General features: G+C 37.7%; 44 protein-coding genes, 1 tRNA gene and 1 rRNA gene. 6 read left to right on the top strand and 40 right to left on the bottom strand.

The genetic code is table 11. The annotated features are described in order from the left end of the window. Nucleotides 1-411 precede the first annotated feature (411 nt). The 12 genes from lysS to pth form a co-directional block, all read right to left on the bottom strand. A complete protein-coding gene (lysS, locus tag KTJ72_RS06305; RefSeq protein WP_041152419.1) occupies nucleotides 412-1,920 on the bottom strand; it encodes a lysine--tRNA ligase in 1,509 nt (502 codons plus the stop codon). 64 nt (nucleotides 1,921-1,984) lie between these two features. Then, a complete protein-coding gene (gene dusB / locus KTJ72_RS06300) occupies nucleotides 1,985-2,995 on the bottom strand; it encodes a tRNA dihydrouridine synthase DusB (protein ID WP_094750945.1) in 1,011 nt (336 codons plus the stop codon). A 75-nt stretch (nucleotides 2,996-3,070) separates the two neighbouring features. Beyond that, on the bottom strand, nucleotides 3,071-3,961 hold the full coding sequence (gene hslO / locus KTJ72_RS06295) for an Hsp33 family molecular chaperone HslO (protein ID WP_041152421.1): 891 nt from the start codon (nucleotides 3,959-3,961) through the stop codon (nucleotides 3,071-3,073). A gap of 66 nt (nucleotides 3,962-4,027) precedes the next feature. Further along, nucleotides 4,028-6,016 (bottom strand): ATP-dependent zinc metalloprotease FtsH, encoded by a 1,989-nt coding sequence (gene ftsH, locus KTJ72_RS06290; protein WP_217304397.1) that lies wholly within the window; start codon nucleotides 6,014-6,016, stop codon nucleotides 4,028-4,030. Between the two features lie 116 nt (nucleotides 6,017-6,132). Beyond that, entirely contained in the window at nucleotides 6,133-6,675 is a 543-nt protein-coding gene (hpt, locus tag KTJ72_RS06285; RefSeq protein ID WP_041152423.1) for a hypoxanthine phosphoribosyltransferase, read from the bottom strand. Between the two features lie 21 nt (nucleotides 6,676-6,696). Next, nucleotides 6,697-8,064: a tRNA lysidine(34) synthetase TilS gene (tilS, locus tag KTJ72_RS06280; protein ID WP_217304396.1), complete on the bottom strand. Its 1,368-nt coding sequence runs from the start codon at nucleotides 8,062-8,064 to the stop codon at nucleotides 6,697-6,699. 79 nt (nucleotides 8,065-8,143) lie between these two features. After that, nucleotides 8,144-8,602: a S1 domain-containing RNA-binding protein gene (locus KTJ72_RS06275; protein WP_041152424.1), complete on the bottom strand. Its 459-nt coding sequence runs from the start codon at nucleotides 8,600-8,602 to the stop codon at nucleotides 8,144-8,146. Between the two features lie 95 nt (nucleotides 8,603-8,697). Then, nucleotides 8,698-9,075, bottom strand: a complete 378-nt coding sequence (locus KTJ72_RS06270) for an FtsB family cell division protein (RefSeq protein ID WP_034532484.1) — start codon at nucleotides 9,073-9,075, stop codon at nucleotides 8,698-8,700. An 87-nt stretch (nucleotides 9,076-9,162) separates the two neighbouring features. Beyond that, nucleotides 9,163-9,435 (bottom strand): RNA-binding S4 domain-containing protein, encoded by a 273-nt coding sequence (locus KTJ72_RS06265; RefSeq protein WP_041152425.1) that lies wholly within the window; start codon nucleotides 9,433-9,435, stop codon nucleotides 9,163-9,165. Beyond that, nucleotides 9,432-11,009: a putative polysaccharide biosynthesis protein gene (locus KTJ72_RS06260; protein ID WP_217304395.1), complete on the bottom strand. Its 1,578-nt coding sequence runs from the start codon at nucleotides 11,007-11,009 to the stop codon at nucleotides 9,432-9,434. The genes KTJ72_RS06265 and KTJ72_RS06260 overlap by 4 nt, the downstream gene beginning before the upstream one ends. Then, nucleotides 10,999-14,526 (bottom strand): transcription-repair coupling factor, encoded by a 3,528-nt coding sequence (gene mfd / locus KTJ72_RS06255; protein ID WP_249419571.1) that lies wholly within the window; start codon nucleotides 14,524-14,526, stop codon nucleotides 10,999-11,001. The genes KTJ72_RS06260 and mfd overlap by 11 nt, the downstream gene beginning before the upstream one ends. A gap of 21 nt (nucleotides 14,527-14,547) precedes the next feature. Further along, complete coding sequence (gene pth / locus KTJ72_RS06250) at nucleotides 14,548-15,105, bottom strand: aminoacyl-tRNA hydrolase (protein ID WP_217304394.1); 558 nt, start codon at nucleotides 15,103-15,105, stop codon at nucleotides 14,548-14,550. Between the two features lie 190 nt (nucleotides 15,106-15,295). Between pth and KTJ72_RS06245 the strand changes: the two genes are divergently transcribed. After that, entirely contained in the window at nucleotides 15,296-16,246 is a 951-nt protein-coding gene (locus KTJ72_RS06245; protein ID WP_034532480.1) for an L-lactate dehydrogenase, read from the top strand. A gap of 151 nt (nucleotides 16,247-16,397) precedes the next feature. After that, nucleotides 16,398-17,039, top strand: a complete 642-nt coding sequence (gene cbpA, locus KTJ72_RS06240) for a cyclic di-AMP binding protein CbpA (protein WP_053792474.1) — start codon at nucleotides 16,398-16,400, stop codon at nucleotides 17,037-17,039. 57 nt (nucleotides 17,040-17,096) lie between these two features. Here the strand turns inward: cbpA and KTJ72_RS06235 are convergent, their stop codons facing one another. The 5 genes from KTJ72_RS06235 to KTJ72_RS06215 form a co-directional block, all read right to left on the bottom strand. After that, entirely contained in the window at nucleotides 17,097-17,450 is a 354-nt protein-coding gene (locus KTJ72_RS06235; RefSeq protein WP_034532478.1) for a type II toxin-antitoxin system PemK/MazF family toxin, read from the bottom strand. Nucleotides 17,451-17,476: 26 nt separating this feature from the next. Next, nucleotides 17,477-17,743 (bottom strand): hypothetical protein, encoded by a 267-nt coding sequence (locus tag KTJ72_RS06230; protein WP_041152429.1) that lies wholly within the window; start codon nucleotides 17,741-17,743, stop codon nucleotides 17,477-17,479. Between the two features lie 22 nt (nucleotides 17,744-17,765). After that, nucleotides 17,766-18,884 (bottom strand): alanine racemase, encoded by a 1,119-nt coding sequence (alr, locus tag KTJ72_RS06225; protein ID WP_217304392.1) that lies wholly within the window; start codon nucleotides 18,882-18,884, stop codon nucleotides 17,766-17,768. 102 nt (nucleotides 18,885-18,986) lie between these two features. After that, the gene (gene cshA, locus KTJ72_RS06220) at nucleotides 18,987-20,513 is read right to left on the bottom strand and encodes a degradosome RNA helicase CshA (RefSeq protein ID WP_094750939.1); all 1,527 of its coding nucleotides are present in this window, start codon (nucleotides 20,511-20,513) and stop codon (nucleotides 18,987-18,989) included. 168 nt (nucleotides 20,514-20,681) lie between these two features. Continuing rightward, a complete protein-coding gene (locus KTJ72_RS06215) occupies nucleotides 20,682-22,052 on the bottom strand; it encodes a UDP-N-acetylmuramoyl-tripeptide--D-alanyl-D-alanine ligase (protein WP_217304391.1) in 1,371 nt (456 codons plus the stop codon). Between the two features lie 201 nt (nucleotides 22,053-22,253). On the opposite strand from KTJ72_RS06215, the gene KTJ72_RS06210 reads away from it, so the two are divergent. Next, nucleotides 22,254-22,715 (top strand): low molecular weight protein-tyrosine-phosphatase, encoded by a 462-nt coding sequence (locus tag KTJ72_RS06210; protein ID WP_094750937.1) that lies wholly within the window; start codon nucleotides 22,254-22,256, stop codon nucleotides 22,713-22,715. Between the two features lie 38 nt (nucleotides 22,716-22,753). Here the strand turns inward: KTJ72_RS06210 and KTJ72_RS06205 are convergent, their stop codons facing one another. The 5 genes from KTJ72_RS06205 to KTJ72_RS06185 all read right to left on the bottom strand — a co-directional run bounded on the left by KTJ72_RS06205 (nucleotide 22,754) and on the right by KTJ72_RS06185 (nucleotide 27,410). Beyond that, nucleotides 22,754-22,999, bottom strand: a complete 246-nt coding sequence (locus KTJ72_RS06205; RefSeq protein WP_034534394.1) for a type B 50S ribosomal protein L31 — start codon at nucleotides 22,997-22,999, stop codon at nucleotides 22,754-22,756. Between the two features lie 102 nt (nucleotides 23,000-23,101). Then, the gene (gene murA, locus KTJ72_RS06200; RefSeq protein ID WP_041152433.1) at nucleotides 23,102-24,376 is read right to left on the bottom strand and encodes a UDP-N-acetylglucosamine 1-carboxyvinyltransferase; all 1,275 of its coding nucleotides are present in this window, start codon (nucleotides 24,374-24,376) and stop codon (nucleotides 23,102-23,104) included. A 163-nt stretch (nucleotides 24,377-24,539) separates the two neighbouring features. Beyond that, nucleotides 24,540-26,156 carry a CTP synthase gene (pyrG, locus tag KTJ72_RS06195; protein WP_034532471.1) on the bottom strand — a complete coding sequence of 539 codons (1,617 nt, stop codon included), beginning with the start codon at nucleotides 26,154-26,156 and terminating at the stop codon, nucleotides 24,540-24,542. Between the two features lie 188 nt (nucleotides 26,157-26,344). Beyond that, complete coding sequence (gene rpoE / locus KTJ72_RS06190) at nucleotides 26,345-26,881, bottom strand: DNA-directed RNA polymerase subunit delta (RefSeq protein ID WP_373301492.1); 537 nt, start codon at nucleotides 26,879-26,881, stop codon at nucleotides 26,345-26,347. Nucleotides 26,882-26,969: 88 nt separating this feature from the next. Continuing rightward, entirely contained in the window at nucleotides 26,970-27,410 is a 441-nt protein-coding gene (locus tag KTJ72_RS06185) for a YwiB family protein (RefSeq protein WP_217304390.1), read from the bottom strand. Nucleotides 27,411-27,573: 163 nt separating this feature from the next. Here KTJ72_RS06185 and KTJ72_RS06180 point away from each other — a divergent pair, with 163 nt between their 5' ends. Then, nucleotides 27,574-28,920, top strand: coding sequence for an HD domain-containing protein (locus tag KTJ72_RS06180; RefSeq protein WP_160184842.1), 1,347 nt, complete (start codon nucleotides 27,574-27,576; stop codon nucleotides 28,918-28,920). A gap of 13 nt (nucleotides 28,921-28,933) precedes the next feature. Then, nucleotides 28,934-29,746 carry a sugar-phosphatase gene (gene yidA / locus KTJ72_RS06175; RefSeq protein WP_217304389.1) on the top strand — a complete coding sequence of 271 codons (813 nt, stop codon included), beginning with the start codon at nucleotides 28,934-28,936 and terminating at the stop codon, nucleotides 29,744-29,746. Between the two features lie 47 nt (nucleotides 29,747-29,793). On the opposite strand, the gene KTJ72_RS06170 is transcribed toward yidA, so the two are convergent. The 16 genes from KTJ72_RS06170 to trpS form a co-directional block, all read right to left on the bottom strand. Further along, nucleotides 29,794-30,144 (bottom strand): DUF3899 domain-containing protein, encoded by a 351-nt coding sequence (locus KTJ72_RS06170; protein ID WP_094750934.1) that lies wholly within the window; start codon nucleotides 30,142-30,144, stop codon nucleotides 29,794-29,796. Continuing rightward, a complete protein-coding gene (locus KTJ72_RS06165; protein ID WP_034532467.1) occupies nucleotides 30,144-31,124 on the bottom strand; it encodes a ribose-phosphate diphosphokinase in 981 nt (326 codons plus the stop codon). The genes KTJ72_RS06170 and KTJ72_RS06165 overlap by 1 nt, the downstream gene beginning before the upstream one ends. Nucleotides 31,125-31,257: 133 nt before the next feature. Continuing rightward, on the bottom strand, nucleotides 31,258-32,631 hold the full coding sequence (gene glmU, locus KTJ72_RS06160; RefSeq protein WP_094750933.1) for a bifunctional UDP-N-acetylglucosamine diphosphorylase/glucosamine-1-phosphate N-acetyltransferase GlmU: 1,374 nt from the start codon (nucleotides 32,629-32,631) through the stop codon (nucleotides 31,258-31,260). Continuing rightward, complete coding sequence (gene purR, locus KTJ72_RS06155) at nucleotides 32,631-33,476, bottom strand: pur operon repressor (RefSeq protein WP_094750932.1); 846 nt, start codon at nucleotides 33,474-33,476, stop codon at nucleotides 32,631-32,633. Before purR ends, glmU begins: the two co-directional genes overlap by 1 nt. Before the next feature lie 120 nt (nucleotides 33,477-33,596). Beyond that, nucleotides 33,597-34,445 (bottom strand): 4-(cytidine 5'-diphospho)-2-C-methyl-D-erythritol kinase, encoded by an 849-nt coding sequence (gene ispE, locus KTJ72_RS06150; RefSeq protein WP_217304388.1) that lies wholly within the window; start codon nucleotides 34,443-34,445, stop codon nucleotides 33,597-33,599. Between the two features lie 133 nt (nucleotides 34,446-34,578). Beyond that, complete coding sequence (locus KTJ72_RS06145; RefSeq protein WP_034532463.1) at nucleotides 34,579-34,830, bottom strand: Veg family protein; 252 nt, start codon at nucleotides 34,828-34,830, stop codon at nucleotides 34,579-34,581. A gap of 89 nt (nucleotides 34,831-34,919) precedes the next feature. Further along, complete coding sequence (rsmA, locus tag KTJ72_RS06140; RefSeq protein WP_217304386.1) at nucleotides 34,920-35,807, bottom strand: 16S rRNA (adenine(1518)-N(6)/adenine(1519)-N(6))-dimethyltransferase RsmA; 888 nt, start codon at nucleotides 35,805-35,807, stop codon at nucleotides 34,920-34,922. Between the two features lie 3 nt (nucleotides 35,808-35,810). Then, a complete protein-coding gene (gene rnmV, locus KTJ72_RS06135) occupies nucleotides 35,811-36,362 on the bottom strand; it encodes a ribonuclease M5 (protein WP_217304385.1) in 552 nt (183 codons plus the stop codon). Next, nucleotides 36,362-37,129, bottom strand: a complete 768-nt coding sequence (locus tag KTJ72_RS06130; protein ID WP_041152443.1) for a TatD family hydrolase — start codon at nucleotides 37,127-37,129, stop codon at nucleotides 36,362-36,364. Before KTJ72_RS06130 ends, rnmV begins: the two co-directional genes overlap by 1 nt. 77 nt (nucleotides 37,130-37,206) lie before the next feature. Further along, nucleotides 37,207-39,243, bottom strand: a complete 2,037-nt coding sequence (gene metG / locus KTJ72_RS06125; protein ID WP_041152444.1) for a methionine--tRNA ligase — start codon at nucleotides 39,241-39,243, stop codon at nucleotides 37,207-37,209. A gap of 74 nt (nucleotides 39,244-39,317) precedes the next feature. Next, nucleotides 39,318-40,169 carry a DUF72 domain-containing protein gene (locus KTJ72_RS06120; RefSeq protein ID WP_094750929.1) on the bottom strand — a complete coding sequence of 284 codons (852 nt, stop codon included), beginning with the start codon at nucleotides 40,167-40,169 and terminating at the stop codon, nucleotides 39,318-39,320. A gap of 19 nt (nucleotides 40,170-40,188) precedes the next feature. Beyond that, nucleotides 40,189-40,893 carry an NAD-dependent protein deacylase gene (locus tag KTJ72_RS06115; protein ID WP_217304384.1) on the bottom strand — a complete coding sequence of 235 codons (705 nt, stop codon included), beginning with the start codon at nucleotides 40,891-40,893 and terminating at the stop codon, nucleotides 40,189-40,191. A 16-nt stretch (nucleotides 40,894-40,909) separates the two neighbouring features. Beyond that, nucleotides 40,910-41,872 carry a hypothetical protein gene (locus tag KTJ72_RS06110; protein ID WP_041152447.1) on the bottom strand — a complete coding sequence of 321 codons (963 nt, stop codon included), beginning with the start codon at nucleotides 41,870-41,872 and terminating at the stop codon, nucleotides 40,910-40,912. After that, complete coding sequence (locus KTJ72_RS06105; RefSeq protein WP_249419570.1) at nucleotides 41,872-43,137, bottom strand: hydroxymethylglutaryl-CoA reductase, degradative; 1,266 nt, start codon at nucleotides 43,135-43,137, stop codon at nucleotides 41,872-41,874. The genes KTJ72_RS06110 and KTJ72_RS06105 overlap by 1 nt, the downstream gene beginning before the upstream one ends. 107 nt (nucleotides 43,138-43,244) lie before the next feature. Continuing rightward, nucleotides 43,245-44,177, bottom strand: a complete 933-nt coding sequence (locus tag KTJ72_RS06100) for a Ppx/GppA family phosphatase (protein ID WP_041152449.1) — start codon at nucleotides 44,175-44,177, stop codon at nucleotides 43,245-43,247. Nucleotides 44,178-44,208: 31 nt separating this feature from the next. After that, complete coding sequence (trpS, locus tag KTJ72_RS06095; protein WP_041152450.1) at nucleotides 44,209-45,228, bottom strand: tryptophan--tRNA ligase; 1,020 nt, start codon at nucleotides 45,226-45,228, stop codon at nucleotides 44,209-44,211. Between the two features lie 329 nt (nucleotides 45,229-45,557). Here trpS and helD point away from each other — a divergent pair, with 329 nt between their 5' ends. After that, a complete protein-coding gene (gene helD / locus KTJ72_RS06090) occupies nucleotides 45,558-47,864 on the top strand; it encodes an RNA polymerase recycling motor HelD (RefSeq protein WP_217304383.1) in 2,307 nt (768 codons plus the stop codon). Between the two features lie 44 nt (nucleotides 47,865-47,908). On the opposite strand, the gene KTJ72_RS06085 is transcribed toward helD, so the two are convergent. Both KTJ72_RS06085 and rrf read right to left on the bottom strand, forming a co-directional pair. Then, nucleotides 47,909-47,981, bottom strand: a tRNA-Thr gene (locus KTJ72_RS06085). A gap of 46 nt (nucleotides 47,982-48,027) precedes the next feature. Further along, nucleotides 48,028-48,144, bottom strand: a 5S ribosomal RNA gene (gene rrf / locus KTJ72_RS06080). Nucleotides 48,145-48,153 lie beyond the last annotated feature (9 nt).

The raw sequence follows: 48,153 nt of genomic DNA, 5'->3' as shown, positions 1-48,153 counted from the left end.
TTCTGAATAAATTGTTATTTTATAAGCGAATTGACTTCGCAATGTTTAATTCTTACAACCAAGTTGTAAGTTCCTTACACATCATCGATTATCAATCTTGTTCAGTTTTCAAAGATCTACCATTTATATGTCTAAATTACGACTTCTTAATTATACCAAAGTTGTGAAACAATGTCAACAACTTTTTTCAAGCAATTAAATTTATCAGCGTTATCTCTTAACGACAACAATAAATATTATGCCATGTAATCGTTGTTATGTCAACAACTTTTTATATTTATTTTTTCGAGCTGTTCGTCTATCAAACAACATTTAATATATTATCAAGTTTGTGGAACATCGTCAACCACTTTCAACAAAAAAAGCGTAAAGAATTGAAATTAATCAATTCTCTACGCTTAATTGTAGATCTTACTCTTGTTCTGAGTTGTCTTCTGGTCTCATTGTTGGGAATAGTAGGACATCTCTAATTGATTCAGCGTCTGTTAATAACATAACTAGACGGTCAATACCGATACCTAGTCCCCCTGTTGGTGGCATACCGTATTCGAGAGCTTCAACGTAGTCTAAGTCGACTGGTTGTGCTTCATCGTTACCGTTAGCCTTTTCAGCAGCTTGGGCTTGGAATCTTTCCTTTTGATCGATTGGATCATTTAGTTCGGAGAATGCGTTAGCGTATTCCATGCCTTCAACATATAGTTCAAAACGGTCAGTAAATCTTGGATCATCAGCATTCTTCTTAGCTAATGGTGAGATTTCTACTGGGTGACCGTAGATGAATGTTGGGTTCTTAATTTCTGGTTGAACCTTTTCTTCGAAGAATTCGTTGATAATGTGGCCAACAGTCCAGAAATCTTGGTACTCAATGTTGTTCTTGTCAGCAAGTTTTCTAGCTTCTTCTAGACTCATTTCCTTCCAGAAATCAATTCCAGTAAATTCTTTGATTGCGTCTACCATGTGTAAACGTTCAAATGGCTTGTTAAAGTCTACTTCTTCACCACGGTAGTTAATAATACCGTTATCAGTAACTACCTTAGCAGCTGCCTTAAAAATACCTTCAGTTTCATCCATAACATCATGGAAGTCGAAGTATGCAATGTATGATTCTAGTTCAGTAAATTCTGGGTTATGGTTTTGATCCATACCTTCATTTCTGAACACACGACCGATTTCATATACACGTTCCATACCACCAACGATTAAACGTTTTAAGTGTAGTTCTAGTGCAATACGTAGGTATAAGTCGATGTCTAATGCATTGTGGTGAGTAATAAATGGACGTGCGCTAGCACCACCAGCTTGGTTGTGTAGTACAGGTGTTTCTACTTCAGTACAATCCATTTCGTTGTCAAGGTAGTTTCTGATTGCAGAAATAATCTTGCTACGTTTTTGGAAACGGTCAAAACTATCACGGTTTGAAATTAAATCAAGATATCTTTGACGGTATTTTTGTTCCTTGTTTTGTAGACCATGGTACTTGTCTGGCAATGGACGCAAAGCCTTTGATAAGAAAGTTACATGAGTAGCCTTAACAGTTAATTCACCCATGTCTGTCTTAATTAGTTCACCTTCGATACCTAAGTGGTCACCTAAGTCGGCACGCTTGAAGAAATGGTAGTTATCTTCACCTACTTCATCTTTTCTTACGTATAGTTGAATTCTACCGGTACGATCTTGTAAATCACCAAAACCTACCTTACCTTTTCCACGTTTTGCAACCATACGTCCAGCGATAACAACTTTTAGATTTTCTTCCTCTAGTTCTTCTTTAGTACTATCGTTGTACTTATCGTGTAATTGTTTAGCTAAATGAGTACGTTCAAAACGGCTACCGAATGGGTCGACCCCTTCTTCTCGTAATTCATTCATCTTTTGGCGACGAACTCGCAATTGGTCATTCATTTGCTTTTCTTGTGCCACAGTAAAACCTCCATCAGAATAAATTATTTTATATTAACATAATACCATAAAACAATTTAAAAAATTACATTTCACTTAAATCCGCATTTTTTGCTGCTCTTTTATGAGTCTTTTCAAGGAAATTATCGAAAATATCGTCCATTTCTTGTTCAGTTTCAGCATTGTTTAAAGCTACCTTAGTTCTAGCTGAGTGAGAGATTCCCTTTAGGTAATATGCAGCTTGTCCTCTAAATTCACGAGGACCAGTGAAGTCACCCTTCACCCCTACTAAACGATGTAGATGTTCCTTAGCAGTTGCAATCTTTTCATCAACTGTAGGTTCCTTCAATAGTTCACCAGTTTCTAGGTAGTGTCTTGTTTGTTGTAACATCCATGGGTTACCTTCAGCGGCACGACCAATCATTACGGCGTCTGCACCAACTTCGTCTAACATCTTCTTAGCTTCTTGAGGAGTTCTAACATCCCCATTACCCATAAATGGAATTGTTAAAGCATCAGCAACTTGTTTTAAAACATCCCAGTCGGCGGTACCAGTGTACATTTGTTTTCTAGTTCTACCGTGCATTGCAATAGCTGAGGCTCCCGCCTTTTCAGCCATCAATGCGTTTTGAACTGCGTATACGTGGTCTTCATCCCATCCAGTTCTCATCTTAACAGTAACAGGTTTCTTTACTGCGTCAGTAACATATGAAACCATTTCGTATACCTTGTTAGGATCTAATAGCCATTTTGAACCGGCATCAGTCTTAATCACCTTGTTTACGGGACAACCCATGTTGATATCAATAATATCAGCATCGGTTTCTTGGTCGATAAACTTAGCCCCTTCAACAAGGGTTTCCTTAGTACCACCAAAAATTTGAATACTCATTGGGTGTTCCTTTGGATCGATATCCAACATACTTAGAGTCTTTTTGTTCTTGTGCATTAAACCACGATCAGAAATCATTTCACAGACAACAAGTCCGGCTCCTGATTCTTTACAAATCATTCTAAAAGCAGTGTTAGTAACTCCAGCCATTGGAGCAACAACTACTTGATTGGGGATTGTAACATCTCCGATTTTCCATTCCATTTATATTCACCTCAATATTAAACACGTTTAGCATGATAAATATCATATCACACTAAAATTAAAACTGCATACTTACTATTCTTTTGAATCTTGATTATCGGACAACAATGCTCTCAAGTCGTCTTCACTGTAGTTATATTCAGTTTCACAGAAGTTACAGATAACCTTTGCTCCATGGTCTTCGTCAATCATGGCTTGGATTTCTTTGTCGTTTAAACCGGCAATCTTTTCCCCGAACTTTTCCTTTGAACAGTCACACTTAAATTCTACAGGCATATTTTGTAGGATATCGATGTTATCTTCACCAAAGATTAGTTTCAAGATATCTTCTGGTTTTTGTTTTGATAGGAATAGTTCTGAAATCATTGGAATTGACTTCAAACGTTCTTCTAATTTGCTGATCGCATCATCTGATGCTCCAGGTAACACTTGAATCAAGTATCCACCGGCAGCACCAATGGTTCCATCCTCGTTTACGTATACAGACACACCAACAGCTGATGGAATTTGTTCCGATTGAGCTAGGTAGAAAGTAAAGTCATCACCAATTTCACCGGAAACTAGTTGAACATTACTTACGTATGGTTCATCACCACCTAGATTCTTCATTACTTCTAGGCTACCTTGTCCAACAGCACCACCAACATCTAGCTTGTGGTGTTTGTTTAATGGCAAATCAACGTGTGGGTTGTGAATGTATCCCTTAACGTGACCATTTGCATCGACGTCAACCAATACTGGGCCGGCAGGGCCATCACCCAATACCTTCACAGTCATTGTTTCCTTACCCTTTAATACTGATGTAGCTAATAATAAACTAGCTACCAATGAACGACCTAATACCGCTGAAGATACAGGCCATGTTCTATGATCTTTTTGTGCTTCTTCAACTACGCCAGTAGCTTCCATTGCGTATGCTCTAAACATACCATCTTTAGTGACACTCTTTGTTAAATAGTCTGCCATTTTGTTATTCCTCCATAATCACCTAAAAAAGCGTGAGTCAAATAAATTCAACCCACGCTCTATTAGTTAGTCTTCATCATTATCTTGATGTTGATTTTCTTTTTGTTCTAGTTGTTCTTTGCTTTCTTCAAAAGAAGCATCTTCGTTATCACTTGAAGTGTTTTCTTCTGGCATCTTACCAGTACGGTATAGACTCAAGATTTCCTTTTCGTCTAATGTTTCGTACTTAAGCAATGCATCAGCGATTACCTTATGTTGTTCACGGTGTTGTTCAATAATGTCATGAGCTTGACCATGAGCTTCATCAATTAATCTTCTTACTTCTTCATCGATAACTGAAGCAGTCTTTTCAGAATATCTTCTTGCGTATGGGTCATCATTTGGACTTTCCAATTGAACAGTCCCTAGCTTTTCACTCATACCATATTGAGTAACCATAGCACGAGCTAAGTTAGTAGCTTGTTCGAAATCATTAGAAGCACCTGAAGACAATGAGTCAAAGATGATTTCTTCGGCTGTTCTACCACCCATTAGACCAGCAAGTTGTTCCATTGCATTCTTCTTAGATAGCAATTGTTGATCTTCTCTTGGAAGCATAATTGCGTATCCGCCGGCACGTCCACGAGGAACGATAGTTACCTTGTGAACGACACGAGCATCGTTTAGAACTAAACCAACAATTGTGTGACCAGCTTCGTGGTTGGCAACAATGTTTTGTTCTTTTTGACTAACAACTTTATCTTTCTTAGCTGGACCAGCAATTACACGGTCTTCAGCTTCATCCAATTCTGATGGACCAATTTCTGACTTGTTTCTTCTAGCAGCTAATAAAGCAGCTTCGTTTAACAAGTTAGCTAAATCGGCACCAACAAAACCTGGAGTTTGTTTAGCAATTTCATGCAAGTCAACGTTATCAGCGATTGGCTTATTCTTAGCATGTACCTTTAAGATAGCTTCTCTACCCTTAACGTCTGGTCTACCAACTAGTACCTTACGGTCAAAACGACCTGGACGAGTTAAGGCAGGATCCAATACATCTGCACGGTTAGTTGCAGCAATAACGATAACACCATCATTACCTGAGAAACCATCCATTTCAACCAATAGTTGGTTCAATGTTTGTTCTCTTTCATCATGGCCACCGCCCATGCCGTTACCACGTTTTCTACCAACAGCATCAATTTCATCAATGAAGATGATTGCTGGAGCATCTTTTTTAGCCTGTGTGAATAAGTCACGAACACGACTAGCACCAACCCCAACAAACATTTCAACGAAATCAGAACCTGAAATTGAGTAGAATGGAACACCAGCTTCACCTGATACGGCTTTAGCTAGTAAAGTTTTACCAGTTCCTGGAGGTCCTTCTAATAGGACACCATGAGGAATCTTAGCACCTAACTTGGTGAACTTCTTTGGATCCTTTAAGAATTCAACGATTTCAACAAGTTCTTGCTTTTCTTCTTCTTCACCAGCAACGTCTGTGAAACGAACATCACTCTTGGTTGGTTTAGCCTTTGACTTGCCAACACCCATGATGCCGCCTTTACTACCATTCTTACCACCCATTTGGTTCATCATAACGAAGAAGAAAATGATGATGATTAGCATTGGTAGTAATGAGAAGATTAGGTTTGACCAGAAACCGCCATCAGTGTCGGCAGCCTTAGCCCCCATCTTAACCTTATTCTTCTTAGCGTAGTTTGTAATTTCATTAATAGTACCGTTGTTCTTCAAAACCTTAGTCTTGAATGATGAAACCTTAGTTTCACTCTTGGTATTACTGAATAAAATGCTACCAGAATTGTTTGATTTAACACTTTGGGCCTTTCTGTATTCACCAGAAACAGTGTAAACACCATTTTCTGGTTGAATTGAAAAGCTCTTAATTTTGTTATCTTTTAGTTCTTGAACAAACTGACTAGATTGTAATTCTTTGTTTTGAGGTTGACCGTTCTTTGATGTGACAAAGAAAGTAACTCCCAAGACAATCAAGAAGCACACTATGTAGAACAGGCTGTTCTTGAATAATCCTTTATTATTGTTATTACGCATCAATTGCCTCCTGTGTTCAATGCTTGTTTATGTATTAAAATAACATGGTGAGACCCGCCATTTTTTCAATACATTACACGAAGCATATATTATCATTTTTCAGAAGAATTAACCATTTATTTGTCTGAATAAACCTCTGGTTTTAATACTCCAACATATGGAAGGTTACGATACTTGCCTTGGTAATCTAAACCATATCCAACCACGAATTCATTTGGTACTTCTAGACCAACGTAATCGGCTTTAGCTTCGACTACTCTTCCTTCAGGCTTGTCCATTAAAGTACATACCTTAATTGATCTAGCACCGCGTTCAGCTAATAGGTCTTCCAAATATTTCAATGTTCTACCAGTATCGATAATATCTTCAATGAAAATAACATCCCTACCGTTAACATCCACATCAATATCTTTCATTAATTCAATGGTTCCGCTTGATGCAGTACCTCCATGGTAGCTTGAAACGTCAATAAAATCGATGTCCATGTATAGGTCCATTTCTCTGACGATATCAGTCATGAAGAAAATAGCACCTTTCAATACACCAACTACCACTGGTTTTCTGTCTTTGTAATCAGTTGTAATTTGTTGACCTAATCTGCGACAAGCGTCTGTGATGTCTTCCTTACTGTATAAGGTTTTTAGAATGTCGTTGTTCATTAGTTTCTCCTTCCACATACTTTATTTAATGATTAATGTATAAACTCTAGCGTTAGAGTTATCGATAGATACAGATTCACTGTAGCCTAAAACGGCTAATAACCTTCCCTGATCAGTCATCAAACTCTCAGCAGATTGTCTTTTATCAACAGATATCTTCTTGTTAATAAACAGTCGCTTAGCCGTTTGATGTCCACCATTTTTAAGCGTTATTCTATCACGATTTTGCGTCTTTTGTACAATCAATGGGAATTCTGAATCCAATAGGTTAAAACGAGAAACCCTTCTTGCTTCATCATCTGAAACATCGGAATTATCCGTAATCATCCACTGGATATTATCTTCGAAATACCATTTATTCAATGTTACCACAAAATAATCGTTTTTAAATCCAGTTATTTGGTTTTGATTGATATTTTCAATTAAAAATTCGTCATATTCTTTTTTTATGCTTAAATTGTTTGATAACTCAACAACACCCTGTGGTTTTTCATCATTATTAAGTAGTGAGGTCACCTGATTAACAATGTTGACGTTTAAACCATCAACAACTTCTTGATCAATTAGATAATCGATTAATCCGGTCTGAACGTATTTGGGCAGCTTCAAGAATGAACCTAACTCAAAAATGTTGGTATCAACACTGATATCTTTTGCTAACTTATCAAAGAAGAAATCATTTTGTTTCTTCATTGAATTCAGTTGGTGTGAAAAGTCATTAACGTGTTCAACTCCACGACTATTTTCTTCTTCGATAAATGGAATCAAACGATGTCTAATTCGGTTTCTAGTGACATCTAGTTTTTGATTAGTGTCATCTTCATACCATTTGATTGATAAGGTTTGCATGTATTGCGTTAGTTCTTGTTTGCTAAAACTCAGTAGTGGGCGAATCAGACGACCATCATTAAACTTACGACTTTCCTTAATCCCGATTAGATCCTTTACAAAAGATCCACGAATTAGTCTCATCAAGACTGTCTCAGCTTGGTCATTGGCATGATGTGCTGTTAATAATATACGTGAATTATTGTTCTTAACGACCTTTGAAAAGAAGTCATACCTATATTTTCTAGCCGCCATCTCAATTCCATTAATTGGATGTAACTGTTCTTCCCAGTTACCAACTTCAATTTTAACGTTATGACTTTGACAGAAGTCTCTGACATATTGTTCTTCCTCAGCACTTTGTGCTCTTAGGTGGTGGTTAACGTGAGCAACGATTATTTCAGGTCGAATCTTCTTTGGCAAGTTCATCATTAGGTTAAGCAACGCCATCGAATCGACACCTGCAGAAACTGCGACAACTACAGAATCTGACTGGTTAAACCAATCTCTACTCTCAATCAATCGATTAAATTTTTGCTGGGTAATATTTTGTTCCGGCATTAATACCGTCCCCTTTTAGTTACATTTTTGGTAAAAATAAAATGATTAAGGTAATCTACCCCAATCATTTTTTATTTGGTTAACTACGGCGACCGCCACGGCCTCCACGCTTACCTTCAGTATTTTTCTTGATTGTAGCTAGTCTGCTTTCACTTTCCTTTAGGAAACTGTCCATTAAGTCATCGAAACTAGCCTTATTATTTTTATGGTTATCATTGTGATGACGGTTATCACCAAACTTACCATGATTTGAATGTCCATGGGCCATCTTTGGTTGTTCTCTTCTTTGTGGTTCGGCAGGCTTATCAACTGCTTTTCTGATTGATAAAGCAATCTTACCATCGTCACCAACACTTAGAACCTTAACTTTAACGTCATCGCCAACTTTTAATACATCTTTGATATCTTTGATATAGCCATCAGAAATTTCACTAATGTGAACCAATCCTGTTTTGTGTTCGCCTAGATCAACAAAAGCACCAAAATTAGTGATTCCTGATACTTTGCCGGAAACTTTTGCTCCAACTTCAATTGCCATAAAAAAATTTGTCCTCCTAATAATGATTAGTAACTTTAGTATAGCACCATTTAAATGATAATTGTATAAAAAAAATGGTATTTTTTCATACCATTTTAATTTTGAGTTACATCCTTTGAAACATCCCCTGGAAGACTGTAAACAGTCTCTCCTGGCTTGGTGTAATAATATTTTTCACGAATTACTTTTTGGATGTAGTCCTTATCATGTAACTGCTTAATATTTTGTTTTAGCTTTTGATTATCAATTTTACTCTTCTTAAGTTCCTTCTTGGTTTGAACTTGTTGTTCAGAAACGTTGCTAATCTTAGATTTAGTTATAAAGATTTGCGCAACCAACATTAAGATAACGACGAGGAAAAAGCTTACCAGGATAATTCCACGTTTTTTTCGACTGCGTAAAATTTCTTGATGTCGAGAACGCTTGATCTTCGTGTATTGATTATTCAATTGATGAACCTTATCAACATCCATGGTACTCCCTCCTCAATTTGCTACTTAATAGTATAGATGATTCTTAAAAAAAATAAATAGATAATTAATTTTGTAACTAAATTTTAATTATTCGGCGTTGAAATCTCTTTCGTATTGTTCATCCAAAACGGTGTACATTCTATCTGCATCAGCCTTTTTAGTGGTTTCGAACAATTGGTTAACTTGAACAGTTAGTGTCTTGTTACCAAACTTAATCACTAACTTATCGTTTGACTTAACGTCTGATGAGGATTTTGCCACACGGTCATTAATGGTAATACGACCTTGATCAGCAATATCCTTTGCTACTGTTCTTCTTTTGATAATTCTTGAAATCTTTAAAAACTTGTCTAATCTCATTTTGACATCCACCTATCTATAAACTTATTTACTACTGGAACTGATTGCCATTCTTGATATGTTAATAGTTTCCATTTAATTGCTAAGACACCGAAGACGGCTGCACCAATCGGAACTAAGAAACATAGTGAGATGATGGCACTTAATCTTTGACTGTGAACCAAGTGAATCGATCCAAATAGGTTCATCAAAATCATTTCGATGACCAACATCACAAAAGCAATCGCAGTTAACTTCCATAAGAAGCTCCACTTATTTTCAATTTTAACGATGTCAGTTGGTGCGAATTTCACTTCCACGATTAGCATTAATAGCAAACTAATCACGGTGGAGATACTTGCACCAGCGATTCCCATATGAGCAACCATTTCTTTAGTAATCAATATCTTAGCTGCTAACCCTAATATAATCGCGATAATGGTAATTTTAAAGTGATTTGCACTTTGCAAAATACTACTATAAATCGTAATCATCGTCGTTAGAACGACACTAATCATAAAGATACTAATTGTGGTGTTTTGTTGACCACTGTTAAATAGTAAACGGTTAATTAGTGGCATCAAACTTATCATCCCTACTGCCACACCAACTGTCATAAACATGCTGACCCTAAGCATTTCGGATGCTAAGTTATGAAACGACTTCATTTGCTTCTTAGAATAGGACAAACTCAATGATGGCAAGATTGCTGAAGCAAACGATGTCGCAATTACCAAACCTAATTGAACCAGCGGCTGGCCACGATCGTAGATTCCCTTGACCGCCTGCGAATCAATCAAGTTCAATCCGTTTAATAGTAATCCCTTTCTGACTGTAAACGAATCGACTAATTGCATTAGCACCATTAAAGATGAAAGCATGCAGATTGTGCCACCTTCAAACAATAATCGCTTGAATAATGATTGATACGACATTACCTTTTGACTCGGTAGTCGTTTAATATCAACCGCATAGTAGCGAATTAGAATGGCCACCGAGAAAATCTCAGCTACTGGCGTTGCCACCATCGCATAGGTCCCAATTGTATATGGATCCACATGGTGTCTAACGCAAACGTATGCAGCTGCAATGATTAACCCCACTCGAATCACCTGTTCAACGACTTGTGAATAGGCGGTTGGTTTCATAATCAAAGTTGCCTGGAAGTAACCTCTTAAGCAGGCCAGTATTGGCATCATTAAAAACATCCAGCTAACTGCGCGAATCAAACTGTCTAATCTGATATCACCCATTAAAGCAGCAATCGATGTTGCCTTAATCTGGCAGATGATAAATATCAAACCACCAAAGATTGAAAGCATGATAAATAGCTGTCTTAAAAGGGCTTTTTTTTGCAATGTTGTTTCCTGCTCAGCGATAACACGTGAAATAATAATTGGCATCCCACTTAGAGCTAATACCATCCCAATTCCATAGATAGGATAAACCTGTTGGAAAACGTAGAATCCAATGTTTCCGACCAAGTTTTGAAATGGCACACGGTAAACGGCACTTAATACCTTACTAATTAAAGAGGCGATTGATAGAATCATCGCACCCTTCATTATCACTGATAGTTTATTGTCATTTTTCATTTGTTAAGTTTCCTGTGTGTTCTTTATCTAATGCTTCGACAAACTTACTTAATTCACCTAACCACTTTTGTTCATCCATATTAGGCTGAATGATTAAGGTAATTTGCATCTTGTCGTTCGCAGTACCAACCATTGATCTGAATTCAGTTTGTGCAATTGCCTTTAGCACTTGCTTACTGTCATAGAATTGAGTTCCAATCGTTGATAAAGTGACTGTGATTTGTTTTGGTGTTTGTCTAATCTTTTCAATTAACGATGAGTCGGCGTACATCTTAATGCGACTGATTGTTAAAAGGTTTTCAACCGCGGTTGGATAATCACCGAAACGATCAATTAAATCAGACTGTAGTTCGCGATATTGATCGTCGTTTTGCATTTGTCTAATTCGCTTGTATAATTCAATCTTTTGTTTTTCATCTTGAATATATTCACTAGGCAAGTAAGCTTCAACATCCATTTCGACGGTTGTATCGACTCGTTGTTCGGCACGACGACCACGCTTAGTTGCAACGGCATCAGCTAACATTTGAGTATACATATCATAACCAACCGAATCGACAAATCCTGACTGTTGTTTTCCTAATAGGTTTCCGGCACCACGAAGTGACAAGTCACGCATGGCAATCTTGAAACCAGAACCTAGTTCGGTAAAGTCCCTGATGGCTTCCAAACGGTTTTCGGAAACTTCGGTCAACACCTTGTTTGGTTTATACATAAAGTACGCATAAGCGACACGGTTGGAACGACCAATTCGTCCACGAATTTGGTACAACTGGGATAGTCCCATGTGATCAGAATCTTCGACAAACAACGTATTGGCATTTGGAATGTCCACCCCGGTTTCGATGATTGTTGTTGTTACTAACACATCGTATTCACCGTTAACAAAATCATAGAGGATGGTTTCCAATTGATTTTCGGTCATTTGACCGTGAATGTAAGCAATTCTAGCATCTGGAACCAATGTTTGTAACTTCATGACGGTGTCTTCAATATCTGAAACACGGTTGTGCATGAAGAAAACTTGACCTCCACGATGCATTTCACGGGTAATCCCCTCACGAATTGCCCCGGCATTTTCTTCCATTACGTATGTTTGAATTGGGTAACGGTTTGCTGGTGGGGTTTCAATAACTGAAAGGTCACGAACTCCCATCATTGACATATTCAAAGTTCGAGGAATTGGTGTTGCAGTTAGTGTCAAAACATCAACGTTAGATTTTAATTGCTTAATCTTTTCCTTGTGCTTAACACCAAATCGTTGTTCTTCATCGACCATCAATAATCCTAAGTCGGCAAACTTGATGTCATCTGATAGCAAACGATGGGTCCCGACAACGATGTCGATTGAGCCATCCAGTAAACCTTTTTTGGTTTCTTCTACCTGCTTCTTGGTTCTGAAACGCGATAGCACAGCTACTGACACTGGAAAACCTTCAAAACGGCTCACCATTGTTTCATAGTGTTGTTGCGCCAACACGGTCGTTGGTACCAAAAAAGCAACCTGTTTACCTGCTTCGACTGCCTTAAAGGCGGCGTGTAATGCTACTTCGGTCTTACCATAACCAACATCCCCAACTAGCAAACGGTCCATTGGATGTGGTTGTTCCATATCCTTTTTAATTTCTTCTGAACTCTTCACCTGGTCAGGTGTTGGTTGATATGGGAAGGCCCCTTCAAACTCTTCTTGGTATTCGTCATCTTCTGGGAAGGCATAGCCTACCTGGTTGGAACGTTTAGCGTATAAGTCAATTAGGTCATCAGCGATATCTTCAATCTTTCCTTGGACCTTTGACTTGGTCTTTTGCCATTCACTTCCACCCAACTTGTTAACACGTGGGTGTTTGTCTTCAGATGAAACATACTTTTGAATTAAGTTTAATTGAGTCACCGGAATGAACAACTTAGCGTTCTTTTGGTAAGCAATGGTCATGTAGTCTTGGTGCTTACCATCGACTTCCATGGTCTGCATGCCTTCATACTTCCCAATCCCGTGGTTAGCATGAACAACATAGTCGCCCGGTTTCAAATCAGCATAGCTCTTGATTCGTTCCGCGTTAGAGAATGTTTGACGACGTGGTCGTTTTTTGTGAACGGTCGTAAACATTTCTGATTCGGTAATTACCGCCAATTGTTTGATTGGTAGTTCGAACCCATTCTTCAAACGTTCACTGACAACTTGAACCTGATGTTCCAAGATGTTGTCACTGGTGGTTTGAACCGATTCGATTTCAAAATCAGTCAATGTTTGCGATACCTTTTGCATTCTGGCATTGTCCTTCACCAAGATCACAACGGTGTCATCTTGTTTGTGCCATCTATCAATTTCAGTCTTCAATAGTGGCATTTGACCAAAGAACTTTTGCATTGGACGAACCTTAATGTCATTTAATTTGGTTAGCTTAAGGTTCCCAATCCCCTTTTGGAACAATGACATTAAAATTTCTGCCTGATTAATTTTGTGGAAGTGTTCTCTAAAGTCCACGCTAAACAAATCAGTTGATGCAATTTCACCATGGTCAAACTTATCATTAGCCCATGATTGTTCTTCTTCGACTAGTTGTTGACTGTTTTCTAAGATACGGCTGTAGTCATCGAATAAGACGACACCATCATCATCTAAGTAGTCAAAGATGGTCGTTTCGTTTTCATACATCGCCTTAGCATACATTATCCAATCCGGATCAATGACACCTTCGTTGGCATCATCAATCATAGTTTGAACGGCATCACTTAGACGTTGCTTTAATTCATCGTTATCTAGCTTGGCTAAACGTTTATCACGTAGTTGCGTTAAATTAGCAACCGCTTGTTGTCTTTGTGCTTCGTTTAATACCATATCAGTCGCTGGTAGTACTGAGATGGTTTCAATATTTTCCAAACTTCTTTGATTTGATACATCAAAATATCTCAATGAATCGACGTCGGTATCGAATAAATCGATTCGAACTGGATATTCTGAATTCAATGGATAGATATCAATAATTGATCCACGAAGTGAGAACTCTCCTGGTGCTGCCACCATCTTTTCAGGTGTGTAGCCCATTTGAAATAGTTTGTTTCTTAATTCATCTAGATTAACCTCATCATCGATTGAGATGGTTAGATTAGCATCAGAAAAATCGCCTGGTTCCGGCAAAATACGTTTAGTACCGGAAACAGACGTTACGATAATCTTAGGTTCATCGCTTAATAGCTTTGATAAAGCCTGTACACGAGTGGCCTTGTATTCTGGTGAACTGGTGGCAACTTCTGCGGCTAAAACTTCTTCAACTGGAAATTCTAATACATCATCTTCGGAGACAACATTTTGTAAATCTTCAACAATATCATCACATCTGGATAAAGTATCAGTCACAATCAAGAAGTTTTTATTTGTTGACTTAAACAAAGCAGCAATCATCATTGTCTTCGCAGAACCTGATAAACCAGTCACTAACTGACGATGTTTGGGTGCTAAATCATTAACAATCTCATCGTATTGTGGCAGTTGTGTGAAAAATTGACTTAATTCCAAAATAGTTATCCCCTCTAAATATTAGTTGTACTTGTTTTCTAGCTTGTTGAATTCTTCCCCATCGATAAATTCTTCTAACGCTGAAACACTGTTGTCAATTGCTTGGTTTAATCCTGGTTTTTGGTCGTCTTTAAAGTGACCTAATACATAGTTAACGACGCTTTCCTTGGTTGGGTGGTCTGTTCCCACCTTGATACGGTTAAACTTGTCGGTGCCTAAATGAGCAATTAAACTCTTAATTCCATTGTGACCACCGGCTGATCCATGGTTTCTCAATCTGATTTTGCCGATTGGTAAATCCATATCATCATATATTACTATTAAATCGCTTAAATCTAACTTAAAGAACTTCATTAAAGGTCCAACTGAACGACCTGATTCGTTCATAAATGTTAGTGGTTCGACTAACATAACCTTTTCACCATTAATGTTAGTTGATCCAATCTTTGCTTCCATCTTTTGTGTTGATAGATCCACTCCATGCTTATCTGCAAAATCGTCTACTACCATAAAGCCAGTGTTGTGTCTGGTTTCCTTATATTGTGGTCCCACGTTTCCTAATCCCACAATCATCTTCATAAAAAATCCGCTCCTTTTTTCGCTCAATTAATATGTAAATTATATCATAGTATGCAATCCGATATTTATCCCGTCGCTTATAGAAATATAGAAAACTATTCGTTTTTTTAGCGCTTTGTAATTACTAATTTCCAAATTAATGATATAATTCAGTTGTAGATTTAAATATGTTTTTGAAGGGATGATTATTGTGGCTTTAAAACATCAAAAAGTTGTTTTAGTTGGTGACGGTGCCGTTGGTTCTTCATACGCATTTGCTATGATGCAACAAGGACTAGGCGAAGAATTCGTCATCGTTGATATTATTAGAGATCGTATCGAAGGAGACGCACTTGACTTAGAAGATGCTCAAGTATTTACTGCTCCTAAGAACATTTACGCTGGTGACTACAGTGACTGTGCAGATGCTGACTTAGTTGTTATCACTGCCGGTGCACCTCAAAAACCAGGTGAAACTAGACTAGATCTAGTTGGAAAGAACCTAAAGATTCTTTCATCAATCGTTCCTGAAGTTGTTAAGTCAGGATTTAAGGGTATTTTCTTAGTTGCTGCTAACCCAGTTGACATCTTAACTTACGGTGTTCAAAAACTTTCAGGTTGGCCAAAGGAAAAGGTTGTAGGTTCAGGTACTTCATTGGACACTACTCGTTTCCAAGTTGCTGTTGCTAAGAAGTTAGGTGTTAACCCTGCTGACATTAACGCCTACATCATGGGTGAACATGGTGACTCAGAATTTGCTGCTATTGACGAAGCAACTGTTGGTTCACGTCCTCTATTAGACGTAGCTAAAGATGCTGGCGTAAGCAAAGATGACTTACTACAATTAGAAGATGAAACTAGAAACAAGGCATACACAATCATCAACAAGAAAGGTGCTACTTTCTACGGTGTTGCTACTGCCCTAATGAGAATTTCACGTGCTATTTTACGTGACGAAAACTCAGTACTACCTGTTGGTGCTCCAGTTAACGGTGAATATGGTTTAAGCGATATCTACATCGGTACTCCAGCTGTTGTTAACGCATCAGGTATTAAGCAAGTTATCGAAGTTCCTCTAAGTGATGAAGAAAAAGCTAAGATGGAAGCTTCAGGTAAGACCTTAAAGGAAACTGCCGAAAAAGGTATGGAAGCTTTAAAATAATCGATCAACTTGATTAGATATTAAGTCGAGGCGCACTTTGCTCCCCGGCTTTTTATTTTGGGCAATTGTTGATTTATCGCCACAAAGTCATCAATTTATGTTAAAATTAGATTATGAGAAAAATTCTAATAATTAAAAAGGAGGTTATGTTATGCTATTGAAGTCATTGGTTAAACCTAAAGGCAGTTTAGTTACCGTTTCAGAAAACGTTTCATTAGAACAAGCTCTTGAAACGTTGGAAGAATCTGGTTACAGATGTATTCCTATCTTAGACGAAACTGGAACAATCTTTAGAGGTAACATCTATAAGATGCATATCTACCGTCACAAAGCTAACGGTGGTGATATGTCTCAACCTGTTACCACATTATTAAAGAATGCCACTAAGTTCATCAATGTTAATTCAGCCTTCTTCCACATTTTCTTTTCGATTAAGGATTTACCTTATATCGCTGTATTGGATGATAATAATCGTTTCTACGGTATCTTGACCCACACCCGTTTATTGGACATGCTTTCACAATCATGGAACGTAAACGTTGGCAGCTATGTTCTTACAGTTCTAGCTCCTGGTAACCGTGGTGATCTAGAATCAATGTCTAGAATCATCACTAAGTACACTGCAATTGCTAGTGTTATCAGTTTAGACGGTCAAGAAGGTGAATTGGTACATAGAGTTATGTTCACCCTTCCCGAAGAGGTAGATAAGAAATTGTTAAAACGAATCACTGCTGCATTAGAACGTAAAGGTTTTAAGATTGCAGAGATTGAAGATTTAGCGGATGAGAAATAACATTATCGAAACAAAAAAGGATGCGAATTAAATTCGCATCCTTTTTTTATGTATGTTTTACTGTACACCAATACTTAATTTCAATGACTCGTCCACTCGTTTCATAAACTTATCACTTAAGTGATCTACTCGATCATGTAATCGTTGTTTATCAATTGTTCTAATTTGTTCTAATAGGATAACTGAATCTTTTTCGATTCGGGTCTTATCAGCACTAATAGCTACGTGAGTAGGCATCTTTGGCTTTGAAATTCTAGCAGTAATTGCGGCAACAATCACGGTAGGACTGTAGTGATTTCCGATATTGTTTTGGATGATTAATACCGGTCTCATTCCACCCTGTTCGGAACCAACAACTGGTGATAGGTCAGCATAAAAAACGTCGCCACGTTTAATTTCAACGTTAGCCATTCTAACATCCCCTATCTATAATGAATTCATCTGAATTCTGAAAACGTAATGTGGTGCACACTTGAGGATTCACAAAAAGTGAATTCCTTTGAAATAGCACGATTAATATCGGTCATCTCAGTGTACCCAGCAATTAAATTCTGGACTATCAAATAATCGTTAAAACATGGATTAACCACAATCCTAGTATGTGTATCAATTGAAACATTCATTCTAGGATGTGATATTTTTGCTTCGTTACTTGATGTAGCTGTGCTTAGAAGTGAATAAACATATCGATTCTTAGATTGCATTGATTAATCCTCTTAAAACAGGTTATTCTACCACAATGCGTGGTAGTCTATCAGTGAGTAAGCAAGCCACTTCATAATGAATTGTATCACAATATGACGCAATGTCTTGTAAAGTAATCTTTTCTTTACCGTCTTGACCCACAATTGTAACTTTTGTGCCTGGCTTCACTGGTTCGTCAAGTTTAATCATTAATTGATCCATGCAAACACGACCAACAATTGGACAGAACTTGCCGTTCACCAATAGTGAGAAGCCTTGTAATGCTCGAACAATTCCATCGGCATAACCCACTGGAACTGTGGCAATCCATTCAGGTTCCTTGGATGTGTATGTCGCGCCATATCCAACTGAACGACCTGCATCAATTTTCTTACAGTAGACAACTTCTGTTGTTAAACTAAGCGCTGGTTTTAATTCGTATGGTAAATCTAGCTCCCCACCAGATGGATTCAAACCATAACCAGCAACACCAAATCTGATCATGTTGCAGTTAAATTCACTATGCCACAAGCTAGTAGCTGAATTAGACACATGTACATATTTTGGTAATGTATCTATAACTGAAATTAAATCATTAAATCGTTCAACTTGCAAATTAAAATACTTTACGTTATGTGTATCAGCGGTTGAGAAGTGTGTAAAGATTCCTTCAAAGTTCAAGTTATTCGATTGATTCAAGAAATCCACCGTTTCTTTAAGTGAATCTTTGTCTTGAAAACCAATTCTCCCCATTCCAGTATCTAACCCGATATGAATATTTAGCTTTGGTAGATTCTTTTGAACTAGTTGTTCATCGGCTGATTTCAACCAATCAACGGATGAGACGGTTGCTGAAATGTTTCTTTCTGCCATTAATGACGCATGTTCTACGTCGGTGATACCTAGAACTAGGATTGGTTCGTCAAAACCAGCATCCCTTAGTTGTAATGCTTCATCTAAAATGGCCACGCAAAAACCGTCGGCGCCTGCCTTTTTCGCTTCGTGCGCAACAGCGACTGCCCCGTGGCCGTATCCATTGGCCTTTACTACCATGAATAAGTATTCGTTATTTTTCAAACGTTTCTTTTCGTTACTAATATTATGATATAAAGCACTCTTACTAATTAGTATTTGTGCATTTCTATGAGTTCCTACTACCATATTAATCTTTCCTCCAATTAATAATGGGCATTTCCTTTTATTGTAGTTCTTTATGTAAAAAAAAGCTATTGACAAATTTTTATATCAACAGCTTTTTTGTTATTAATCTTTGTTTTTAATTGTAAATGACTTATTTGGGCGTTTGTGGTTTGATGAACGGCTACCCTTCTTGTGATCATCACGGTGGTTGCCACCGCCATTACCATTGTAACGACGACGGTTTCCGCCACCATTTCTGTTACCACCACGTTTGAATCCGCCTCGACGGTTACCACCGCCACGGTGATATCCACCACCATGACCGCGCTTGTTCTTGTTAGGAAGTGGCTTTTCAGCAGTGATGTGAACCTTAACTTGGTTTCTAGTCATCTTGCTTAATAACACTGATACTAATTCCTTAGCATCGTATTTTTCTAACAATTCATCAGAAGCTTCTGAGAATGGTTCCATCTTAGTCTTTTCGATTAATGAGCCAATTTCCTTAGTGGCTACTTCTAGTTGGCCCTTCAATGCTTCATCAGCTGAAGGTGGCTTAAGAGGTAACATTCTAACCTTAGTTAGCTTTTCAATGTCTCTTAAGTAACTAGTTTCGTTTGGTTCAACAAAAGTCATTGAAACACCATGACGTCCGGCACGACCGGTACGACCAATTCTGTGAACGTAACTTTCTGAATCTTGAGGGATATCGTAGTTGTATACGTGAGTAACACTTGAGATATCAATACCTCTAGCAGCAACGTCGGTTGCAACTAAAACATCAACCTTGTCATGCTTGAAGTCCTTCATGATTTGTGAACGACGGTTTTGAGTTAAGTCACCATGAATTCCTGCTGCACGGTATCCGCGTAGTAGAAGTCCCTTAGAAACTTCGTCAACACGACGTTTAGTACGACAGAATACAATAGTTACCTTAGGTGCTTGGATATCAAAGAATCTAGTCATGATATCAAACTTTTCAAATTGTTTTACTCTGATGTAGTATTGATCAACTAAATCAGTAGTTAGTTCTTTAGCCTTGATAGTAACTTGTTGAGGGTCCTTCATGAATTGAACACCAACACGTTTGATTTGTGGTGGCATAGTTGCAGAGAATAACAATGTTTGTCTTTCTTCTGGAACTTGTTTTACGATGCTTTCAATATCATCTAGGAATCCCATGTCCAACATGTCATCGGCTTCATCTAGAACCAATGTCTTAACATGGTCTAATTTTAATGTACGTCTGTTGATATGATCCAATAAACGTCCAGGAGTACCCACAACAACTTGTGGTTTACGCTTTAAGCTTTGGATTTGTCTTCTGATGTCAGAACCACCAAAAACTGATACAGCCTTAACGCCCTTTTCTTTTCCAAAACGACTAATTTCGCCTTGAGTTTGAATAGCTAATTCACGAGTTGGTGAAATAACTAATGCTTGCACGTTTGGATTGTCTAAATCAACGTGTTCAATAATAGGAAGAGCAAAAGCAGCTGTCTTACCTGTACCTGTTTGTGCTTGTCCTAAAACATCCTTACCTTGTAGGGATAAAGGAATTGTTTCTGCTTGGATTGGAGTGGCTTCCTTAAAACCCTTGTCTTCAATCGCTTTTAATAGATCTTCTGAAAGACCTAATTCTCTAAACTTCAAATATGTTTCCTCCTAAACGAAACATTCAATATAATACCGTCATTAGCTAAGGAAGAGTCCGTTCCCGTTAATGCGCTAATCACTTGATTATAAAAATTCCGTGTTCTAAAAAATGTAACTAGACTAATATAACCCTTTTGGGTCAAATTAGCAAATGAATTACCTATATTAATTTGTTAGTTTATCTAATAGTCTTTCTAAATGAATTCCGTGACTAGCTTTTAATAGTACTTGGTCACCTTCATAAATTTCAGCATTTAATTGGTCGTATAAATCATCCAATTGATCTGCCTTAAAGTAGAAAAGATTTTCTGATGGATAAACTGAGCTTAGCTTGTCGTACAAGTACTTCATATCAGGACCAATTAAGTAGACGCTTTGGACTTCTTTTGGATCTAATACTTCGGCTAGTGATTCGTGCAATTCAATTGATTGATCACCTAATTCCAACATATCACCTAAAACGGCAATTTTACGGCCATCAATCTTTTCTTGAGTAAATGCGTTCACTACTTCTTTAACAGCAGTAGGATTTGAATTATAAACGTCTGAAAGGATCATTTCGTGTTTACTTCCTTCAATCCATTCAGTACGGTTATTAGTCAAATTAACATTCAATAATGCCTTTTGAATGTTTTCTTCTCTGATTCTGTATAAGTCACCGATGGTGATGGCTACCAATGCATTGTTAACATTGTATTCACCAATCATTGGAATCTTGAATTCAACATCTGAGTACTTATTAACCTTAAATGTGGTTTGCACTTCGGTTCCAGCAATGTCATAAGCATAAAAGTCATCATCTTCAGCCAACCCAAAAGTACGTTTGAATGGTAATGATTCACTGCGACTTGCTAATAGTGGTTCGTCACCGTTATAAACGAAAATACCATCTTCTTTTAGTCCGTTGACGATTTCCATCTTGGCATCGGCAATCTTGTCGCGAGTACCAAAGAATTCAATGTGGGCTTCACCAATCATTGTAATGGCAGCAACATCTGGTTCAACTAAGTGACTCAAGAAGTCTAGTTGACCTGGACGATCCATTCCCATTTCTACAACCAATACTTCTGTGTTTGGTTCCATATCCAAAATCGTCATTGGCACACCAATTTCGTTATTGAAGTTGGCATGAGTCTTAGTAACATTGAATTGAGTGGATAATACTGAAGCCACCATATCCTTGGTAGTAGTCTTTCCGTTACTTCCAGTAATTGCGACAACCTTAGGATTAATCTTTGCCAAGTAGTATTGGCTCAATCTTTGTAGTGCTTCTAATGTATTATCTACAACGATAATTGGAAAATCTGTTGGAGCATTTTCGTGGTCTTTTTGCCAGAAAGTTGCTACGGCACCATTATCAATTGAACTTTGAATGTAGTCGTGACCATCGTTTTGACTAACAAGTGGCACAAATAGTGCCCCATCTGTTAGTTCCCTGCTATCAAAAGCAACACTAGTAATATCAATATCTTCATATTCGCTAATATCGTTTTGCGCAGAAACTGCACGAGCAACTTCTGTAAGTGACATTTTCATATCTAATAAATCTCCATTTCATCAGTTCGATAAGTGTTACACATATTATAACATGAAACGAGAAATTATTTTAAACCCGTTTTTTCAATCCATTATGAGACAATCCTTTGTTTTTAATGAGGTCTTATAAAAACTATTAACTAATTGTCAAAACACTGTTAATATGTTTAATGGATAATAATTAATGGGGACGTGACTACTTTGAAAAAAGTCTTATTTGTGTGCCATGGAAACGTTTGTCGTTCTGCAATGGCTCAGGCCATTTTTAGCAAGATCGTAAAAGAGCGTGGATTGGAAAATGAAATCGCAGTTGATTCAGCTGCGACAAGTACCGAAGAAATCGGTAATCCGCCACACCCAGAAGTTCGTAATTTGTTGGACCGAAAACAAATTAGCTATGCGGGTCAACATTCAAGACAAATCGAATCATCTGATTTCCAAAAATATGATTTAATCATTGGAATGGATTACGAAAACATGAACAACCTGCTTCACTGGGCACCTAAGGACCAAGCCCATAAGATTCATCTTTGCTTAGATGTTATCGACGGAATGCAAGGTAAAGAAATCGCAGATCCTTGGTATACTGGCAACTTTGATTTAACCTTTGAACAAATTAACGAAGCCATGCCAAAATGGATTGACTATGTGTTAAATATGTAAAAAAAGACATATCCGAAACGGATATGTCTTTTTTATCTTTACTTGAAACCGTATTTCTTGTTGAAACGATCCACAGCACCATCGGCTTGAGTGAACTTTTCACGGCCAGTGTAGAATGGATGAGAATCTGAAGAAATTTCAAGACGTACTAATGGGTATTCATTACCATCATCCATAGTGATAGTTTCAGCTGAGTTCATAGTTGAACCAGCCATGAATTTAAAACCAGTACTTGTATCTTGGAATACCACTTGGTGGTATTCTGGATGAATTCCTTGTTTCATTATAAATCGCTCCTTTGCCCTGTATCATATGTTGATTCAGAGATTATCGTTTAGTCGACTTGATTATAGTAACACTAAATAGAAGTTAATTCAACACGAAAATTAACTTTCGTCGTTAACTAATTCAACGACAGCATTTAGATTAGTTAGCTTGTCAATGATATTGTCATAGCCTCGTAAAATGTTGTCTGCATTATCAATCACAGTGGTTCCTTGTGCCATTAAACCGGCAATCATTTCTGATGCTCCGGCACGAATTTCCCCTGCTTCAATCTTTGAACCAACAAGTGCGTCAGTATGACTTACGATGATGGTACCGTTACCTTCATCGTATCTAATCTTGGCACCCATCTTCTTTAGTTCGGAGATGTGCTTGGTTCTCTTTGGATAAATAGTGTCAATGATTGTACTATCACCAGCAGCCATTAGTAGTAGTGGCGTAATTGGTTGTTGTAAATCAGTGGCAAATCCAGGATATGGCATTGTCTTAATTTCGATGTTCTTAAGTTCTTCAGTTTTTGGAACGTAGATACTATCTTCATTAATTTGTAGATCAATTCCCATTTCTTGTAACTTGGCAATAAATGATTCCAAATGTTCTGGAATCACGTTTTGAATCTTCACACCGTCACCATATGCAGCAGCCATGGATAGGTATGTACCTGCTTCGATTCTATCAGGGATAATGATGTGAGTGTTCTTAGCACGAAGTGATTCAACCCCTTCGATTCTAATCACATCTGTACCGGCTCCCCTAACCTTGGCACCCATGTTATTCAAGAATGTAACGACATCAATAATTTCTGGTTCCTTGGCAGCATTTCTGATGACAGTTGAACCCTTTGCTTTAACGGCAGCTAAAATAGCGTTGATGGTTGCCCCCACTGACACAACATCTAAAAAGATTTGTGCTCCGTGTAAACCATCTTCGTTGGTTGTGATGATGATTTCATCCCCATCATTTTCAACCTTTGCCCCCATTGCTTCGAAGGCCTTAATGTGTTGGTCAATTGGTCTAGGACCGATGTTATCTCCACCAGGGAAAGTAATCTTAGCACGACCAAAGCGTCCTAATAGTGCCCCCATGAAGTAGTATGATGCTCTTAAACTTTTAATTGCCTTACTTGGTAAGGCACTTTCATTTATTGTTGTTGGGTCGACGTTTAATATTCCATCGGCAAAATCTGATGAGACATTCATTGATTCCAAAATCACCATTAGATTGTGTACATCTAAGATGTTTGGCACCATGTCGAATTGCACTGGTGTGTCAGCTAAGATAGCTGCTGGGATTAATGCAACAGTACTATTTTTAGCTCCACCAATGGTCACGTTACCAGATAAACGATGGCCGCCCTTTATTATCATTTTATTCATTGTTTAAATTCCTCGCTTACAGTTTCACTAAATAATAGTGAACAATAACAATATTAAATAATAAATATTAAAAATACAATAGTTTCAGCTAAATTAAACATACATTTAATAAAAACAACAAAAAAAGGCCGGAAAAATTTCCTGGCCTTTTCTGTAAAACATATTATTTGTTGTTTTCTTCATGTTGTTCGTGTGCAGCTGCAACGAATGCCTTGAATAATCCTTCAGGTCTTGTTGGACGTGATAGGAATTCTGGGTGGTATTGAGCAGCAACGAAGAACTTGTTAGTAGGAATTTCAACAACTTCTACCAAGTGATCATCTGGAGAAGTACCGGCAATAACTAGACCGTGAGCTTCCATTTCTTCTCTGTATTCGTTGTTGTATTCGTAACGGTGTCTGTGACGTTCTGAAATTTCAGCCTTGTTACCGTAAGCTGCAGCAGTTACAGTACCAGGTTTTAGCTTACATGGGTAAGCACCTAGACGTTGAGTACCACCCATACCATCGATATCAGCTTGGTCAGCCATTAAGTCAATGATCTTGTGTGGAGTTTCTGGGTCAATTTCAGTAGTGTTAGCATCTTTGTAACCTAATACATCACGAGCAAATTCGATACTTGCAATTTGCATACCTAAACATACACCTAGGTAAGGAACGTCGTTTTCACGAGCGTACTTAACTGCAGTAATCATACCTTCGATACCACGGTCACCGAAACCACCAGGAACGATAATACCGTCAGCATCGCCAAGTAATTCTTCAACGTTATCTTCAGTAACTAGTTCTGAATTTAACATCTTTAGGTTAATCTTTGCATCAACTGGGTAACCAGCATGACGTAATGATTCAGTAATTGAAATGTAAGCATCCTTTAGTTTTACGTATTTACCAACTAAAGTAATGTTAACAACATTCTTTAAGTTTTGTACTTTTTGTTCTAGTGCCTTCCATTCAGTCATATCAGCCTTAGGAGCATCCATACCAAAGTGGTCAACAACTTGTTGATCCATACCTTGAGCTTCTAGCATCAATGGAACAGTGTAAAGTGTTGGAGCATCTTTTGATTCAACAACAGCTTCTGGCTTAACGTCACAGAATAGAGCAATCTTTCTCTTCATTGCATCAGTAACGTCTTGTTCAGTTCTAACAACTAATAGGTTTGGTTGAATACCTAAACCACGTAGTTCTTTAACTGAGTGTTGTGTTGGCTTAGTTTTCATTTCGCCAGCAGCACGTAAGTAAGGAATTAAAGTTGTGTGGATGTAGAATACATTTTCATCCCCTACTTCGCTCTTCATTTGACGAATAGCTTCTAGGAATGGAAGTGATTCGATATCACCAACAGTACCACCAATTTCAGTAATTACGATATCAGCGTTTGATACCTTAGCTGCACGCATGATTTTTTCTTTAATCATACCAGTGATATGAGGAATAACTTGAACAGTTGCACCTAAGTAGTCACCGCGGCGTTCTTTTCTCAATACTTCTGAATAAATTTTACCAGTAGTTACATTTGAGTATTTATTTAAGTCATTATCAATGAAACGTTCATAGTGACCTAAATCAAGGTCAGTTTCAGTACCATCATTAGTAACGAACACTTCACCGTGTTGGTATGGGCTCATAGTACCTGGGTCGACGTTAACGTATGGATCAAACTTTTGAATAGTAATGTTGATTCCACGGTTTTTTAATAAACGTCCTAGTGATGCAGAAACAATTCCTTTTCCTAGTGAAGAAACAACCCCACCAGTAACAAAAACATATTTAGTCATGTGAAAAAACTCCTCATAAAATCTATTAGGGTAAAAATTAAAAACTCCCTATTCATTGAGAATAGGGAGTCATTGATTACTATAATCGATCAATTGTCCTTACAAACTCTTTTGTAAGGAGCCCAAAAATAATATTACATTGTTCTAGGTTTATAGTCAAGAAATATAATTATTATTTCTAGGAAAAATTAATCTTTAGAATCATCATCGATGTCATCGTCATCATCGTGTAATTCTGACAATTCGCCTTCGATACCATCAGGGATGTTATCGTCGTCAACATCGTTCTCTTCGTCAATTTCATCTAAATCTTTGTGATACTTGTCGGTTTCGTCGACACCTTCATCGGCATCTTCAAATTCGTCGTCTTGGTCTTCTGGATCATCATCATCGTAATCGATAACGTCATCATCGTCAGAAGCATCAGCTAAGAATGCGTTAACCTTACGACGCTTTTTCTTTCTAGGACGATCGATATCTTCGTCTTCAGGATGAACTGTAGCTTCATCGATTGAATCATATGGATACCAAGTTCTTAGTCCCCAAAGATTATCACCTAAAGAAATAAAACTACCATCAACGTTCATATCTGTGTAGAACTGTACCAATCGTTTACGAATTTCTTCATCAGAATCACCCAAGTATTTTTGGATTTCGTTGGCGATATCAGCAAAGGCCATTACTTCCCCACGTTCAGAAAGAATTGCGTGGGCAACTTCGACCATTGATAATTCTTTTTTGTCTTTACCTTCTAAGGCTTGTAATTTCAAATCGGTGCACGTCCTTTCAAAATACTATTAATATAATACCTTTTTAGGCAGAAAATTGCAATGTAAGATTATATTCTCCTACAATCATTCCGCCAGAATGTAATTCATAGTCAATTCCAAGTTTACCATTCATTATATCTTCATTATAATCGTAGTTTAACTCTTTTGTTTTGACCAAAATTTTTATTGGACCATACTCAGTTTGGTAAATTGTGTCGTGATCTTTGCTTTCGTCAAAAATCATCCTAGAGTGATGTCCACCATTGGCTTGGCGAGTTAATTGAACATGTTCATCGGTAATTTTCAAAGTAACGTTTGCTACCGCTTGATTATCTTGATGTTCGGTGAAGCGAAGGTATAGGCCGTTGTTCATTTGAACCAGGCTACCCACTTCTTCAAATATAAAGTCTTCGCGCTCTGCATCTTGGAAAATAGTTGTCTTTAAGTTCACAACAACCTTTTGAGCATTTTCATTTTTATCCATCACACTGACTCACCTTCCCTCATTTCATATATCACAAACTAATATTATATACGGACATGTCCATAAATGCATTAATTAATGGTCGGAAAATTAATTATTTCGTTTAAAACTTTGTTATAATAAGCATAAATAACTTATATATAAATAGTAAGGAGGTAAGAATTTGGAATACCAAGAAAAACTACTACCTCGAGAAAAGGTTTTTCGAGATCCGGTTCTTAACTACATTTACGTACAACACCAAGTCATCTTAGACTTGATTAATACTAAAGAATTCCAACGATTAAGACGAATAAAACAATTAGGTCCTGCTTCATATACATTCCATGGTGCAGAACATTCAAGATTCACCCACAGTTTAGGAGTATACGAAATCACCCGTCGCATCTGTGATGGTTTCCTTAGAAACTATCCTAGCAAAGTTGCCGGCGATGGCCTTTGGGATGACTCTCAAAGATTAGTTGCACTATGTGCAGCATTGCTTCATGATATCGGTCACGGTGCCTACTCACATACCTTTGAACACATCTTTGGTACCAACCACGAAGCAATCACTCAAGAAATCATCACTTCTGAAAAGACAGAAGTTAACCAGGTGTTGAGTAAGATAAGTCCTAGTTTTCCAAAGGAAGTTGCTAGCGTAATCGACCATACTTATCCAAACCAACAAGTAGTTCAAATGATTTCTAGTCAATGTGACGCCGATAGAATGGATTACCTACTAAGGGATGCCTACAACACAGGTGCTAACTACGGTAACTTTGACTTAACCAGAATCTTACGTGTGATGAGACCTTACGAAGGTGGTATCTGTTTTGAAATTAACGGGATGCATGCCGTTGAAGACTACATCATCTCTCGTTTGCAAATGTACATGCAAGTGTATTTCCATCCAGTATCACGTTCGATGGAAGTCATCCTAAGTCACCTTCTTCAAAGAGCCAAGGAACTAGCCGGTCAATTAGATAAAAATGACAGTCTAACTCCACATCTATTAATGCCATTCTTCAAGAATGACTTTACTATCGATGACTATTTGAAACTAGATGACGGGGTCTTAAACACATACTTCATTAACTGGATTGATTCAGACGACAAAATTCTATCTGATTTAGCTGATCGTTTTATTAACAGAAAGCCACTTAAATCTGTAGAATACAATAATGAAACTGAATCATTGATTCCAACCATGCAAAAATGGATTCAAGAAGCTGGTTTCGAAACCACTTATTACACCGCCGTTAATAACAGTTTTGATTTGCCATATGATGCTTATGATCCAAACAAAAAGCATCATGCTACGCAAATTGAACTTAGAAGAAACGATGGTACAATGATTGAACTATCAAAGATTTCTCAACTAGTTAGCGCCGTTACCGGTAAGCACTTAGGTGACGAACGCTTCTTCTTCCCTAAGGAAATGTTATCTCAAGATAGTGACATCGACTTATTCGAACCAGTTTATCAAGAGTTTCAAAAACACATTAAAAACGATGAATTAATTAAGTAAGGAGGATTTCTCCATGAGTGAAATCAAATTAATCGCCATCGATATCGATGGTACCCTTTTAAACGAAGAAAACATTTTAGCTCAAGAAACAATTGATGCTGTTACAGAAGCAAGAAACAGTGGTATCAACGTTGTTCTATGTACTGGTCGTCCTTTAACTGGTGTTAAACCATACCTAAAGAAACTAAACATTTCTGGTAATGAAGAATATGCCATTACTTTCAACGGTGCGCAAGTGCAAGATGCAGACGCTAACATCATCGAAAAGTTTGATTTAGATTACAACGACTTCGTTGGACTAGAAAAACTAAGTCACGAGGTAAACACTAACTTTCAAATCGAAACTACTGACTACATCTACACCACTAACCGTGACCTAAGTCCATACAGTGTGGCTGAAAGTTACCTTGTAAGAATGCCAATTCGTGTTCGTGAACCACAAGAAATCACTGACAATACTGAAATCGTTAAGGCAATGCTAATCGCTGATCCAGATATTATTGATAAGGCTATTCCAAATATCCCAGAAAGTTTCTTAGACCACTTAACAATGGTTAGAAGTGAACCAGTATTTTTAGAATTCGTTAACCAAAAAGCTTCAAAGGGTGCTGCTTTAAGTAAGCTTGCTACTCGTTTAGGCTTCACCGCTGAAAACGTAATGGCAATCGGTGATCAAGGTAACGACATTAGCATGGTTACCTACGCCGGCACTGGTGTTGCTATGGGTAATGCTGCTGACGACTTAAAGAAAGTTGCCAACAAGATTACTAAGACAAACAAAGAAAACGGTGTTGCATACGCCATTCGAAACTTTGCTTTAAAATAATTAATCATAAACAAAAAGAACTCACTTCAATGAAGTGAGTTCTTTTTTTATAGTGTGATAATGATTGCAAATGCAATCCAGATAATTCCAATTATCAACGTTAACTGTGCAAATGGACGTACCACAATTTTGGCATTCTTAATGCCACCAATTTTATCGGCTGGAATCTTTTCGTTTTCAAAACGTTCATCATCACCCTTGCGGTGAAAAATGCGCCATCCAGTGAAAAGATGTCCCTTGGATAATACTCCAATCAAGCCAATGACTGTGAATAGTAACCCTATCAAGAATAGGTAGTTACTAATCGTAATAGCACTAACTTTAAACACCATTGCTATTAAAGCAACGACGATTCCAGCTAACGCTATTAGCAGTCCTAATCTTTTTTGTTTACTCATTATTCTGCGTTACTTCTGAAACGGTTACTGAATAATGGACTAACGGCACGGTCTTCGTTAATACGCTTAATTGCGTCCCCAATTAAAGGAGCAACTGAGATTTGTTCAATCTTATCAATTTGCTTTTCTTTAGGTAAGCGAATTGTATCAGTAACAACTAGCTTCTTGATTGGTGATTGTTGGATACGATCAATTGCAGGACCTGATAATACAGGGTGTGTACAACATGCGTATACTTCCTTAGCACCAGCATCCATCAATGCTTGAGCACCTAAAGTGATAGTACCAGCAGTATCAATCATGTCATCAACCATCAAACATGACTTACCTTTAACATCACCAATGATGTTCATGATTTCAGCAACGTTTGCCTTAGGACGACGCTTGTCGATAATGGCAATTGGTGCCTTTAGGAATTCGGCCAATGCACGGGCACGAACTACACCACCATGGTCAGGTGAAACTACGACTGCGTTTGAGTCCCAGCCGTGGTTAATAAAGTGATCAGCTAATAATGGTGCACCCATCATGTGATCAACTGGAACATCGAAGAAACCTTGGATTTGAGCAGCATGTAAGTCCAATGCAACTACACGGTCAATTCCAGCAGTTTCTAGCATGTTAGCAACTAGCTTTGCAGTAATTGGTTCTCTAGAACGAGCCTTACGGTCTTGTCTAGCGTAACCATAATATGGGATTACCACATTAATTGTCTTAGCACTTGCACGTCTAAGAGCATCAATCATAATCATTAATTCCATTAAATTATCATTAACGGGAGCTGATGTAGATTGAATGATATAACAGTTATCCCCACGGATACTTTCTTCAATGTTAATTCTAATTTCGCCATCGCTAAATCTGTCAACGGATGTTTCACCTAAATCAACACCAACACGATCAGCAATTTTTTCTGCCAAAGGAATGTTAGAGTTTAAAGCGAAAATCTTCAATTTAGGATCAGAATATCTTTCAGCCATAAGTCCTCCACCTAACAATAAATTCTATAATTCGTAACTATATTCTTAATTCACAGTTAATTTTACACTATAATTGATAATTTTTCATTCAAAAATTATACAAATAATAAATAAAATATCATTGGATTATCTCTTAATCAGCATATGGAAGCTTTTTGAAATATCCTGGTTTGTTGGTTTGACGTTGTCTTGCAATCGCCATATCGTATTGTTTTACGTCATCAGTAATAGTTGAACCAGCAGCGATAAATGTATGGTCATCAATGTGTAATGGCGCAATCAAGTTAGCATTGCTTCCGATAAATGAGTTGTCACCCACTTCGGTGTTGTGCTTGTTCTTACCATCGTAATTAGCAAAGATAACACCACAACCAACGTTGATGTTCTTGCCTAGATGAGCGTTACCAACGTAAGTTAAGTGACCTACCTTAGTACCTTCATCAATTTGGGCCTTCTTAACTTCGACGAAGTTTCCAAGGTGAACATTTTCACCAATCTTAGCTTCTGGACGAAGATGTGAGTATGGTCCAATGTTTGAGCCTTCCATCATTTCTGATTCTTCAAGTAATGATGATGTCACAGTCACGTTGTCGTGAATGATGCAGTCTCTGATTTCTGAGTTAGCACCAATCTTACAGTCACTACCAATCTTGGTATGACCACTAATATGAACACCAGGTTCTACGATTGTGTCTTGACCAATTTCAACGCCAAAGTCGATGTATGTGTCATTTGGGTTTGGCATAGTAACACCGTTTGACATGTGGTATTCGTTAATGCGTTGTTGCATCACTTGGTTAGCCTTTGAAAGTGCAATACGATCGTTTACACCCATTGATTCATCAAAGTCTTTCATTTGGTAAGCACCAACGTTCTTACCTTCTTCTTTGAAGATACCAATAACGTCTGGTAGGTAGTATTCACCTTGGGCGTTATCATTTTTAACCTTCTTTAGAGCTTCGAATAATTCATGGTTATCGAAAACATAAACACCAGTGTTAATTTCATCGATATTTTGTTCGGCAACTGATGCATCTTTTTGTTCAACAATCTTGTTAACGTTACCCTTATCATCTCTAACAACACGACCATAACCAAATGGGTTAGGTGCTTTTGAAGTTAGTACGGTTGCAACCGCACCACTTTCTTCGTGTTGAGTAAACAAGTGATCAAAAGTTTCGGCTGTAAATAATGGAGTGTCTCCACTAACAACCATTGTGGATCCTTCAACATCTTCTAAAATGTCAGCAGTCTTTTTAACTGCATCCCCAGTTCCTAGTTGTTTTTCTTGTAATGCATATTGGCTTCTGTCACCTAGTTGAGTTTTAACGTCTTCCGCACCAAAACCAACAACAGTAACAATGTTATCCATATGAATTTTTTCAACTTGTGTTAATACACAATCAACCATTGTACGACCACAAACTTGATGCAAAACTTTGTATAGTTTTGACTTCATTCGCGTACCTTTACCGGCAGCTAAAATAATTGTATTTCTAGTCGTCATTATTCTTCCTCCTTGGTGATGTCGCTGAAGTTATCGTAGGTAAAGTTACCTAAATCAACTTTAATATCACCGTTATTAGTATCTATCTTGAATAATGAAGTGTAATCGTCTTCGCTAATCTTACGTTGGCCTTCATAGTCACGTTCAGCAACGAATGCAATTCCGGCAACTTCACTATCGAATTCTTTGATTAAACTACATAGTCCATCGGCTGATCCCCCACCACGTAGGAAATCATCTACGATTAAGACATTGGAATTAGCAGGTAAACTACGTTTTGATAGAACCATCTTTTCGATTCTCTTTTGAGAACCAGAAATATAGTTCACACTAATAGTTGAACCATCGGTAATTCTAGAATCATGTCTAGCAATCACGAATGGAACGTTTAATAAGGTTGCAACACTTTGTGCAACCGGAATTCCCTTAGTGGCAACAGTTAAGACAGCATCAATCTTCTTGTCACTGTATAATGTCGCAATAATTCGACCGATTTGTCTCAAAATTGATGGACGGTTAAGTAGGTCGTTCATATATACGTATCCACCAGGTAAAACTCTTGAATTGTCAGCTAATGCTGATTGAACTTCGTCAATAAATCGACTAGCTTCTTGTTTTTGAATGCCGGGCATGAACATACTTCCACCAGCGGCACCGGGAATGGTTTCCAATACACCAGTTCCTGTTTCCATAAATGTTTTTCGTAAAATGGTTAGGTCTTCACTAATAGATGACTTAGCAGAATCATAACGATTTGCAAAAAAAGTCAATGGTACTACCGTATTAGGATTCTCCATTAAGTAGCGAGTCATATCTACTAGACGCGCACTACGCTTTGCTTTCATTTTTTCACCTCATTAAGTAAAAACTACATCTAAATTTTATCATAATGTTCGGGTTTAAGATACTTTTTAATCGAAATAATCAAAAAATATCCGTTTAAGTTTTCACCTAAACGGATATTTTTAGACAGGTCTTACAATATAGACCTCAGAACAAAAACCACGAATGCTGTTAAAAATGTGTTTTGCTTGGCTTTCTGTCCTACAAATCCCAAAGACAGTCGGTCCAGTTCCACTCATTTGGGCACTGTCAGCACCGTATTTCTCGAACTTATCTTTAATCTTTTTAATCTCACTGTGATGCTTTGAAGACAATGGCTCCAATACATTTCCCATGTGAGAAACGATTTGATCATAGTCTTGTGTCTCAACCGCTGCTGCCAATTCATTAACATTTACATGTTCTAATTTATCGTAATCAATCTTGTTTAAGATTTCTGGTGTTGAAACACTAACTTTCGGTTTCACGATTACGAAATACATCTTTGGCAGTTTTGGCATTAACTCAATGTTATCACCCTTACCGGTTACCATCGCAGTCTGACTGTAAACACAATAAGGAACATCTGAATCAAGTTGTAATCCGAATGTTGCCATTTCTTGGTTGGTCATATGTAGATTCCAGAGACGATTCAGGCCTCGAATAACAGCCGCAGCATCAGATGATCCTCCACCCATTCCGGCAGCAACAGGAATATTCTTTCTGATATGGATGTCCACTTTTTGGTGGATTCCAAATTTCTTTTTAAGTAGAAATGCTGCTTGATATGCTAAGTTGCGATGATCTTGCGGTAAAAACACACGATTACAGTGAACGGAAATTCCGTTTCCCTTTTCGGTAACAATCTCGACGTAATCAGATAATTCAATCGATGTCATTATCATATTCCACTCAATTTTGCCGTCTTTATGACGATACGGCGTATCCAAGCCTAGGTTAAGTTTGGCGCATGCTTTCTCTACGGTTCTCAAGTATCACACCCCCAATTTAACTAAATTATTTAATAACATTATACTAAAGTTAAATTGAAAAGTCAGTGAAACTTTCGGATTTTGTCAAAAGTGCAAAATAAAAAGAGCTAATAAACATTATTAGCTCTTAGTTTTAAGCTTCTTCACTTACTTCGTCGGTAAAATCCATTTCGATGTTCTTAGTTAGAATATCAGTGTAGCTATAAGATACTCTCTTAAGATTTTCATCTTCCTCTAACTCAACAACAAACACTGCAGGGAATGTTTCTGCTAACATCCCATGTCGTTCTAATGTTTTATTTCTTCCTACTTGAACAGTTACAACAACTTTTTCGCCTAGGCGAGTGTCCAAGTGGCTCTTAATGTCAGTCAAACTGGTTGGCATAATATTCACCTCTCTAGTATTTTTATTATACCACGGAAAATATTAAAAATCAAAATTATATCACAGTGTTTTTTAATAATCAAATAATATTATACCAATTTTATAGAATGAAATTTATTTGTTAAATCAACGTATTGATCAACAGTTAATTTTTCAGGACGAATGCTTGGTTGAATATCGAATTCATCTAAGACTGCTTGGACCTTTTCCTTGGTTTCAGCGTCCTTACCGAACAATCCTTGTAGGTTGTTCCATAGAGTCTTTCGACGGTGGGCAAAGCATCCCCTTACAAAACTAGCAAATGCCTTTTCATCAAATACTTCGTTTTCAATGGTTTCTTTTCTTTCTAAAGTCACGATTGCTGAATCAACATTTGGTGCAGGGATAAATGATTTTCTTGATACTTCAAACGCTAGTTTCACATCATTTAAGTATTGGATAATCACTGATAGTGAACCATAATCCTTGCTACCTGGTTTTGCTTCTAATCTTTGAGCAACTTCTTTTTGCATCATAACGGTGATGTTGTCAAATTCAGCATTACCCTTTAATAGATCCAAGATGATTGGAGTTGTGATGTAGTAAGGTAAGTTGGCAACGACCTTAATTGGACGTTCGTTATTGAACTTTTCTTCGATAATAGCTGGTAAATTAGCTTGTAGGATGTCTTGGTTAATCACTTCGACATTATCATAGGTACTTAGTGTTTCATCCAATACAGGCAATAAATTTTGGTCAATTTCAAACGCTAAAACACGTTTTGAACTACGTGCTAGGAATTCGGTTAAACCACCGATACCTGGTCCAATTTCGATTACATTATCTGTATCTGTTAAATGCGCAGCATCGACAATCTTAGTTAAAACGTTTAAGTCGGTTAAGAAGTTTTGACCTAAACTCTTCTTAGCTGATAAATGGAAACGATTTAAGATTGCTTGTGTTCTAGCTGGGCTAGCAATTTCTGGATTATTTGGCATTGTTTACTCCTTAATATGACTTAGTGCTTCGTTAAATTGTTCTTTAGTAATTCCAAACATGGATAGTCGTTTCAATAGTTGTTTTCCATTAACATATCCAATCTTTAGTTCATTACATAGTTGAGTCCGTCTAATTTTGGCCTCGGAATCATTAATGACCCTGGCAGCATTTAAATCAGCAACTGAAATTTCACTCTCATGATTAGTGTCTGCTGTATAGACGTTTTTTAGCGCCTCTTTGATTGTTTCGACGCTGGCGTGTTCAACACCTAGTGAGCCATCACTCTTGGTTGGTACCGACTTTTTACGGTCGACAAACGCGTGCTTAGCATTTGGTACCTCCTGAGTAATAATCTTTCTAATACGTTCACCAGAAAAATCTGGGTCAGTGAAGACGATTACCCCGCGTTGCTTATCTAGTTTCTTAATCAATGCAAGTGTCTTTTCATCAATTGCTGATCCCCTGGTTTCGATGGTGTCACAGTCGACCGCCATTTTTATTCTTTTGGTATCGTCGCGGCCTTCTACCACGATTACTTCTTTGATTTTTTCCATTATTCATCCAATCCAAAAATTCGTAGTGCGTTTTGATAAGTTGCATCGGCAATCTTATCTGGGGTTGTATCTCTAAAACGAGCAACTGCTTCGACAGTGTATAGAGTATAACCTGGTTCGTTTTGGTGACCACGTAATGGTTCAGGTGCTAAATAAGGTGCATCTGTTTCCACTAGCATTCTATCGATTGGTGTCTTTGAAACGGAATCGTGGATTTCCTTGGTCTTTTTGAAACTGGCAACACCAGAGTATGAGACGTACATCCCTAAATCCATAATCTTATTTAACCATTCTGCGTCACCATTGAAACTATGAATGATACCATCGTTAACGCCTTTTTCCTTTAAAATGGCGTAGGTATCTTCAAAGGCATCACGGTTATGAACAGAAATAGGCATCCCTAGTTCTTGGGCAATATCGATTTGGCGTTTGAATACGTTGAATTGAGCCTTTTTGGGGGCGGTACTTTGATTGTAATCAAGACCGATTTCTCCTAGTGCAACCACCTTGTCATCTTGTAGTTGCTTGTATAGGATGGCTTCTTCTTCGTCGTTATAGTTCAAAGCGTCTTCTGGATGGAAACCAACGATTGCGTAAAGGTTATCGTATTGATGCGCTAGTTCAATTGCCTCTTCGTTCATTTGACGGTTTGATCCAACGATTGCCATCTTGGTAACACCCAGCTTTTTAGCGTGTTCAATGTATTCTGGCACTTGTCCTCTAAAAGCATCATCGTTTAAATGCGTATGTGAATCAAAAATTTGCATTATATTTGCTCCTATCGTAAAAATAGCCATCAATTCATTTTGAATTAATGGCTATTTTTTAGTTTGTTATCTCACCATTATTCCAAAGTGGCACCATTTTCAAATTGGCTACCAATTGTAACTAATTCAATGTTTCCATCGTCATGTTCAACAGATAGTAACATTCCTTGGCTCAATTGGCCACGCATCTTTCTAGGTTTCAAATTGGAAACTATGATTACTTTCTTACCGATTAGTTTTTCGAAGTCAGGATACCACTTAGCAATTCCTGAAAGGATTTGAGTAGTTTCTTCCTTACCTGCATCTAGGGTGAACTTCAATAACTTGTCTGCCCCTTCAACACGTTCAACGTTCTTAACTTCGGCAACTTTTAATTCTACTTTTTCAAAGGTATCGAACTTGATTTCTTTCTTATCAGCAGCACTTTCTGCACCCTCTTGGGCAACTTGAGCTTGTTTCTTAGCTTCTTCTTTGGCTGCACGACCCTTTTGCTTGTCTGACTTAGTCATTTGGTTCTTGATAAAGTCAACTTCTTCTTCCTTGTCTAGACGTGGGAAGATTGGAGTTCCCTTAGCAACCACTTTACCACCTGTTGGTAGGTCTTCAATCGCAATGTTAGTTAAATCAATTGCTTGATCATCTAAACCTAATTGAGTGAAGATTTCCTTTGGTGCATGGGTCATAATTGGGCTAATTAATAGACCAATGACACGTAAGCTGGCAGCTAAATGAGCCATTACATCAGCAAGCTTTTCAGCATCACCATCGTTTTCATTCTTGGCTAGAATCCATGGTGTAGTTTGGTCAATGTACTTGTTAGTTTGAGAAACTAATTGCCAAACAGCAGCTAAAGCATCTGAGAAGCGTGATTCATCCATCTTAGTTTTGTATTCAGCAATAACGTCCTTGCTTAGTGTTTCTAGTTCCTTATCAGGTTCTAAGAAGTTTGACTTGAATTCTGGAATCACACCGTCTTCGTACTTGTTAATCATTGAAACAGTACGGTTTAATAAGTTACCTAAGTCGTTTGCTAGGTCGTAGTTGATACGATCGACGAAGTCTTCTGGTGTGAACACACCATCGTTACCAAATGGAACGGCCTTTAGTAAGTAGTATCTTACTGCATCCAGACCATATCTTTCAGCTAAGACTTCTGGGTAAATAACGTTACCCTTTGACTTAGACATCTTACCATCTTTCATGGTTAACCAACCATGTCCAATAACATGTTTTGGTAATGGTAAACCTAAAGCATGTAGGATAATTGGCCAGTAGATAGTATGGAATCTAACGATTTCCTTACCAACCATGTGGACATCAGCAGGCCAGAATTTTTGGAATAGTGAATCATCATCAGTATCGTATCCTAATGCACTAATATAGTTTGATAGCGCATCAATCCATACGTAAACTACGTGTTCTGGATTTGATTTAACAGGAATTCCCCAACTAAATGATGTTCTAGAAACAGCTAAGTCTTCTAGACCTGGTTTGATGAAATTATTAATCATTTCGTTCATTCTTGATTCTGGTTGAATAAAATCAGGATGATCCTTGTAGTATTGTAATAACCAATCAGCGTACTTGCTCATCTTGAAGAAGTATGACTTTTCGTTCACTAGTTCAACTTCGTGTCCTGATGGAGCCTTTCCACCAATAACGTTGCCGTTATCGTCTTTGTATACTTCGGCTAATTGTGATTCGGTGAAGTATTCTTCGTCAGATACTGAGTACCAACCAGAGTATTCACCTAGGTAAATGTCACCTTGATCTAATAATTGTTGGAAAATCTTTTGAACAACTTCTCTGTGTTGTGCATCAGTGGTTCTGATGAACTTGTCGTTTGAGATGTCCAATTTCTTCCATAAGTCCTTAATTTGTGCAGCCATCTTATCCACGTATGCTTGTGGAGTAGTGTTTAATGATTCTGCCTTTTCTTCGATTTTTAGTCCGTGTTCATCTGTTCCTGTTAGGAAGAACACGTCAAAACCTTCAGCACGTTTGTAACGAGCTAACGCATCACAAGCAATAGTTGTGTATGAGTTCCCGATATGTAAACGTCCTGATGGGTAGTAGATAGGCGTTGTAACATAAAAAGTATTGTTATCAGCCATGTAAATCATCCTTTCAACCAGTAATTAATATTAACTATTAGTATATCATACTTGAATTGTCAATAATATTGCTCTTAGAACAAATCTAATTGCATCGGTGCCAAATCGTTAAATGACACGTGCAACATCTCTTTTAATTGTAGTGCATTCGGTGCGGCATCCCTACCTGAGTTATTGTTAAAGATGACACACACCTCATCGACTTCTTTATTTAACTTAGTGACGATGTCAGCAAATTGCTTTAGTTCGTCCTCACTATACTTGTACAACGTTCTTTGACTACGCCAGTTCTTGTCTTGGTTAAACCATCCCTGGGCGTTTCGACCATGTAGTCTTAGCATCGCCATCTTAGAAGTGGTCACCATTGGTAATAACTCAATTCCATCGTTTAGGTTATGTGGTTCATCTGCAATCACAAAGGTCATCCCTAAACGTTTCAAATAATTCTTAATTGAGTTTTGCATCGACTTTTGCGTCCATGTCGGATTTCTAAACTCGACTGCAATTGGCACCTTTCTGCCCATCATTTCACGGATGGTCATTAGATAGCGAATGTTATCGTTATTGCGTTGGAAATATGGTGGGAATTGAAATAAGACCGTCTTTAATTGATTGGTCTGAATTAATGGTTTCAGCATTTTTACGTAATCACTAAATGCCTGTCTTCTCTGATTTTCGTCTGTAGCCATCTGTGAACGCATGTCATGCTTGGTCATTAATTGGTTGGCTTTTAAGATAAATTGGAATGATTCTGGCACTTGGCGCATCCATTGACGCACTGTTTTTTCCTGTGGAATTCCGTAAAACGGATTATCAACTTCTACGACTGGAAAATGAGCAGCGTACTCGTTTAACTTGACGGCACGTTCCTCACCGTTAATCAATGCTGGATGTTCGCTCCAAGTGGTTACTCCTAAAGTTATCATTAAACCATCATCTTCCTTCTTATTTCAATTCACTAAAGAATTTCGTTGCATCCTCTTGAATCATCTTAAAATCGATTCCTAAGTTTAACTTTTCCTGGTTAACCGCAATTACTTTGGCACCCGGATTTCTGTAATCCAATAGTCCAGCAAATGGGTAGACCCGCATGGAAGTTCCAACGATTACTACCAAGTCGGCCTTTTCCATTAGTTGCACACTATTGACCACCTTGGCTTGGTTAAGTCCCTCATCGTATAAAACGATTCCTGGACGAAGTGTTCCACCGCAATCAGTGTGTTTGTCGCTTTGCATATATTCATGCCAATCAACTCTTTGATGGCACTTTTGGCAATATACGTCGTATAGATTGCCGTGAAATTCAATTAAGTTCTTGGTGTCAGCAGCACCGTATAATCCATCAACGTTTTGAGTGATTACACTGGATCTACCTTCCCTAGTAAGTTCAGCTTGCTTTTCGTGAATTACATTAGGTTTGGCATCTGGATAGTACATATTTTCTTTCACAAATGTGTAGAACACATCTGGCTCATTAACTAAACATGCATGACTTAAATAATATTCAGCTGGTTTTCCAGTTGTATCAGTTGCGTATAGCCCATTCTTAGAACGATAGTCTGGAATGTTGGAAGCTGTCGATACCCCGGCTCCTGTCAAAAATACAATGTTTTTTGCATTATCAAATAATGATTGAATTTCCTTATCCATCAGATTGCCTCCTGCCTTATTTTCTAATGATATATGGCATTTTTAGTTCTTTAAATAATTCTTGAACAGTCATAGCGTATAATTTCTTGAAGTATTCTGGACTGTCATCCATACCGGTTGGCGCAGGAATGACGAATGAGTTTTGATCATCTGACTTGTTGAAACCGACGTATGCACGACGACCAGTTTCCTTATCATGTAATTCCGAATGGAAGATTTCAAATTGTTGTTTTACGTTTAAGTTTAGTTGTCTTTCTGAAACAACACTGGAGATAGTTGCAAATTCTGAGTTATGCAATGCAGGTAGTCCCCACTTCTTTAGTTGTTCATCAAAGGCCTTGAATAACTTAACAACGTTTCTTCTGAAACCAAATGGTGAATCAGTTGGTTTTTCAGTGATAATCTTGTAGATTTCATCAGCAGCCTTTAGAGCAACTGGGTAATCCTTTTCAAGGGTTGGACGAGCAAATGAATCGAACTTGTCACCGTAGAATACGTGAGCGTCGATTAGAGTCAATAGACGTAATTCCATGGCGTTATCTAATTCTTCTGGTTCAGGTTCAATTGTGTTTTGAATTCCCTTTAGGTACATTTTTTCGATGTCTTCGTTGATTAGACCGTGTTTTCTTTGTTCTGAAACAACGACAAAGTGAGCAACAATATCAAATAGTTCAGTTCCCATTACTTCTAGTTGTTCGTCTAATTCGTCTTGACCTGTTGATAGTGAGAAGAATACTTGTGGGAAACCACGTAGTGTCATCAACAAGTGAATTAGTTCGTGTGAAGCCGTGTAGTTAGGAGCTGACATGTCTGAGATTTGAACAAATAGGTTCTTACCGTCTTGTACCACTTGTGCTTGATCATGTCTAACGTATCCAGATTGAAGTTGTCCGATAAATTGAACTTCAATTTTACCTGGGAAAAATTTGTTTACAACGTTAATTAAACTTTGTGTGTCTTGATTTAATTCGATTTCCATTAAAATTCACCTTCATTATTATTTCTAATTTGGTTTAAGATTTTTTGTGCTGACTTTAAGTCGTTTAAATGGTTGGCTATCATTTCTGAAACCACTTGTTTTACTTCTTCGCCCTTGGCTCCGGCACTCATCACTAATGAATTCAATTGAAGGTTCATATGTCCCTTTTGAATTCCATCGGTAACTAAGGCCTTTAGAGCCGCTAGGTTTTGGGCTAACCCAACTGAAGCAACCACTTGGCTTAACTCTTTCTTTGAGGTTACTTGCGATAGTTGTTGGTTGATTTTAACCTTTGGTAATACCTTCACGGCACCACCGATAAATCCTAATGACAACGGAATTGTCATCTCACCAACTAAATTGTCACCATCAATTGACCAGTTGGATAATCCCTTGTATTGGCCATCTTTGCTGGCGTATGAATGAACACCAGCTTCAACCGCACGCCAATCGTTACCCATTGCCATTACCACAGCATCGATTCCATTCATGATGCCCTTGTTATGGGTAGCAGCACGATATGGATCTATTTGAGCGATGTGTGATGCTTCAACAATTCTATTTGCCACATTCATACCGTTCGTATCAGGGTTTCCCAATTGGCTAACTGGAATGGATCCGGATACCTTAACCAGGTTATCTTCACCGTAGTTAGATAGGATGCTCATCAACACATCCCCACTAACACGTTCTTCAATAAACTCAGAAGTAGATTCTAGCATTGAGTTAATGATGTTTGCGCCCATCGCTTCACCAACGTTCACAAACAAGTCAACTGATGCATAGTCATCATCTAGTTTTCTGACGCGCACCTTCTTAGCACCACCACCGTATTCTAGAATCGATGGATGTGATTGGTTTGCGATATCGATAATATGTTCTTGATGTGTATTGACGATTCCAATCAATAGGTTGATATCGTGTGTTTTAACAACGATTTGGCCCATTAGATTACGACCTAATACTTCGGCAGTAATCCCGCTACCCTTAGCAAATAAACGGGCACCGTTACTAGCCGCCGCAATCACGGATGGTTCTTCTGTTACCATTGGAACAATTTTTTCAATACCATTAATCATAAAATTAACGGCCACTCCTTCTGGAATGGAGTAATCAGTTACATAGTTTTCAACTAAACTATCACTTGATTGGTGATAGTCGCTAGTCATTTCATGTTTTTGATTCATGTCTAATCCAGCGAATTCACTGATTAGTTTCATTCTATCATCATAATTACGATGGTAGAAATGTTTGAAAGTTCCCATTATTAGTCCCCCCGGATGCGGTATTTATATCTGATATTTATAATAACATTATTTAAAATTCAAGCATTTAAAAAGGTTTTTAACCCGTCAATGGATTAAAAACCTCTTTAATAGTTTCGATAGTGCTTCTTTATATATTCAGCAATAAGTCCTTCTCTTACGCCACCTTCTGAAAATACGATTCTTCGTGAATCAATTTCATCAATGACTGTAATAAGAGGTAGTAGACCACCTAGTATAATATCAGCTCGCTCGTTTTCTAATCCGTGAATTTCTTTTCGATTGTGTAAGTTCTTACGTAAAAGTAATTCATACGTTCCCATCACTTGTCGTTGATTTAGGTGATAGCCATTTAGGTTATCAGAGTTCTTGAAGTGTTGATGACTGCGATTAATTCTCGCTAAACTTCTAGCAGCTCCCCCCAACACAACTAATTGATAGTGATCAGCTTTTTTAAGCCAAGGAACACGATGTATGTTTTCCTTTAAGAAACGTTGCGCATTGAATAAGTCAGCTGCATGAACTGAGTTATTCAATTTAAAACGTTCAGAAATATTAACGGCACCAATTGGTAAACTAATTAAGTCACGACGTTTCTTACCTTGAACGCGGACTAATTCGATACTGGCACCACCAATATCCATCACCATGTAGTCGTTCATCTTAATCTTATTAACGACACCTAAATAATCATAATAAGCTTCTTCACGACCTGATAGGACTCTAACGTCTAAGCCAACTTTCTTTCTTACCTTGCGAATAAAAGCTTTTTGGTTTTCAGCTTGTCGAACCGCAGCAGTTGCAATGGTAATCACAGTGGCATTATTCATTGAGCTATAAATTCTTTTGAAAGACTTTATAGCATTAATTGTCCGATTAATTGCAACCGGTTGTAGAATCTTTTCTTTCCCCATCCCTTCGGATAAACGACTATCACTCTTACTACGTTTTATCTCAACGCAATAGCCGTCATTTTCAATCCGATAGATGGACATTCGAGCAGAATTCGAACCGATGTCAACAATTACTAAGTTCTCCATCCGATTCACCCTAAACTCCTAAAATAGTTTTTTATTTAAAGTAATTAATACCAATAGCATCCCTTACTTCATCTAGGGTTTGGTTGGCTACCTTATTCGCTTTGTCACTACCAGCCTTTAAAATGTCATAAACAGCTTGTGGATCCTTTTCAAATTGTTCACGACGTTCTCTGATTGGTGCCAATTCAGCTTGTAATACTTCGTTTAAGTAACGTTTAATCTTCACATCACCTAGACCACCGTGTCTGTATTGTTCCTTTAAGTCGGCAACCTTTTGCTTGTCGTCAGCAAAGATGTCTAGGTAAGTAAATACAGTGTTTCCTTCGACTTGACCAGGATCTTCCACGTGAATGTGGTTAGGGTCAGTGTACATTGACATTACTTTCTTTTGAATGGTATCAGCATCATCTGCTAAGTAGATGGCGTTGTTCAATGATTTACTCATCTTAGCGTTTCCATCTAAACCAGGAATTCTACCCATTCCCTTTGGTGGGAAGTATCCTTCTGGTTCAACTAATACGTCTTTACCGTAGATACCGTTGATACTTCTAACAATTTCTCTAGTTTGTTCTAGCATTGGTTCTTGGTCTTCACCAACTGGAACAGTGTCGGCCTTAAATGCTGTAATATCTGCAGCTTGACTGACTGGGTAAATAAAGAATCCAGCAGGAACACTTTCACCAAACTTCTTTTGTTGAATTTCAGTCTTAACAGTTGGGTTTCTCTTCAAACGGTTAACTGAAACTAAGTTTAAGTAGTGCATTGTTAATTCGTTTAGTGCAGGAATTTGTGATTGAACCAAGATTGTTGATTTTTCTGGGTCAATTCCGACAGCTAAGTAATCCAAAGCTACTTGTAATAGTGAGTTTCTGATTTTTTCTGGGTCACGCGCATTATCAGTTAATGCTTGCATATCCGCAATCATGATATTGGTGTCATATTCACCTGAGTTTTGTAATGCAACTCTATTCTTTAACGATCCAACGTAGTGTCCGATATGTAGTTTACCAGTTGGTCGATCACCAGTTAGAATTACTTTTTTATCTGCCATTTTGTTACTTCCTTTCCAAAAAAAGCGCCCCATTGTTAAAAAACAATAGGACGCTTGAGCGCGGTACCACCTAACTTGCAAATGTATAATCATTTGCCACTCTGCGATAAGGGTGCAATCCCATAAATTCATCCATTTCGCTAGTCGTGATTACTTTCAGTAATACATAATCTCTCTGTAAATGACATCGCTACTTACTTTAATATTAACTATATTTTACTGGATTTAAATTGACATGTCAAAAAGGATATTAATTGACATGACGGCCAAATCTAATTAGAATTATTGAGCATAAATGAACGGATTTAACAATAAATCAGGAGGTAAAAATGGCTAATAACGATCTTACAAATGAACAAAATCGTGTCGATAAAGTTGTCGCCAAATTACACAAACGAATCGACAAGACAGAAGCTGAATACCAAAAGGCACACAATGAAACAAAGCGTGTTCAACAAAACTACGGTAACAATACTTCTGTTAACTACGTCGAAGTCGATGATAGAATTGAAACTTCCGCTGACCTCCAACAACAAAGAGGACTAGTTAATAAGGTAGTCCAAAGCGAAGCAATCATTAAAAATCAACTTGAAACATACAAAAAATTAGCTGATTCTCCATACTTTGGTCGCATTGATATCAAAGATGATGGAGATGATGATACCGAAAGCTTGTACATCGGTACCGCTTCATTCGTTGACGATGATGAAAACTTCCTAGTCTACGATTGGCGTGCCCCAATATCTAGTATCTATTACAACGGAACGTTGGGAAAAGTTTCATATCAAACCCCTGCCGGTAAACAAAGTACCGACTTGGAAAAGAAACGTCAATTCCAAATTAGTCACGGTCAAATCAACAACATGTTTGATACCAACGAAACCGTGGGTGATGAAATGCTTCAATCCGTGTTGGGTCAACAACATGATGAAGTAATGCAAAACATCGTTTCAACAATTCAAAAAGAACAAAACGATATCATCAGAGATACCTACAGTGACCTTCTTGTTGTTCAAGGGGTTGCCGGTTCCGGTAAGACTTCTGCGATTCTACAGCGAATTGCATTCTTGCTATACCACAGCAGAAGTTCACTTCAAGCTGATCAAATTATTTTGTTCTCCCCTAACCGTTTATTTTCACATTATATTTCTGACGTCTTACCTAGTTTAGGTGAACGCAATATGAGACAGGTTACTTTACAAGAATTCATTGATCACCGACTTGAAGGTGTAAATGTCCAAAGTTTATTCGACCAATATGAAACTGAACAAGCATACACCGATGATGAAAAAGCAATTCAATCATTTAAACACAGTCATCAATACATGACCTCAATTGAGAACTATATCAATACCGTTTTCAATGATGACATCGCCTTTCAAAGCATTCTAATCGATGGCAAGGTCTTCTTCGATGCCGATGTGATTAAGGATATCTATGCTTCGCAACCTAAACAAATGAAACCGGCTGACAAGTTCTTAAAGACTAAGAACCGTTTAATTGAAATCTTGAAGAAACGAATTGAAATTGAAGTTTACAAACCATGGGTTGATGATGCAATCGATCAACTTAACTCTGAACAATATCATGATTTCATGGAAGGTCACCAACTAGGGAGCTTCCAAGATGAGGATGACGAAAGATACTTCATCGCTAAACAAATCGTGACTGAACATTTCAGAAAAGTATACGATGCTTTGTATAATGGTTCATTTTTTGATCCATATCTTCAATACCAACGCTTCATGCAACAAGTAGTCCTACCAAAGGGCGTAAACGTTGATGCATGGAACAATGATGTCGATGCCTTTGCTGATTCTATCGAATTACACCAAGTTCGATTGGACGATGCTGCCCCACTTCTATATATGCGTGATTTAATGATTGGTGGCGGTCAAAACCAAACAATGCAATACCTATTTGTCGACGAGATGCAGGATTACTCAATTGCCCAATTGATTTACATCAAACATGCCTTCCCACAAACCAAGATTAACTTAATCGGTGACAGTGAACAGGCATTGTTCAAAGCGGTTGAAGCTCCTCAAGAATTACTAAATAAGTTAAACGAAGCATTTGCTACTAAGAAATCCAGATTGATTACTTTAAATAGATCATATCGTTCAACTTATCCAATCACTAACTTTGCTAAATCATTATTACCAAACGGTGATGAGATTGAAGCATTCAACCGTCCAGGTAAATCACCTGAAATTTTCATTCGTCATAACGAACAAGAATGTATTGATGCCTTAATCGATTGTGCTAAAAAAGAGTTAAAGGATGAAGGCACTGTAGCGATTGTTACTAAGAACTTAACTGAGGCAAAACAACTTCATCAACATACCTACAACCAACTTAATCCAACCCTATTAGCTGATACAGACAGATCACTTCCAAAGGGTGTGGTAATCATGCCAATCTATCTAGCTAAGGGATTAGAATTCGATTCTGTCATTGCTTGGAATGTTTCTAAGGATAATTATCCAAATGATGACTATGTTGGAACACTTTACACAATTTCCACTCGTGCAATGCACCACTTAACATTAATTAGTAATGGTACTGTTTCACCAATTATTGCAAACGCTAACCTACCAATTAATGAAGTTAAGATTGATAGAAAAATTAAATAACCAACAAAAAAGACCAATCGGAATTGATTGGTCTTTTTTATATAAGCCGTTTCCGGGATTTGAACCCGGGACCTCTTCCTTACCATGGAAACGCTCTACCTCCTGAGCTAAAACGGCAATATTAACAAAAAGCCTTCGATTTACATCGAAGACTTTTTTATTCGCGCGGCAACGTCCTACCCTTGCAGAGGGCGATCCCTCAACTACTATCGGCGTTTAGAAGCTTAACTTCTGTGTTCGGCATGGGAACAGGTGTATCCTTCTAGCTATCGCCACCACACTATTTATC

The sequence above is a fragment of the Apilactobacillus waqarii genome, from assembly GCF_019061205.1.
Lineage (GTDB): Bacteria > Bacillota > Bacilli > Lactobacillales > Lactobacillaceae > Apilactobacillus > Apilactobacillus waqarii.
Note: the sequence above shows the minus strand (reverse complement) of the source record. Positions and strands in the feature narration are given on the sequence as shown.

Excerpts from the sequence above, each read along its gene's own strand:
- dusB (WP_094750945.1), bottom strand. The coding sequence starts at position 2,995 with ATGGAATGGAAAATCGGAGATGTTACAATCCCCAATCAAGTAGTTGTT.
- hslO (WP_041152421.1), bottom strand. The coding sequence starts at position 3,961 with ATGGCAGACTATTTAACAAAGAGTGTCACTAAAGATGGTATGTTTAGA.
- ftsH (WP_217304397.1), bottom strand. The coding sequence starts at position 6,016 with ATGCGTAATAACAATAATAAAGGATTATTCAAGAACAGCCTGTTCTAC.
- hpt (WP_041152423.1), bottom strand. The coding sequence starts at position 6,675 with ATGAACAACGACATTCTAAAAACCTTATACAGTAAGGAAGACATCACA.
- tilS (WP_217304396.1), bottom strand. The coding sequence starts at position 8,064 with ATGCCGGAACAAAATATTACCCAGCAAAAATTTAATCGATTGATTGAG.
- KTJ72_RS06275 (WP_041152424.1), bottom strand. The coding sequence starts at position 8,602 with ATGGCAATTGAAGTTGGAGCAAAAGTTTCCGGCAAAGTATCAGGAATC.
- KTJ72_RS06270 (WP_034532484.1), bottom strand. The coding sequence starts at position 9,075 with ATGGATGTTGATAAGGTTCATCAATTGAATAATCAATACACGAAGATC.
- KTJ72_RS06265 (WP_041152425.1), bottom strand. The coding sequence starts at position 9,435 with ATGAGATTAGACAAGTTTTTAAAGATTTCAAGAATTATCAAAAGAAGA.
- KTJ72_RS06260 (WP_217304395.1), bottom strand. The coding sequence starts at position 11,009 with ATGAAAAATGACAATAAACTATCAGTGATAATGAAGGGTGCGATGATT.
- pth (WP_217304394.1), bottom strand. The coding sequence starts at position 15,105 with ATGAAGATGATTGTGGGATTAGGAAACGTGGGACCACAATATAAGGAA.
- cbpA (WP_053792474.1), top strand. The coding sequence starts at position 16,398 with ATGCTATTGAAGTCATTGGTTAAACCTAAAGGCAGTTTAGTTACCGTT.
- KTJ72_RS06235 (WP_034532478.1), bottom strand. The coding sequence starts at position 17,450 with ATGGCTAACGTTGAAATTAAACGTGGCGACGTTTTTTATGCTGACCTA.
- KTJ72_RS06230 (WP_041152429.1), bottom strand. The coding sequence starts at position 17,743 with ATGCAATCTAAGAATCGATATGTTTATTCACTTCTAAGCACAGCTACA.
- alr (WP_217304392.1), bottom strand. The coding sequence starts at position 18,884 with ATGGTAGTAGGAACTCATAGAAATGCACAAATACTAATTAGTAAGAGT.
- KTJ72_RS06215 (WP_217304391.1), bottom strand. The coding sequence starts at position 22,052 with ATGAAAATGTCACTTACAGAAGTTGCTCGTGCAGTTTCTGCGCAAAAC.
- KTJ72_RS06205 (WP_034534394.1), bottom strand. The coding sequence starts at position 22,999 with ATGAAACAAGGAATTCATCCAGAATACCACCAAGTGGTATTCCAAGAT.
- murA (WP_041152433.1), bottom strand. The coding sequence starts at position 24,376 with ATGAATAAAATGATAATAAAGGGCGGCCATCGTTTATCTGGTAACGTG.
- pyrG (WP_034532471.1), bottom strand. The coding sequence starts at position 26,156 with ATGACTAAATATGTTTTTGTTACTGGTGGGGTTGTTTCTTCACTAGGA.
- rpoE (WP_373301492.1), bottom strand. The coding sequence starts at position 26,881 with ATGGTCGAAGTTGCCCACGCAATTCTTTCTGAACGTGGGGAAGTAATG.
- KTJ72_RS06185 (WP_217304390.1), bottom strand. The coding sequence starts at position 27,410 with ATGGATAAAAATGAAAATGCTCAAAAGGTTGTTGTGAACTTAAAGACA.
- yidA (WP_217304389.1), top strand. The coding sequence starts at position 28,934 with ATGAGTGAAATCAAATTAATCGCCATCGATATCGATGGTACCCTTTTA.
- KTJ72_RS06170 (WP_094750934.1), bottom strand. The coding sequence starts at position 30,144 with ATGAGTAAACAAAAAAGATTAGGACTGCTAATAGCGTTAGCTGGAATC.
- KTJ72_RS06165 (WP_034532467.1), bottom strand. The coding sequence starts at position 31,124 with ATGGCTGAAAGATATTCTGATCCTAAATTGAAGATTTTCGCTTTAAAC.
- glmU (WP_094750933.1), bottom strand. The coding sequence starts at position 32,631 with ATGACGACTAGAAATACAATTATTTTAGCTGCCGGTAAAGGTACGCGA.
- purR (WP_094750932.1), bottom strand. The coding sequence starts at position 33,476 with ATGAAAGCAAAGCGTAGTGCGCGTCTAGTAGATATGACTCGCTACTTA.
- KTJ72_RS06145 (WP_034532463.1), bottom strand. The coding sequence starts at position 34,830 with ATGCCAACCAGTTTGACTGACATTAAGAGCCACTTGGACACTCGCCTA.
- rsmA (WP_217304386.1), bottom strand. The coding sequence starts at position 35,807 with ATGCCAAATAATCCAGAAATTGCTAGCCCAGCTAGAACACAAGCAATC.
- rnmV (WP_217304385.1), bottom strand. The coding sequence starts at position 36,362 with ATGGAAAAAATCAAAGAAGTAATCGTGGTAGAAGGCCGCGACGATACC.
- KTJ72_RS06130 (WP_041152443.1), bottom strand. The coding sequence starts at position 37,129 with ATGCAAATTTTTGATTCACATACGCATTTAAACGATGATGCTTTTAGA.
- metG (WP_041152444.1), bottom strand. The coding sequence starts at position 39,243 with ATGGCTGATAACAATACTTTTTATGTTACAACGCCTATCTACTACCCA.
- KTJ72_RS06120 (WP_094750929.1), bottom strand. The coding sequence starts at position 40,169 with ATGATAACTTTAGGAGTAACCACTTGGAGCGAACATCCAGCATTGATT.
- KTJ72_RS06115 (WP_217304384.1), bottom strand. The coding sequence starts at position 40,893 with ATGGATAAGGAAATTCAATCATTATTTGATAATGCAAAAAACATTGTA.
- KTJ72_RS06110 (WP_041152447.1), bottom strand. The coding sequence starts at position 41,872 with ATGGAAATCGAATTAAATCAAGACACACAAAGTTTAATTAACGTTGTA.
- KTJ72_RS06105 (WP_249419570.1), bottom strand. The coding sequence starts at position 43,137 with ATGGGAACTTTCAAACATTTCTACCATCGTAATTATGATGATAGAATG.
- KTJ72_RS06100 (WP_041152449.1), bottom strand. The coding sequence starts at position 44,177 with ATGGAGAACTTAGTAATTGTTGACATCGGTTCGAATTCTGCTCGAATG.
- trpS (WP_041152450.1), bottom strand. The coding sequence starts at position 45,228 with ATGGCAGATAAAAAAGTAATTCTAACTGGTGATCGACCAACTGGTAAA.
- helD (WP_217304383.1), top strand. The coding sequence starts at position 45,558 with ATGGCTAATAACGATCTTACAAATGAACAAAATCGTGTCGATAAAGTT.